The following is a 57,671-nucleotide window of genomic DNA, read 5'->3' on the forward strand; positions in this document are numbered from 1 at the left end:
CCGCAGATAGTTTTGAGTGGCTAGATTCAGCGTTCGAGCATCGGGTTTGTTCATACCTCTATGCTAACAATTTCTCTCCTAATCCTGCCCTCTCTTTCCTTGCCGGGTTAATAAATAACTAGGGTGGAACTTGGAGTAAAGCAATAAAGCGAGCCGGCCAGCTTGCAAGCCTACCCGAGCGGAAAAATGTTGGGGCTGAAGTTTGGATTGGAGATCAACCCCTTGCTGAGACCATTGCTGAGATATTGCAAGAAACAGAAACACTCAAAGTAGATATTGACCCACAATCAAACCCACTTGGAGGAGTCTGAGAACTTGAGCTTAACGAGTTCCCCAAACTTTATTCCTGCTCAACCCCCCTAGCATTGCAGAATTAAGGAGGCAGTTCGCATTGCCATTCGCCCTTTTCAAACACTCTCCAAAATAAATTCGCCCTTCGTAGAATTACTTATACTTGCTCAGAAAAGCTGAATAAGATTGATCCCCGTCTCGATCGCCTCCATTCAAAGGTGGGGATCAACGATCTCTCGATTGGTAGAGGAAAAAGGTGCCCGCACATTGATATCTTTTTCTCATATCAGATTTACAAATTTGGAGATAATAAAAATGAGTGCTGACGACAGATTAAAAGCAACCGCAAAAAACGTAGAAGGTAAGATTCAAGAAGGCATTGGCAACATCACTGGAGATCCTAAAGATCAGGCAGCCGGACAAGCGAAACAGGGTGAAGCCAAAGTTCGCCATACGGTTGAAGATGCCAAAGAAGAAGTGAAGAAAGCGATTGATTAAGGGAAACGCGGTCGAAGCGATCGCCTCATTTCCTGGCTAGGTTGCCAAGCCTCAAACGCTGCAACTCTAGCCACAATTTAAATCCTCTCTTGAGCAAAACGCATATCACCAAGTCTGGACGGTCAAATGTTCAGGCTTTTTTTTGCTGATTTTCCGGTCGAAGCTGGGAATTTTAGGAAAGGTAGACAGCTTTAAACTTTTGTTAGAGTTTTGTAATGAAGTGTTAAGTTCGTCACGGGATAGCGATAGAGCAACCGGATATAGTGGGTATGACCTCACGGCTACGGAAAAGCGGCTGTCGTTAAAAAGCTCAGTTGAGCCACGGATATCTTGCTAGAGAAAACTTGGCTGCTTCGCTATCGTTAACTCGGACGCTCTCTTTCCTTATGCATCTATGAACGTTCCACCGTCTCTGAACTCACATTTGGACTCGCCAGGGAGCAACGGCTTGGGCAATAGTTCGGGCAATAATTTGGGCAATGATCCGGGCAATGATCCGGGCAATGATCTGGGCAATAACTCAAATCCTGGTACGCCTCACTTAGCGATCGATCGACCTGCGGCTGTCGTTCCTGATCAGGTGCTGCCTCCCTGTGATGCCCAAGCAACGCTGCCAGACATTCCCCTGGGAGGAATCCCCTCCCAAGGAGTTGTCAACTCCGATCCCGGTCATATAACCCGAATCAGCAATAGTGCTTTGACTGCCCGCAAACAGTCTTTCTCAGACTTCCTGGCTCCACTCAAGCAGGAGACGTTTAAACAGGTCGTTGCGGATGTAGAACAGCGCCTCCATGTGGTGAATCAGACCCTTTCCCTGCTGGATAATGTGCTCGACGCGAGGGGGTTTGAGCTGATCCTGAATGAAATGCTGCGATCGATCACCCTGAAAACTGGGGAACTGCTCAATGCCGATCGCACCACCATTTTTCTGCTGGATGAGGACAAAGACGAGCTGTGGTCGATTCATGCTGAGGGTGACGACAACGGCAAGAGCCTGGAAATTCGGATTCCGCGCACAATGGGAATTGCGGGAGAAGTCGCGACGACCAAGCAGGCAATAAATATTCCCTACGACTTTTACCAGGACGCACGTTCTAAAGCAGCACAGGAACTCGACAAGAAAAACAACTATCGCAGCTATACGATGCTGACGATGCCGCTCCTGAGCGATGGCGGAGATCTGGTTGCCGTCGTGCAGCTTATCAACAAGCTAAAGCCGGGACACGCCCCCCTCGACTCCCTCGATCAAAAAATCGATTTAGCCGGATTCACCTCCGACGACGAGCAGTTGTTTTCCGATTTTGCGCCCTCGATTCGCCTGATTCTGGAGTCATCGCGATCGTTCTACAAGGCCACGCAACAACAGCGTGCCGCCTCTGCCTTGATTAAGGCAACCAAAGCCCTCAGCCAGAGCAGCCTCGACCTGGAAGAAACCCTGAAAAAGGTGATGGACGAGGCGAAAGAGCTGATGCAGGCAGACCGGAGCACTCTGTGGCTGATCGATCGCGAAAAGCACGAACTCTGGACGAAGTTGCCCAACCGTGACGGGGAACTGCGCGAACTCCGAATTCCGATGGGCGCAGGCTTTGCTGGACAGGTCGCAATGAACGGAGAACCCGTACTGATTCCGTTCGACTTGTACGACCACCCCAACTCAGCAAAATCGAAGGAAACTGACAAAAAGACGGGCTATCGAACGTGCAGTATGCTTTGTATGCCTGTGTTTAACGCCGATAATGAGCTGATTGCCGTAACGCAGCTCATCAACAAAAAGCGCACAGGCAACTTTTTCCCCTATGATCCGGCAACTTATCCAGAAGCTCCAGAATGCTGGCGGGCAAGCTTTAACCGCAGCGACCAGGAATTTATGCGATCGTTTAACGATCAGGCAGGGGTTGCCCTGCAAAACGCCAAGCTTTTTGCCACTGTGAAGCAGCAGGAGCAGACCCAGCGCGACATTCTGCGATCGCTCTCTAACGGCGTGATTTCAACCGACAAGGAAGGCAGAGTGATTGCTGCCAACGAACGGGCGAAAAAGCTGCTCGGCTTTGCAGAATCGGCTTCCTTGGAAGGGCGATCGGTGACGGATCTGATCCTAATTGATAAAAGCAACTTTTCAGGCTGGTTCGCCAATGTCTTTGATGCAGCAAGGGAGCAAAATCGCCAGTACTACTATGCAGATCAAACCCTGCTCTCGACCGATGGAACGACGCACCACAGCATCAACCTTACCCTCAACCCGATCGCAGACGCGACCAATCCTGAACAGGTGTCGGGCGGGCTGGTCGTGATTGAAGACATCAGCCGGGAAAAGCGATTTAAGAACGCCATGTCGCGCTACATGAGTCAGGAGCTTGTCGAGCGGGCACTCAACGGCGAACTGAAACTGGGCGGCGATCGCAAGGAGGTTTCGGTACTATTTTCTGATATTCGCAGCTATACCACGCTGACCGAGAGCATGGAAGCCCATGCGGTCGTTGATATGCTCAACGAATATTTTGAGTCGATGGTTGATGCGATCTTTCGCTACGACGGGGCACTGGATAAGTACATCGGCGACGCGATTATGGCAGTGTTTGGGTCGCTTGTGCCGCTGAAAGACCATCCCTGGATGGCGGTGCAGAGTGCGATCGAGATGCGTGAGCGACTGAAAAAGTTTAATGAAAATCGAGAGCCAGAGCGCAGAATCAGCATTGGAATCGGCATCAACTCTGATGTGGTGATCAGCGGCAACATTGGCTCCAGCCGCCGCATGGAGTTTACGGCGATCGGGGATGGGGTCAATCTCGGTTCGCGGTTAGAAGGAGCCAGCAAACAGTACGGAACCGACATTATTATTAGCGAAAGTACTTACAAGCCCTGTGCTGATCGCATCTGGGCAAGGGAGCTAGACTGCATTCGGGTGAAGGGCAAAAACAAGCCCGTGGGCATTTATGAGCTGGTCGGGCTACGAGATGAGCCGATCGCTGATGAACGCAAGCAGGCGATCGATCTCTATCATCAGGCGCGCGAATTTTATCTCAACCGCAAATTCGCCAGAGCGATCCTGGCATTCGGCACCCTTCTGGAAGACTTTGACTGCAAAGACAAAGCCGCGCAGATGCACCTGAAACGCTGTGAACATTGGTTAACCAATCCCCCGACTGAAACTGAATGGGCAGACGGGGTTTGGACGCTGACTGAAAAATAAGGCTGAAATCATGCCCGTTTACTCTTCAGGCAACTGAAAGGGGTGTTCGCCAACGCCCAACGCTTTGCGGCTGCGTTTGAGTTGCTTCCAGAGCGATCGAACTTGGGTAAATGCCTCTTCGGGCGTGATCTTGCCGTTGGTTTCTAAGCCAGAAATGAAGCTGACGCGCTGAGAAAATTCCTGTAGGTTTGCGTTAAACACCAAATTCTCTGGCTTGACTTCACCCCGGTAGCGGCTCTTGGCGTTGAGAAATTCAGTACGATGGGTCATGGCTTCACCTTCCTTAAACATTCAAATTGCTCTGGCTTTAGCTGGTATTCCTCACGGATGTTACCCGCCTAATAATTGACATAGGAGATTGAGACACTAACAGGGATTTGCTCTTAACCCAAATTTAACCTAAAAACAGCGAGTGAAAACATCATGAGAACCTAGCAGGGCTCAACAATCTGATACTTCTTTCTTTGGGAAGAAGCACTGCGATTGTTTTGTGTAGCAAAGGATACAAAGACAGAACTTAGTAAAGTTTGCTACTCAGTAATGATTTCCCAAATTTAAGGGAGTACGCTCGGGTTTCCAACAAATTCATTCCTGCTTTTTGAAAGAGAGCTACCAAGCCGTCGTTTCGCGAGCCGTTCCGCAAAAAGTTCTTATCAAACATCCGATCAAACACCAGGTCGCACCCTGTATCGAGCGACCCCATTTTAGTAACCCAGTATTTAGTAACCCAATATTCAGCAGCCCGTATTTAGCAAAGTTTGAGTTTGAGCAGCCAGGACAAGTTCGGACGAATTGAAGAACAGCAACTGACCTACCGCCGCTAAAATGGTGTCCTGTTGCAGATTGTTCTAGATCGCACGTTTGATTCTACTCACCCAGGGCTGACCTCCATGACAGAACCTCAAATTTTATACGAGGGTAAAGCAAAGATTCTCTATCCAACCGACGACCCCAACATTTTGTTGACTCGCTTTAAGGACGATGCCACTGCCTTTAATGCCCAGAAGCGCGGCACGATCGTCGGCAAAGGCGAAATGAACTGCGCCATCTCCAGCCACCTGTTTCAAATGCTGGAAGCAAAAGGCGTTCCCACTCACTGGATCGATCGTCCGGCGACGAACGAGATGCGGGTACGCGCAGTCAAAATTGTGCCGCTAGAAGTCGTCGTGCGAAATATTGCTGCGGGGAGCCTGTGCCGCGAAACGGGTTTGGCTGTGGGAATGGAACTACCCCGGCCGCTCGTTGAGTTTTATTACAAAAATGATGAACTGGGCGATCCGCTGCTGACGATCGATCGGCTGCGACTCCTTCAGTTGGCAACGCCTGAACAGATTGAACAGCTTCGCCAGATGGCACTTCAGGTCAATCAAATTCTGACGGCATTTTTTCAGGAGTGCGGCATTACGCTGGTTGATTTCAAGCTGGAGTTTGGCATGGATGCCGAAGGCAATTTAATCCTGGCAGACGAAATTAGCCCGGATACCTGTCGGCTGTGGAATCAGGCAGCAACCGATCCCAGTCAGCGAGTGATGGACAAGGATCGCTTTCGGCACGATCTGGGCAATGTGGAAGAGGCGTATCGCCAGGTGCTAGAGCGAGTTCTGGCACACCCAGTTTAGAGCACAAAAAACCGAATGCTGTACAATGGCTGCGTTTGTGCGGAACTCGCGTGATTTCTGTCAGTCAAACAAGTCAACCCCTTAGCAAGGGTGTCAAACCAGGCAGCGAGGGACAGTACTGAGAAACATTAGAGTGCTTCTCGACTGATGACGGCTTTTGCCTCCTGATTGCAGGATAAGCTGCTCGTCTCAAGTCGATCGTCTGCTGCTCTGATATACTCCTGTGAGCGATGCTCTGGTGTGTGGAAGTGTCAAACTCTTTTACCCGTATGCGTTTTTCTCCCTTTTTTCTGGCAGTCCTGACTGCTTCAGCAACCCTGAGCTTTGTGCGTCCGGTTGGGGCGCAGACGACCGAAGCGGCTTCTGAAACGCTGCCTTCTACGGAGCAAACCGAAGCAACAGACCTGCGTCCTGCAAACTCGATCGCTGCAAACCCGTCCTCGATTAATGCAGCGGAGGCTGCCAGCGTCAATGCTGTGGGTTCCCCCCATTCAGAGCTGCTGATCGCCGCAATGCCGCCTGGGTCTGCTGGAACTACTGTTTTCCCATCAGGAACAGTGCCTGAGGCAACGCCAATCGAGTTTGCACCCGATAACCTCAGAGGGGGAACTGCTTCGCAGCGCATCTCTCAGCTTCCGCCTAACCCCGGCTCGCAGCAGGACGCTCAAATTGACGAGCCGCCCAGTTCCCCGGAGACTCCCCCACCAGGAACCCAGACGCCGGAGCCGGAAAGCCCCAACCAGCTTAATGTGCCGATCGACACTCAGCCCGGATTAGGTGTCGATGTCGATGTCGAGCCAGCTCAGCCCGATGCTCAAACCCCTGCCCCCGCTCCCGGAACCAATATTCCCACCCTGCCGCCTTTCCCTGGAACTGGAACGCAGCAGGCTCCCGACAGCACAACGCCTACCCTTCCCCCGTTTCCTGGAACCGGGCAAACTCCTGGAACGGAACAAACGCCGGGCGGTGCAACGCCATCCCAGGCAGAGCAGTCCGAACCCAGGGTCTTAGTCTCAGAAGTGTTGGTGACCGGGGCAGAAGGCGATTTGCTGAATGAGGTGTATGGCACAATCCAGACCCTTCCTGGTCAAACCACCACCCGATCGCAGCTTCAGCAGGATATCAACGCCATTTTTGCCACAGGATTTTTCTCGAACGTGCGGGCAGTTCCCGAAGATACCCCCCTCGGTGTGCGCGTTACTTTTTTGGTGCAGCCGAATCCACTGTTTCAATCGGTTGAGCTGAGCGGGAGCGTGCTGCAAGAGCAGGGTACTGAAGTCACCTATCAAAACGAGCAGGTTCCCCTTCAGGAAGCCGTTGACACAATTTTTGCCAATCAGGTGGGGTCGATCGTCAATCTGCGGCAGTTGCAGGTGGGAATTGAAAACCTGAACCGTCTGTATCAGGACAATGGCTACGTGCTGGCGCAGGTCATTTCAGCTCCGCAAATTTTGCCGGATGGAACAGTGACGCTGGAAGTGGCAGAGGGCGTGATCGAGCAAATTGGCATCCAGTTTCTCGAAGAAGGTCAGCCGGTTGACGAAGAAGGCAATCCGGTTGAGGGACGGACGCGGGACTTTATCATTACCCGCCAGTTTGAGTCGCAGCCGGGGGATGTGTTTAACCAGAACCAGATTCGCGCAGACCTCCAGCGTGCCTTTGGGTTAGGCATTTTTGAGAGTCTGAATATTGCCCTCAATCCGGGGCAAGATCCACGGACTGTGGATGTTACGGTGAATGTCGAAGAGCGAAATACAGGGTCGCTGGCAGCCGGATTTGGCGTCAGCTCGGCAAGCGGTCTGTTCGGTTCGGTCAGCTTCCAGGAAACTAACTTGGGTGGCAATGACCAGGACTTGAGCGCAGAAGTCCAGCTTGGCGAGCGCGATTTGCTGTTTGATCTCAGCTTTACCGATCCCTGGATCGGCGGGGACCCGAACCGGACTTCCTACACGCTTAATGCGTTTGGGCGACAGTCAATCTCGCTCATCTTTGACGGAGGCGACGAAGAAGTGACGCTTCCGAACGGCGATCGCCCCCGGATTCGTCGCTATGGTGGCGGTATTAGTTTCAGCCGTCCGCTAGGTGATGATTGGCGGGCAAGTCTGGGTTTGCAGTATCAGAACGTCTCAGTGCGCGATGTAGACGGTGAGCTAACGCCTCGCGATGAATTTGGCAACCTGCTGAGCTACAACGAGTCGGGAATTGATAATCTGCTGACGCTCCAGTTCTCGGCGGTGCGCGATCGACGCAATGACCCAATTCAAACCACCAGTGGTTCGGTGCTGCGCTTTAGTACAGAGCAGGCAATTCCGATCGCGGGAATTACGTTTAACCGAGTGCGCGCCAGCTACAGCTACTTCCTTCCAGTACGATTCCTGCGCCTGACCGAAGGCTGCCAGCAGGAAAATCCGACGGCAGAACAATGTCCGCAAACGCTCGCATTCAACGTGCAGGGCGGTACGATTATCGGCGACTTCCCACCCTATGAAGCGTTCGCGCTGGGCGGCACAGACTCGGTGCGAGGCTACGGACCCGGTGACCTGGGCAGCGGCAGCAGCTTCCTACAGGCAACGGCAGAGTATCGCTTCCCGGTCTTTTCGATCGTCAGTGGCGCACTCTTCCTTGATGTCGGCTCTGATCTGGGCACTGCCTCAGATGTTCCAGGCGATCCAGCAGGAATTCGTGATAAACCGGGATCAGGTTTCGATTACGGCTTGGGAGTTCGGGTGCAAACGCCGCTGGGCTTAGTCAGAGTGGATTATGCGATCAACGACCAGGGGGATAACCGCATTGTGTTTGGCATCGGGCAGGGATTTTAGGAGGCGGCTACCGAAGAAGTGTTCCATGTTCCACATTGCCCCCCTAAATCCTCCACTTTTGGGGAACTTTGAAAGTCGAAATCCCTTGGCTCGGTTCCCCAAAATGACCCGCTAGGGAGGCAATACAGATCACGAGGATTCCTCCAAGCTGAGAGTTACTTCACAGCCGCCAACTATTCTAAAAAATCTGCCATTTTCCGTTTCGAGCCATTTCTCTGCATCAGCCTGATTTATTGCTGTATTGCTTAACTACATGCTTGAAGCCTCCACGTCTCGTTTATCTTCCGGTTTTCCTGCTTCACCAGGTCAGGTGTTTCAGCACACGCTGGCACGCTCGTTTGAGCGAGTTGGGATTGGTCTGCATTCGGGAAATTCGGTTTGCCTGCGGGTGTTGCCTGCCCTACCCGGATCTGGACGCTGCTTTGTGCGAGTTGATCTGCCCGATCGCCCCACGGTTCCCGCCCGAATCGATTGCGTGGGACAAACGCTGCTCTCAACCGAACTGGAAAGCGGTACAGCAACCGTGCGAACCGTAGAACATCTGCTGGCAGCTCTTAGCGGCATGGGGATTGATAATGCCCGGATTGAGCTAGACGCGGCGGAAGTGCCCTTGCTGGATGGTTCGGCTTTGCCCTGGGTAGAGGCGATCGAGCAAGCCGGAATCATGGCTCAGGAGGCGGAGCGTCCCCAAGCGGTGCTGACCGAGCCAGTTACCTTGAGTCAGGGCGATGCCTTTATCTCAGCATTTCCGGCAAATGAGCTGCGGTTTACCTACGGCATTGATTTTGATTTGCCTGCGATCGGTAATCAGTGGCAAAGTTGGTCGCCCGATCGCGAAAGTTTCCGGGAGGCGATCGCTCCGGCACGAACCTTTGGGATTGCAGAGCAGATCGACTCCCTCAGACAGCAGGGACTCATCAAAGGTGGTAGTCTTGACAATGCTCTGGTTTGCAGCCGAGACGGATGGGTCAATCCTCCATTAAGATTTTCAAATGAGCCAGTCCGTCATAAACTTTTAGATTTAGTAGGAGATTTGAGTTTGCTGGGAACTTTCCCCCGCGCTCATATCCTTGCCTACAAAGCCAGCCACCAGTTACACACTCAGTTTGCTGCCCGTCTGGCTGCTCTTTTGTTTGCTTAACCTGTTTGCCAACCGATTGTTGACTGGGGCGTTTCACCCTTCTTGCCGTCTTACACCTGGATTGACTCATGGCTATTTTGACTGACGACCCGACGAATACCGCTCATCTCACTGCGGAAGCTGAAGCTAACTCTAACAACACCCCGGCTGCGCGTGCCACGCTATCGATCGAAGAAATTCACCAGCTTTTGCCGCATCGCTATCCTTTCTCGCTAGTCGATCGCATTATTCAGTATGTTCCTGGTAAGTCGGCGATCGGCATTAAAAATGTCAGCTTTAACGAGCCGCACTTTCAGGGGCATTTTCCAGGTAAGCCGATTATGCCGGGTGTGTTGATTGTGGAAGCGATGGCGCAGGTGGGCGGAGTGGTGCTGACTCAGATGCCCGATCTGCCCGAAGGGCTGTTTATGTTTGCCGGAATCGATAAGGTTCGGTTTCGTCGTCCGGTGGTTCCCGGCGATCAACTTGTGATGACTGTGGAACTGCTGCGGGTCAAGCATCGTCGTTTTGGTTGGATGCAGGGTCGTGCCGAAGTCGATGGGCAGCTTGCCGCTGAAGGGGAACTAATGTTTTCTCTGGTTGACCTTTAAGTTTGACCTTGAAGTCAATTCTTTCGCCTTCAATCCTGAACGTCGAGTCACGGCTTTCTCCTGCATCTTCCAATCCCTACCCTCTGCTCAAAACCCTTGACTACTCTGATTCATCCGACTGCTGTGATTCATCCCCGCGCCGAACTCCATCCCACGGTGCAGGTCGGGGCTTATGCGGTAATTGGCGAACGGGTACGGATTGGGGCAGGTACGATCGTCAGTCATCACGCCGTGATCGACGGCGAAACCGAGATCGGCGAACGCAACAAAATCTTCCCCGGTGCGGCGATTGGCTTAGAACCGCAAGATTTGAAATACGACGGCTCGCTGAATCGGGTCACGATCGGCAATGACAATGTGATTCGCGAGTACGTCACCATCAATCAGGCAACGCTGGCAGGCGAAGCGACAGTTATCGGCAATCAAAATTTGCTGATGGCGTATGCCCATGTAGGTCACAACTGCGTGATCGGCGATCAGGTAATCATTGCCAATAGCGTTGCCCTTTCCGGTCACGTCCATATCGAATCCCAGGCACGAATCAGCGGTGTGCTGGGGGTGCATCAGTTTGTCCACATTGGACGGCTGGCAATGGTGGGCGGCATGAGTCGAATTCATCGCGACGTGCCTCCTTTTATGCTGGTTGAGGGCAATCCGGCACGAGTCCGATCGCTCAACAAAGTCGGGCTCCAGCGCGCGGGCTTTGCTGATTTAGATGGCGGCAAAACGATGCAGTCCCTCAAAAAAGCTTTCCGTACGCTTTATCGATCGGGCTTGCCCTTTACCCAAGCGCTCGAACAGCTTGATTTATTGCCAGATCATGAGGCGATCGCGCATCTGCGGCAGTTTTTGCGGCTGAGTCATTCGCTGGGGCGGCGGGGCTCGCTGCCGGGGAAGGCAATGCAGAGACGCGAGGATGATTAGAACCAAACGGCGAATTTTTATCAGTACAGGTGAAGTATCGGGCGACTTGCAAGGTGCGCTGCTAGTCGAAGCTTTGTATCGTCAGGCAGAATCCGCCGGAATTGATCTGGAAATTGTCGCGACCGGGGGCGATCGCATGGCCCAGGCAGGGGCGAAACTGCTGGCGGATACCAGTGCGATCGGCTCGATCGGCATTCTAGAATCAGTGCAATACGTGCTGCCGACGATTCGGGCGCAGCGACAGGTGAAAAGATGGCTACGCCAGAATCCGCCTGATCTGGTGGTGATGATTGACTATTTTGGTCCTAATATCGGTATCGGCAATTTTACGCGCCGCTTTTTTCCGTCTGTGCCCACGGTTTACTACATCGCACCGCAGGAGTGGGTCTGGTCGATGAGTTCGGCAAACACCCAGCGGATCGTGCGAGCCACCGATCGCCTGCTGGCAATTTTTCCGGCGGAGGCAGACTACTACCGGAAATGGGGCAGCGAGGTCGCCTGGATCGGGCATCCCCTGATTGATCGAATGCAAAATGCGCCCAGTCGCTCAGAAGCAAGAACGATACTAAACCTGGATCCAGAGGCTACGGTGATTTCCTTAATTCCTGCCTCTCGTCGTCAGGAAATTCAGTACATTCTGCCTGTGATGTTTGAGGCGGCGCGTCAACTCCAGGAAAAACTTCAGGCAAAACTGCCCCAGGTTGAGTTTTTGATTCCCCTGTCGCTGGAAACCTACCGGGAGGCGATCGAGCAGTCAATCCAATCTTACGGACTTCGGGCACGGCTGGTCGCGGATCAAACCCAGGCAGTGCTGGCGGCTTCGGATCTGGCAATTACCAAATCGGGCACGGTGAACCTGGAGCTGGCTTTGCTGAATGTGCCGCAGGTGGTGATGTATCGGCTCAATCCCATGACTGCCTGGATTGCTGAGAATCTGCTTAAATACGCCGCCCCCTTTATCTCTCCGGTGAATCTGGTGCTGATGCAGCCGATCGTCCCCGAACTGCTCCAGCGGCAGGCAACCCCCGATTGCATTGTGGCAGAATCGCTGGAATTTTTGCTGAACCCCGATCGCCGCAGTCAGATTCTCGCGGACTATGGGCGAATGCGGCAGCAATTAGGCGAGGTGGGCGTGAGCGATCGGGCAGCGCGGGAAATTTTGGATTTGCTTCCCGGAATGGAATAAGGGCAGGAATATGGCTCTATGACTCGACCTGCCGTATTTCTCGATCGCGACGGAGTGCTGAACGAAGAAGCAGGCTATTTGTATCGCGTTGAGGATTTGCGCCTGATTCAGGGAGTAGCGGCAGCCGTGCGGCGGTTAAACGATCGCCAGATTTTTTGCTGTCTCGTTTCCAATCAATCGGGTCCGGCGCGGGGCTATTATTCAGATTCCCACGTCGAGGCACTGCACGATCGCCTGGCGCATTTGCTGCATGTTGAAGCGGGCGCAAAGCTCGATGCGGTTTACTTTTGTCCCACGCTCAGCCCCCCCGAAGGCGGAATTGTATCTCCGTTCGATCGCTGGTCAACCTGGCGCAAACCCAATACGGGAATGCTGGTGGCGGCTGCCTGGACGCATGATCTAGACTTAAGCCGCAGTTTTATGATTGGTGACAAAGCAACGGATATCGATCTGGCTCACAACGCAGGCTGTACTGGGATTCTTGTTCAGACGGGATTTGGCGATCGAGTCTTGACGGGAACTTATCAGCATCTGACCCAGCCTGACTATGTAGCGGCTGATTTGTCTGAGGCGATCGACTGGATTTTGTCTCAAATTTAATCCAGTAGACTACAATTCAGTTCGTTTCCTGGCATCGTCGCTGATCAACGTTCGGTACAAATCGCTACCCACTCACGGTTAAATCCTCATGGCAGCCCGCACGATCGACAAACGAGATATCAGAGCCTTTTCGATTCTGGGCATTTTCTTTCTGCTGCTTGCCAGTTTGATTGGAATGGCAGTCTCTCGCGAAGCCGCACGGGATCACCGAATTCGAGCGCTGCTGAAGGATCGATCGTGCCCCAAGTGCGATCTGGACGGAGCCGATTTGGAACAGGCAGACCTGCAAACGGTCAATCTCGAAGATGCGACGCTGCGGGATGCCGACCTGAGGCGATCAAACCTGCAAAACGGGACGCTGACGCGATCGATTTTGAGTGAGGCAGATTTGACTAAAGCCAATTTAAGCGGGGCAGTGCTGAGCGAAGCCATCCTCAACAGTGTGCTGCTCAAGGAAGCCAATCTAACCGGGGCAAACCTGAGCCTGGCTTACCTGGGCGACAGCAACCTCAGCAAAGCCAATCTGCGGGATGCTAACCTGCGGGGTGCCAATTTGGTGCGGGCGAATCTCAAAGAAGCCAACTTGCAGGACACGACCCTGAGCGAAGTCAATCTCAATCGAGCCGAGCTGCAAGAAGCCGATCTGCGCCGTGCCGATCTGGGCAGTGCCGATTTGCGAAATGCCAACCTCAAGGCTGCGAATCTGGTGCGGGCGAACCTTCCCAGAGCTGATTTAACGCGGGCAGGACTAATCAAGGTGAATTTGCGCGATGCCAACCTGGGCAGTGCCAATCTAACGAATGCCAATCTTAGCAATGCCGACTTGGGCGAAGCGTATCTGGCAGAAGCCGATCTCAGTAACGCCGACTTATCGGGGGCAAATTTAGAAGGAGCAAATCTTGCCAGGGTCAACCTGAACGGAGCGAATCTGAGCGGGGTGAACTTGAATGGCGTTAATTTGCGGCGTGCCGATCTCAGCGGTGTCAATTTGCAGGGCGTCAGCCTTGATACGGTCAAACTTTGCCGCACCACCCTGCCCGATGGATCGATCGCCAATCGCGACTGCTCTCAGCAATCCTGAACCTTTCTTTCCTTCACCGTCTCTTCCCGTTTCTAATCAATTTCTGAATTAATTTCTGATCAATTGTTCTGTTGAATCATTTGAATCATTCTGGTCAATCTTAAAGTGCAGGCAAATTCTCTATGAATCGGCGTTGGCAGGCTCCTTTCTTCCTTTCCGCTCCAGCAACCCCCCAAAGCAAGCGCATTCGATCGCCGCGCAAACGTCCTACTAGTTCAGGGGCAGCGGTGCTGAGTGCAATTCTCCTGAGTTTTTTCCCTGCGATGGGGCTGACGCAATCCCTGCCGACGCTCAGCATTGATAATCAGTCCGGCGCAGCCATGACCCCCGAAGGGCAGCTTAATCTGGGGTTGCAATATATCCAGCAGGGACAGGTCGATCAGGCGATCGCAGCGTTCCGGCAGTCTGTCACCCTTGATCCTCGCTTTGCCGCGTCTTATTACAATTTGGGGCTTGCTTATCGGCAAAAAGGACTGCTTCAGGATGCAGCAAACGCTTTTTACCAGGCGATCCAGGTAGATCCAGCACTGTCGCTTGCCTATGCTAATTTAGGCGCGGCTCTGCTAGAAGGCAACAATTTTCCCCTGGCGCAGCAGTATTTGCAGCGATCGCTTCAGCTTGACCCGAATCTGGGCTTGGCGCACTACAATCTGGGCTTGGTGCTGCGGCAGCAGGGCAACAGTCAGGCAGCAATGCCCTATTTTCAGCAGGCAGTTCGACTCAGCCCCAATGCGCCAGAGCCATCCTACTATCTTGGATTAATTTACCTCCAGCAGGGACGCACCCCCGACGCGCTAAAAGCGTTTCAGCAGGCGATCGCGCTCAATCCCCGCTATCCTGAAGCGCAGTACAGCCTGGGATCAATTCTGTATCAGCAGGGCAAATTGAATGACGCGCTCAACGCCTTCCGGCGATCAGCAGAGGCAAACCCCAACTATCCCAATGCCTACTACGGAGCGGGGTTAGTTTTTCTGCGGCAGGGTAATTATGCCGACGCACGGCGGGTATTGCAGTACGCCACCGATTTATTCTCGATGCAGGGTAATCGCCAATGGGCAAACAGTGCGGCTCAGCTTTTACAGCAGGCACAGCGTCGCTAGAATATTGCCAGGACAGAACCAGCGCAAAAGAAAATTTCCCTTTAACCGATCGGCTAAAATTCGATCGCGCTATCTGTCAAGATAGAAAAATTGATTCCCGAAACTTTATGTGGCAATTACCCCTGCGGGGAACGGCGAAGCGATTAATTTCTGCTCTGCTGACGTTTGTAATGACGCTCATGCTCTGGTGTTCTCCTGCCCGGGCAGACTGGACAGCACCGCAGTCATTTAGCAATGCTCAGCTTAAAGGGCGCGACTTTTCCGGGCAAGAGCTTCAGGGGTCAGAATTCTCGAATGCCAACCTGGAGCAGACCAATTTTGAAGACGCAGACGTGCGAGGCGCGGTCTTTAGTGCTTCGACCATGACAAAGGCAAACCTGCGGGGGGCAGACCTGACCAATGCAATGGCAGATCAGGTGAATTTCAAAGGGGCATCTTTACGGGAAGCCGTATTAGTCGAATCGATTTTGCTGCGATCGATCTTGGAGGACGTAGACATTACTGGAGCAGACTTTACCAATGCCATTCTGGACAGGGCGCAAGTTAAAGCTCTGTGTGAGTCCGCAAGCGGCATTAATCCAAAAACGGGAGTGATGACCCGCGAATCTTTAGGCTGTCGCTAGTAGGAAAAATCTGTGAATCAGCCCATAAATCAGCGGATCGGCATTATCGGCGGCGGACAATTGGCATGGATGATGGCAGATGCCGCTCAACGACTTAATCTCGCGCTGGCAATTCAAACTCCCAGTCCGTCTGATCCTGCCGTGTCGATCGCCGCTCATACCGTTTTTGCCCCGATCGCTGATGCTGCTGCAACTGCAAAACTGGCAGAGTTTAGCGACGTGATCACCTTTGAAAACGAATTTGTTGATTTAGAGGCACTGCGTTCTCTCAGTCAGGTGCGGTTCTTTCCCAGCCTCGACTCCCTTGCCCCCCTCCTGGACAAATATGAGCAGCGATGCTTTTTGCGCGATCGGGGTCTTCCCACGCCCGCCTTTGCCGCCTTTGATCCTGCCCAATTGCCCGATGCCTACCCCGTAGTTCTCAAGTCCCGACGACTGGGCTATGACGGACAGGGCACGTTTATCTGCCGCGATCGAGCTGTCCTAGAAGCTGTCCTGCAAAAAATTTCGGTTGCCAATCCGCTGTCTCACTGGGTGCTGGAGGAATTTGTGCCCTTCGATCGCGAGTTGGCAGTCATGGTGGCTCGATCGCAAACTGGGGAAATTGTTGTCTATCCCGTGGTGGAAACCCAGCAGGAAAATCAGGTCTGTCAGCGCGTGATTGTCACACCCGAGTTTGATTTATCCGTTGTGGAGCAGGTGGAATCGATCGCCCGATCGCTGTTGAAGGCACTGAACTACGTGGGCATAATGGGCATTGAGTTTTTTCTAACGCAGGACGGTAAAGTGCTGGTGAATGAAACGGCTCCCCGCACCCACAATTCAGGGCACTATTCGCTGGATGCCTGCATCACCTCGCAGTTTGAGCAGCAGCTTCGCACAGTTGGCGGTTTGCCCCTTGGAAGTCCTGCTCTGACCGTGAATGGAGCGGTAATGGTGAATTTGCTGGGCTACGAAACGGCAGCGTCAGATTACTTGGAAAAACGGCAGCAGATCGCTCAAATTCCCCGATCGCACCTTTATTGGTACGGCAAATCGCAATCGCGCCCTGGTCGAAAATTAGGTCACGTCACGGTTTTGCTCGATGAAGGCAATCGCGATCGTGCCTTGCAAGTTGCCCGACAGGTAGAGTCGATCTGGTATCCCGGTTGAAAACCTGCGACAGCTCATCGACAATAGGTTCACCAATCTAAAAATAGGATTGAAGAACCGATGGCAAATTTAATTTGGAGATGGATAACCAGACTGGGAACCGTTCTGCTGCTAATGATGACGCTGGCTTGCAACCAGCAGCCGACCCCGAACGCAGGCACAGCGCAGGCAATTCTTCAGGGTACAAGCGATCCCGCAACCGTTGCGGGCGTTGTGAACTTTAAGGAAACCGATGCCGGACTGGAAATTGAAGCAAACCTGACTCAGGCTCCTGACGGCATACACGGCTTTCACGTCCATGAGTCTGGGAGCTGTGCAGACGAAGGAAATGCTGCCGGGGGACATTACAATCCCGACAACGTTAAGCATGGATTACTGGTTCGGGATGGCTTTGCCAATGCCCATGCTGGGGATCTGGGCAACGTTGAAATCAGTCAGGGTCGGGCAACCTACCGCGCCACGCTGCCCGGACTCACCCTCAGCAACGGAGAATACCCAATCGCCGGACGAGCCGTAATCCTGCACGAAAAAGCCGACGATTTTGGACAGCCGACGGGCAATGCAGGCGGTAGAATCGGCTGCGGCACGATTACCCCCACAACCTAACGCTGCAACACGTCAGCAGCAACCGAGAGCAGCAAAACTGCACCAAACGCCAGACGATACCAGACAAACACCCAGGTATTCTTATTCTGCAAATACCGCAGTAACCAGGCGATCGCCAGGTAGGAAAAGATAAACGTCGAGACAATGCCGACAAGCAACGCCAGCAAACTGTCCAGACTGCCAAACGCTTTTCTTGCCTGAAACAGAGTCGCGATCGCCAGCGTCGGAATACCCAGCAGAAAAGAAAACCGTGCTGCCGTCTGGCGTTCTAATCCCAAAAAAAGAGCGGTTGTGAGCGTTGACCCCGATCGCGAAGCCCCTGGAATCAGCGCGATCATCTGCCCTAAGCCCACCAGAATGCCATCTCGCGTTTGCAGGTCGTCAAAGCCGCGCTTCCGGCTACCCACTTTCTCAGCAAAACCCAGCAGCAACGCCATCACGATCGACGTAATTGCGATCACAACCGCGCTTTCCGGCACAATATCTTTAACCGCATAGCCGACTGCCAGCGCGGGAATTGTCCCGATCGCAATACCCACCAGCAACTTCCATTCTTCCCGCCCCCAGTCTTTCTGCTGAAATGCCTGCCATGCGCCCGACAGGATTTTCTGAATATCTTTCCAGAAGTAGAAAGTGACCGCGATCACGCTGCCAAACTGAATTGCATCGACAAAATACTTTTGTCCGAGGGCAGTCCAACCAAATAACTGCGTCACAATTAATAAATGGGCAGTGCTGCTGATGGGTAGGAATTCGGTAATTCCCTGCACAAGACCCAAAACCACGGCTTGAAAAAGTTCTTGAATTAGTTCCACAACAGTTCTCTCGTATCAGTTCTGACGTACCGGACAGCTCCGGACAGCTATAGACAAGCAAAAGCAGCAATCAAAAGCGGTACAAGAACAGTTCTGTTCTCGTTCAGCTTACAGGCTTCCTGGTACTTATGCTGCCTTGCGCGATCGTCTTCAGCAAAATTTTAGGTCAGCCTAAAAATCCGAAGGGCAATCGCAAAATTATCTTCACGCGGATGCCCCCCAGGGGGATAAATTTGTGATATGTTAAAAAAGTTGAACTAAAAGATTAGAAAAGCCGTTGTCCCCCTTGTCTTCAAGAAAGCTGTATTCCCTGTCGAGTCCGCTTGAGTCTGCCGGACTGGAAGAACTCCCAATTTCAATTCCGCTCATTGAGCGGCTGCCCTTAACCTGGCGATTCCTGCTGGCTTCTGCCTTCCTGGTGTCGATCCCGGTGTTTTTTCAGGCTCCCTTGGTGCGATCGGCTCCTTGGTTTAGCCTGGTGATGACGGGCGGCTGGTTCTGGCTCAGTGCATGGCTGCGATCGCGTCCCCGGTCAGCGGAATGGGGGGATCTGCTCATGGGCTTTACCTGGACATGGCTAGCAGGTTCGATCTACTGGGGTTGGCTGCGATGGGAGCCGTTGCTGCATTTGCCAGTCGAATCCGTTGGGCTGCCTTTTGCGATCGCAGGTTTACGGCGCGGGCAAGACCGCATTGGTAACTGGTTTTATCTAGGGTCGCTGTTTGGCACTGCCATGACCGATGCCTATTTTTATGCAGTCAACCTGATTCCGCAGTGGCGGCAGCTTGTGCAGGTTGAGCCTCATCTAATGGAGCCCATTTTCCAGAGCGCGATCACTCAAATGCAAACGCCCTGGGGAATAAGTTGGGCGATCGGGTTGGGATCTGTGCTGCTGCTGGTCGGAGGTTTACCGCTGCGGTCACAACAGCTTCACTGGTGGACTTTAGGCGGTGCAGTTTTGAGTACGATTCTGGTAGATGGGCTATTCTGGCTGGCTGCAATCTCCGTACTGTGATGCTCGTGTAGCAAAATAATTCAGGTTTTGCAATAAGTTCGGTATAAACCGATTGTGATTGCTTTGTCTTGCAACTCATCAAACCGATCGCAGAAAAAATATAGTCCTAAATGATAGGTAGGTTAGATTAAAGGGGAAAAATCCTGATCAACGCGGATTATATTTGACGCAAGGCTCTCTATAATTCAAAGGCTGAGAGTCCTGTAGCCGAGCAAATGCGTCAGAATGCGTCACACGGCAACAATACGGTCTGTGAAACTGCTGTGAATGGACAGTCTGTTCCCCATCTAATCCTGCATACAGAGTCGGGAAACCGCTACTTTTCACTTGTTGGGAGCAACTGCTGGAGAGTCGGGCGAGGCGACGACAATAACTTTGTCTTGCCCGATCGCTGGATCTCCCGAAACCACGCGCTGCTTCAGCAAATGGAAACTGGCGATTTTTATCTGATCGATCTGGGCAGTCGCAATGGTTCTTTTGTCAATGGGCGGAGAGTCAGTGTTCCTGTGACGCTGCAAAATGGTGATCGGCTCACGTTTGGGCAAACCGAGCTAGAGTTTTTTGCTCCCAATTCTGATTCCAGTGCCCCAACTCTGGGCAATGACTCTCAAGAATTTACTGCTACCGCTACGCTGCATGTCCGTCGCCTGATTTCCGTGCTGGTTGTAGACATTCGCAACTTTTCAGGCATGACGCGCCAGATTGACGAAAAAGTACTGTCGGAAGTAATTGGAACCTGGTTTCGCTGTGCAGGTGATATTATTCGCGATTATGGAAGCTGGGTCGATAAATATATCGGCGATGCGGTAATGGCAGTTTGGATTCACGGCGCGCAGGGCATCAGTCCGGGTGAAATGATGCGGGTTGCCCATGCCCTCAGTACTCTACACAAAATGACGAGTCAGCTTCACGAAACCTATCCGCTTCCTGCTCCGATTCGCATTGGTGCAGGGCTGAATACCGGATACGCAATGGTCGGCAATACGGGCACAGGCGATCGACCCGACTATACCGCCCTGGGTGACACGGTAAATGCTGCCTTTCGGCTAGAGTCTTCTACAAAGCAAATTGGGATGGATATTGCCTTAGGAGAAACGACCTATCGCTATCTCGTTGAGGCAGGAGTGAAACCCGAAGTCTTTATCCCCAAAACGGTACATCTTAAAGGTTATGATCTGCCAACCCAAACCTATGCCGGGCTCTTCTCGGATCTAGACACTTTCCTGCAATCAACGCAGGTTCAGGACAAGGCACAGGGGTAGACGCTCCGGGAAAAGGGGTTGGGCGATGAGGGGAAGGCTGTTCAATTTATAAATTGAATAAAGGTTCTTGTCATAAAGGTTCATGAAACAAAAAAGGGCAGACCCATGAGCCTACCCTCCAATGTCAAATGTATTCAAGCGGTGAGTATTCAAGCTGTGAAACTGAATTTCAAACTGAAATTTAATTCTCAGAATTAAGCCAGTACAGCCTGGGATTAAACCATTGCCGCTTCAACCGGAGCCGTTGCAGGAGCCGGATAAACGCTAATCTTTTGGCGGCTCTTGCCTTTGCGTTCAAAAGTGACCACGCCATCGACCAGGGCAAACAGCGTGTCGTCGTTGCCGCGCCCAACGTTGACGCCGGGGTGAAACTTCGTGCCCCGTTGCCGTACCAGGATATTGCCAGCACGCACAACCTGACCACCAAAGCGCTTCACGCCCAGCCGTTGAGCATTAGAATCTCGACCGTTACGGGTACTGCCCGTCCCTTTTTTGTGAGCCATCGTTTCCTCGAATGTTGACTAGGGTAGAACTTTGACCAGGATAAATCCTGATTCAGAATGAATGCGAACTGCCTGCGATCGAGTTTAGCCCGAATTATTCGGCGGCTACCGCTTCGGGTGCTGCTTCAGCCTCAGATGCTGCTTGAGCCGCTGCCCTTCCCGCCACGATCGCACCATTTAGCGAGATCGAATTGATCATCAGGCGCGTAATTTCCTGACGGTGTCCCCGCTTTTTGCGAGTCTTTTTCTTAGGCTTCATTTTGTAGATCAGCACCTTCCGTCCGCGAAAATGACGCAGCACCGTTGCCTCTACCGTTGCCCCTGTAACCATTGGCTGCCCGATCGAAATCTCCCCATCGTTTTCGACAAAGAGAACGCGATCGATCGTCACTGCCCCATCTGTATCAACGGCGAGCCGCTCAACATCGTAGAAGCGACCGGGTTCGACCCGAAACTGCTTGCCGCCCGTTTCAATAATTGCGTATGTCATGATATTCCTCAAAGATTGCCGTACAGGTAGCCAGGAGCGCGATCGGTCAGGGTATCAGCCCTCCCTTATCAACACGCTTTACTCAGCATTTTTTACTCAGCATTTTTTGCAGAGCGATCGCCAAGCAGTCCGGGCATTTTGCCGTTAAACCTGGTCCGAGCGATTAAACGCCAAGAGACCATTCTCGCGAATTGAAGTGGGGAGTGTCAAGTTTAAATCGGAATTAAACCACAAAGCTAGCGGATTCGCCCTGAGCTGCCTGCCGACTGCGGGCATCGTAGTACAGGTCTTCGAGGGTAATGCTATAGAGAGCTTCTTTTAATTTGGTGTGAAGTCGCTGCCAGAGGGTAAATGTCACCCAATCTTCTACCTGATTGGCTTCGGGTGTGAGGCGCGGCAGGGGTTCGATCGTTTCACCGACGGCTTCCAGGATATGACCGAGGGAAATTTGGGCGGGAAGACGTGCCAGTTTGTAGCCCCCCTGAGACCCGCGCACCGATTCCACGAGTCCGGCACGCCGCAGCTCAATTAACAGTTTCTCGAGATAGGGAGCGGGAATGTCCTGGCGTTGAGCAATTGCCCGAACAGAAGTGGGCTGATATCGGGGCTGAAAGCTTAAGTCGAGCAGGGCTTTGACGCTGTAGTGTCCGCGAGTGGTGAGCTTCATTCAATCCTTAAATAAGCCATCCTTAATAAAATTCAATTACGAAAAGGCAGCGATCGGATTGCAGCCACTCTATTATCGATCAGGCTGAATGAATCGTTTTTTCGCTTGATTATCAATTGGAAGGGACAGCCCCAAGGAGTTGTCTATTGGAGCGAATCGATGAACTAGGGTGAACGCTGACCCTGCCTATTTAAAACCGAAATTATTGAGGGCGGACAAGCAGCATGATGCTGAGTTCATGAGAAAAAAAGTAATCCGCTTTTTCAGACCTGCGCTATATTGAAACCTTTTAGTTCCTGAGCAGGGTGATCCAGATTTGTAATATGACTCTGTAATGCTAGAACGATCGATCAGGATTAGTAAAGTCAAAATCATTTGAGTCGATCAAAAAGCTTGCATTTTAATACAAATCACATGGAAAAAAGTTGACTGACCACGGTAATATAGATTCAAAAGCTGATGCAAAGCGATAGATGAATGATGACAGAATTATCTATAGCGAGATTATCAGCGAAATTGTATTCCATCGTAGTATCTCACAGGAGTCTCTCATGGCAGTATCTCACTGTGAGGTGCCACCGTTCCTAATCAATGATCCAGCCCAAACGAATGAGTAAAAAGAAAAAGATAGAGCCTTTAACCGGAGAAGCCCTTCTGACGAAGGTTAAAGAACTAGAGCACGTCAGCAAAGAAGAAAAGGCGAAAGAGTGTGGCTATTACACCATTACCAAAAATGGCGTAGAGCGCGTCAACATGATGAAGTTCTACAATGCCCTTCTGGAAGCAAAAGAGATTGAACTCGATGGCAAGCAGGGCAGCAACGGTCGTGGTGGACGCAGTGCCAGCTATCGAATTACGGTTCAGGCAAATGGTAATCTGCTGATTGGGGCTGCCTATACCAAGCAAATGGATTTGAAGCCAGGAGATGAATTTGAAATCTCTCTCGGTCGGAAACACATTCGCTTAAAGCAACTTGAAGGCGAGGATTTCGAGGAATAAAGCCTTGAAGGTTTGATTCTGGAAAACAAAATCTTGCAAAGTTGAGAAGTGTCTGAGGCAAAGCAAATTTGGCAGGAGGGTCGCTTCTGTCAAACCTCATGACACTTTTCTAGCTAATCTTCATCCTGACGGATGAACGCGAAAAGTTTGACAAAATAAGTCTGACAAGATAAGCCCGACAAGGTAATTTGACGAACCGGGAGGCTTTAAAGTATTGAAGCAAAGCCTCTTATTTTGCTGTGAACTTGCTACAGGCAGTGAAAGAGCGGAGACAGACTGGCATTTTTCCGTTTTTAATCTGTCAAATTCCTTAAATTTGACAAAAATCAGGTCAATTAGCACTCAAAGCGTGACGCTAGTAATTGACTCACGGCATTTTTTTAGCTCGGATGTTGCCTTACTCAACAAGCAAGAAAGCATTTGAGCTTGTAGATGTTTCTCACCGTCGTTTTAACTAGGTTTGTAATGCCTGTCCCTACTCAATTAAGCAGCGGCTAGATTCGCGATCGGTAGAATTTTTTGGTGCAAGGTTGGGGCGATCGCAATCAACCGCAGAGATTGACGATGATTGATGGCCTCGGCAAAAAGTTTAATTTTCAGCATGGCATCGGCGTCGCATGGAAGCTGCTGCACTCAGCAACTGATTCAATTCGGGCTGCCCAGAAGCCTCTTTCGCTCTAACCAGAACGCTACTATGAAATAGAGGTCGGAAAAGGTTTGATTGAGGGATTTTGAGTCGATCTAGAACCGAATCTGACGGCTGCTTATTTTTGCTGCTGGTGTAATTTCATAAGATCCATGAGTGAGTCTACGCTGCGTCCTGCTTTGATTACCCGCGTTCTGCCGGAATCGATCGCCGCCGAGGTTGGTTTTGAGCCGGGCGACCGACTGGTGGCAATTAACGGACAGCCGCCGCGCGATTTGATTGATTATCAGTTTCTCTGCGCAGATGAGGTGCTGGAGCTAGAAGTACTGGATGCCAAAGGCAAAGCTCACATCGTTGAGATCGAAAAGGACTATGACGACGATCTGGGACTGGAGTTTGAGTCAGCGCTGTTTGATGGGCTAATTCAGTGTAACAATCGCTGTCCCTTTTGCTTTATTGACCAGCAACCTCCCGGCAAGCGGCAAAGCCTGTATCTGAAAGACGACGACTATCGCCTCAGCTTTCTGTACGGCAGCTATCTGACGCTGACTAATTTGACTTCAAAAGAATGGGATCGGATTGCTCAGATGCGCCTTTCGCCCCTGTTTGTCTCGGTTCATGCCACGGAGCCAGAAGTACGAACCCGACTGCTCAAGAATCCGCGTGCCGGACAATTGCTCGATCAGCTTCGCTGGTTTCAGCAGCATCGGCTGCAAATTCATGCTCAGGTGGTGGTTTGTCCGGGCATCAACGACGGCATGCATCTAGAGCGAACTTTGCACGATCTGGCGCAGTTTCACAAAGGCGAGATTCCCACTGTGGCATCGGCGGCGATCGTCCCCGTTGGCTTAACTCGCTTTCGTCCTGCCGAAGATGAACTTGTGCCCGTCACACCGGAAAAAGCGCGAGAAGTGATTGCTCAGGTACAGCCCTTACAGGCAAAATTCCGTCAGCAGATAGGAACCACCTTTGCCTGGTTAGCCGACGAGTGGTTTTTGATTGGACGCGAGGAACTGCCGCCAGAATCGCATTACGAAGATTACCCGCAGTTAGGGAATGGCGTGGGTTCAATCCAGCAATTTCTAAAGCAGTTTCAGACCGCTGCCAGAAAGCTTCCGCCCCGTGTGCCTACGCCACGCCGCTACACTTGGATTGTGGGAAATGCAGTGGAGTTTGCCTTCCAGCCGATCGTCCAGCGATTGAATCAGGTGGAAGGACTGACGATTGATCTGGTTGCCTTGAATAGCCAGTATTGGGGACAGCAGATCAGCGTGACAGGGCTGATTACCGGACAGGACATTTTAACCGCGCTGCGCGGACGCGACCTCGGGGACGGAATTCTGCTGCCTGCGGTGATGCTGAAGCACGATGACGAGCGCTTTCTGGATGACCTGACCGTGAGCGAACTTTCTCAGGCGTTAAATGTGCCGATCTTGAAGGTGGGGGCGATCGAAGAATTGCTGGTGGTTTGTACGCAAGAGCAGGGTTAGATCAGGTTAGAGGAGTCTCAGGGGTTCTACATTTAGTTTCTACTCTACATTTAGTTTCTACAAGGAGTGGCGCTGCGATCGGGCCTGCTCAATTTGTTCAAGATACTGCATGATTTGGGAACTGCGATCGAGGTAGGCGACAAACAGCAGAATGCTAAAACCTACGACTCCTAAACCGGGCAGTCCGCCGGAAACCGCATTATAAAGTCCGTGCAAAACGGCGGCGATCGTCAAACCCAGTAACAGTAGGGCGGCTCGGCGACTGGGATAACGAGCTGACAGCCCAATAAAATAGCCCACGATGCCCGTCAGCACGGCATGAAAGAGCGGCAGCGACCCAAAGCGAATCGAATGGGTTGCCAGATACATTCCCAGATCAATCTGTCCCCGCGTTAAGCCGATCGCATACTGCACGGCATAGGCTCCACTTTCAGCAACGGCAAACCCCAAGCCAGACATCGCCCCATAAAAAGCGATCGTGGGCGGCTCAGGGAGCCTGCGAGCGTGCAGCAGCGGCAAAAGCAACGGAATTGCCTTGCAAGCTTCCTCTAAAATCCCCACCCCTAGCACAAACCCGATCAAACGACCCGGCAGCCCCTGTTCTGTTACCCCATAGAGCAAGCTAAACGGCGGAATCCGCTGCACTAGCAGCAGCACGGGAATACTAATAAACACCGTGAATAGAACACACCCGATCGCATAACCCCAGGAAACCCGGCTCGGCTTGATCAGGTGGTAGAACACTAGACCCCAGACGATCGCATAATAAATTGCCGTGAGCCAAGCGGTTTGGGCAAGGCTTACCTGTTTCGCTAGCAGATTGATCATCAACGGCACAAGCCCCAAAAACAGCAACAGCCGTACGATCGCACTTTGATATCGCTCTGGGCGCAACACCTCCCGATAGGGAAACAGAACCGTGAAGGAAAGATTTTTGGGGGGCAGTCTGGGTTCCTCAACGCTGGCAGAAACGGGAACGAGTGCCCTGCTCTGAGACTCGGATGGAATAGGAGAAAACTCAGCAATCCAGGTCGGACGATCGTTTCCAGCAAGCTGACAGTAAACTTTAATCTGCTGAAGATGGGGCAAATCTAGCTCGCGAATCTGCTGCTTGACCAGTTCGACAAATGCCTGCTGTTCCAGAGGGCGATCGGCAATGAGCAAAATCTTGAGCAGGCTTGCTCTGGTCAGCACTTTGGCAGTGACTCCGCGTGGCTGAAGGGTCTGGTTTAACCAGAGGGCGATCGCCTGAGGATTTCCCTGTTGTGCGAGGGCGCGGAGGTCAGGCTGCGTCATGCGGGATGCGTAGCAGGGTCAAGTGGTGAGGCATGGGTTAAACCGGGCTGAATTTAAGACTTTCTTCAGAAGGCTTGATTTAGAAGACTTGATTTAGAAGATAAACACTGCATCGGTTGAATTTTTGTAAAAAATAGAGTGAAAGATTGAGATTGAAGATTGACATTTAAAAATGTATCTGAAGAACTAGAAAAACTAAATTTAGCTTTGTTAGAATCACTCAACAATAAAAACAACTTACATCATCTCAAGCAACAGAGGCTCGTATGGAATACACATTCGAGATTATTGGTGTATCTCCAGTTTTATACTTTTTTAATCATCAGCTTCAGAGCCAGGAGAACAGAATTGATCTAACAGAACGCGCAGCTTATTTCGGCTCCTATCACTGTACGCTAGACGCTTTTTTAGAATCTGTCGAATCTCTGCCAATGCGCCAAAACTGGAACCTCGATCGGGTGGTGGACACAGTCGTTCAGTTCTGGCTGAACAACGCAGAGCAGGTCAATCGCTGGAAAAAACGACTCGCCGAGGCAGGCAGTGAAAATTTGCTCGTCGGACGGCTGGCAGATCTGGAGGCGTTGCGATCGGAGTTTGAGTCATTGCTGTAGCTGGATTTCATTCTTGATAAATTCAGCGCTTACAGCCTTGTTCAGGCGATTGAAGTGCAAAAAATGGGGCGCAGCCCCTGAACCCCCGTACCTTATAAGAGTGAAAAACGCTGTAATTCAGCATTTAATCCATAGCGGTTTGCATCTTGCAGGGGAACGTCGGGAAGCTGTTTCAGCAGTGCATTCCAGGTTTTGTGGGACTGCAAAGCGTTGACCACGATCGGGAGCGGCTCTGGCAGAATTGCCGGAAAATCTGCTTCTTCAGGAAGCCGAATTTTGTATGCCAATCTTTCTTGGGGTGGCGTAAATTGGGCATTAATCCCCGATCGATTGCCTCTGGCATCAACCCGATACCACCCGGATTCGGGCAGATAAACCGCATTAAAGCCGTGCAGGCTGTAGGGAGCACCCTGATCATTCACACTCAGTCGCTGATAGCAAAACCCTGCTGGAATGCCGTTTGCCCGTAGCAGTGCGGCTAAGAGATGGCTTTTCGCATAGCAGTATCCTGTTCGATGCCGAAGCACCTCTGAAGCGCGACAGGTCACAGGATTAAGCTGATAGTCATAGCTATGATGGATTTCGTCTCGCACCCACTCAAAACAGCCTTCTGCAATGCGGAGCAGTTTTCCTTCTGGAGCGATCGATTCGTTCATCGGTACGGCTGCAATTTTCCTGGCAAGTGCCAGAACCTCTGGATGCTGGTGATCAATCACTTCGCTCGCTTGCAGATAGGCTTTCATTGCTTAGGGATAAAATAATCCCGATTGTCGCACAAACCCGATGTTTTTCTACAAAGCTCGCTTGATTACCGTACGAGAATTTGACCGAAAATAGGGTGAGAAAAGCGACCGTCCAGAATAGGTTGTCCCTGAACCGATCGCCCTACAAGGTGTCTTCTGTTTCGTAAACTGGCGTTTACAGAGTTCATTGTTCCCGGACTGGCTAAATGAATCACAAAAAATGCAGAGGTGCCTTGCTGTATGCGGCGGGAAGGGTACAAAAATCTCAGTTAAACGCAAAATTGATTGTTTATTTTATGACGAGAATTGTGCTGCCTTTCCGCTGCATTTTCGTCTTGTATTGTTGCTTTGCATCCTATCAAGTTCGCTTGAATTCCTCCTCAGCGGCACAAAAATTATGCAGAACGGGTCGCCTGAATCCTGAAGAAACTTGCTAAGTTAAAAGCGACAGTCAATCAACAAGGAGACGACCATGCTGGAGCTTTACCAGTTTGAGCTATCCCATTACTGTGAAAAAGTGCGGCTAATTCTGGACTACAAGGGCTTAGCCTATCGCAAGATCGAGATCACCCCAGGAATTGGGCAGCTTGACATTTTTCGGATGTCGGGGCAGCGGCAGGTTCCTGTCCTCAAGGATGGCAACGAGGTGATTGCTGACTCTACAGAAATCGCGTTTTACCTCGATCGCAAATATCCCGAACGCCCGCTGATTCCGACCGAGCCGCAGCGGCGATCGCAGTGTTTGATTTTAGAACAGTGGGCAGACGATTCGGTGGGCATCAATGCTCGAAAACTGCTGATTAGCGCAGTCGGTCAGGATTCGACCTTTTTGACCTCGGCTCTGCCGTCTGGAACCCCCGGATTTTTGAGAAATTTAGTTCAGTCTGTGCCGCGTGAGGCGATCGATCTGGTAGGGTTTGGGGCAGGAGCTAGCCCTGATGCAATCAAGTCTGCCCGCAAAGAAATGCACCGCAGCTTGGAATCCCTGAGCGAGATGCTGCGCGATCAGCCTTATTTGCTAGGCGATCAGCCGACGCTGGCAGATTTTGCAGTTGCAGCCATGACCATGTACGTGAAGTTTCCGATCGGGTCGTATCTGGAACTGCCTGCCGCCATTAAAGGCAAAGGAACGATCGAGCTAATCAACGATCCGCTGCTCAAGCCTTTTTGGGACTGGCGCGATCGGCTTTATGCAGATTTTCGCAAAGCTCCGCTCACGGCAACGGCAGGGGCAACTAGCGGTTCCTCATCGGGTCCCACCTCGATCAACATTGATTGATCTGAATCGATTCAATTGAATTCATTCGATTGAATGGATTGACCCTGATTGAACTTCATTGATTAAAGTGACCTGGTGTAAACACAAAAACTGCCCTTATTCTTCCGCCCTTCCCCGCCCTGCTCCAATCAGTGACTTTGTGTATTTGCATTCGGCAACGCCGGATTTAAACCAAAAGGATTTGAATCGGATTGAGGACAAATAACCAATAAAACCACGAGATCTATCCTCAATCCCTGTCCTCATTGATGCTTTGGTATTCAAAGGAGCCGCTTTTGCAGATCAACGGTTGGGAGGAAAGGGGCAGTTTCCCCATTATCGGGCTGCTCACCGGGAGTCAGGAGATCGGGGCTAGATGATCTTGAATGAGAAACCCCAGATCAGCCCACATTGAACCAAAAGAAATTCAAAGTCCCTCGCCCTTGCCGGAAATGGGACGATTTACGACTCGGTGAAACCGATGCCCACTTTTCCTGCCTGGTATTTTGATGAATCCACTATGGCTGGCATCGACTTTGAGGATGCTGCACAGGTTGCAGTGTACGATCGCAATCAAACATCGAGCACACCCGAAAAGGAACAGGCTTTAGTAACCCGATTAGGAATTGCTGCGGAACATACGGTTATTGATTTAGGTGCGGGCACAGGAAATTTTGCCATTCAAGCTGCGCTGACGGGAGCTTCTGTCCACGCGATCGATATCTCACAGGCGATGCTCACCAATGCTCAAAACAAAGCACAAAAAGCAGGCGTAACTACGCTCAAGTTTCATCAGGCAGGCTTTCTAAGCTATGAGCATCAAGACCAATTCGTCGATTTCGTCGTCACTAAAAATGCACTGCACATTCTCCCCGATTTTTGGAAGATGGCAGCTTTCCTGAGAATTGCGGCGATGTTAAAGCCGAACGGCGTGTTTTATCTGCGAGATGTCATCTTCTCCTTTCCAGCCGCAGACTACGAAGCATCAATCAATGATTGGATTAAACAGGTTGCTAAACCCGCTGGAGAAGGGTGGACAGCCAAAGATTTTGAGATGCACGTACGGGAAGAACACAGCACTTATGGATGGATTATCGAGGCAATGCTAACGCGAGCAGGTTTTGAGATTGTTGAAGCGAATTACAACACACCAACTAATGCGGAATATTTCTGCATTAAAACCATTTAGGCGATCGCCCAAAGTTGGAAGTTCCTGGGGACTATTGTTAGAGCAAAGCTTGATTTGTAAGGGTCAAGAGATGCCCTTGCTCAACTGCTTGTTTCACTTCAAAACCAAGTAAGCGAATGATACCCGCTCCCGCGATCGCTGCATTCTTTAATACACCACCCTATCTTTAATTAAATGGCTTCAAATAACCTCTGCAATTCATTCACTCGTTCAATAAAACGTTCTCGTCGCTCTGGTAGGAACTTGAGAGCGAATTATTCTGACTTGATTGAGGATTGAGTTTTGGACTGAGTTTTGGACTGAGTTTTGGACTGAGTGCCAGCAGGTTTATCAGTTCGTAAGCCACTGTGGCAGCGGCAAGCGAGGTAATCTCTGCATGGTCGTATGCAGGTGCAACCTCTACAACGTCCGCAGCAATGACCGAAAGACCCGCCAGTCCGCGTAGCACGCCCAATAATTCGCGACTGGTCATTCCTGCAACTTCAGGCGTGCCCGTGCCCGGTGCATGAGCCGGATCGAGCACATCAATATCAATGGATAAATACAAAGGACGATCGCCGACCCGTTCCCGAATTCGCTCGACAACTCCAGTGATGCCGATCGTTTCAAACTCATCACAGTGAACAATTTTGAATCCCAGTTCACTATCTTTGTTCAAATCATTGCGGCTATAGAGCGGACCCCGAATGCCAACATGGATTGAGGCATCGTCTAAAAATAAGCCTGCTTCAGCCGCACGGCGAAATGGGGTTCCGTGCGTGTAGGGCGCACCAAAGTAGGTGTCCCAGGTATCGAGATGGGCATCGAAGTGAACGAGTGCAACGGGTCCGTAACGTTGATTAATTGCCTTCAGCAGCGGATAGGCGATCGTATGATCTCCCCCTAAACTTACAATCGCCCCACACTGTGCTAGAAGTTCGGTCGCAGCCGCTTCAATCTGTTCGATCGCCTGATTAATATGATATGGATTACAGGCAATATCTCCGGCATCGGCAACCTGCTGCACGATAAACGGCTCCACGTTATAGGCAGGATGATACTGCGTCCGCAGATTTCGCGACGCTTGACGGATTGCCTGCGGTCCAAATCGCGCCCCTGGACGAAAACTCGTCCCCGCATCAAAAGGAATACCGACGATCGCGACATCGCAGTGGTTCACATCGCGCAGTTCGGGCAATCGAGCAAAGGTAGAGGCACCCGCATAACGGGGAAGAACCGTGCCGCTAATCGGCTGAATCGGAACGATATCAGGATTCTGCATGAAGAAAAGGCAATCGAGAATAAAGTGAGAAAATCAGCGCGGATAAATCGTTTAGCGAAGCGCAGCCATTCCGTTCGATGCAGCTAAGGCTGAACTCAATTGAAACTCCCGTTGAACGGCGGCTGCAATGGTTCGGGTGAGATGGTCTGCCATCAGTGCCCCTTTTTCAGCAGTGGCAGCTTTGGCAGAAGAGAGAACGCCCGATGCAGGAACCCACTCTGGACGCTGAGGGTAGACGTCATAGGCTGGAAATTCCACAGGGGGAACGTCAGGAATGAGGTCGAGTCTGACGAGTTTCGGATGATAGTGCGCCATCAGTGAAGTTTCCATCACAGCAGCATGTTCCAGCGCAAAGCCAGGAAAACCGTCTGGAAAGACTTGAGCCAAAATGTTCTCGGTCAGAAACTCCCAATACTCGACGCGCATCACCCGCAGTTTTGATGCACTGCCCATATCGCGCACGGCAAGTTCAATTCCTTCGGTGAGAAACCACTGATTTTCGTAGTGACCGTTCAGGACAACAATTTGATCTGCCCCCTGTCGCGCCAGTTCGCGCACGACATCTCGAATCATTTGGATCAGACTGTTGCCATCCAAACTGGTCGTTCCTGGAAAGTGCTGTCCTCCGCCCGACTTAGGCTGCGACTTGTAGCCATAGCTGACGGTTGGCGCAACAATACCGCTGATTTGCTCTGCCACGCTTTGCGCGATCGCGGTGCTAAGCAATGCATCTGTACCGAGCGGTAAGTGAGGACCATGCTGTTCCAGGGCACCGCAGGGAATCAGGACGATCGCATTTCCATCCTGAAGCCGCTGCTGGTACTCAACCCAACTCAATGAACCCATCATTAGTGGATGCATAGAAGACTCGCTTTCTTTCAAGAATTCTGTTGAGCAGCAAATCACGATCGCTGAAAGTATTGATTCTTCGCGTCTTTTTTCGCGTCTATTACAGAGCCAAAGTGCAGGTTAACGATTTTAATCTAACTGGCTCTACCTAACTAACTCTGCCTAACTAGCTCTGCCTTTTAACAAGCGATCTTGCAAGACCTGCGTTTTCTGCTGCCTTGGAGTTCAGAATAAATGCACTGAAGCCGCAGTTGATGTAGCTCTCAATACAAAATCGGAGTTTATCTTACTAAATCCACAATTCATTTTGCTTCTTCATCAATGAAAAAATACTTCTGCATTTTCAGATGAAGAATTTAGCAAAAACATATTGCTTTAGTTACGAATACCTTAGCAGAAGAAAAAGATGCTGCCACAAATCAAGCTTTCCTGACTTTTAGATAGACAGGTTGTCCAAAACGTTATGCAGTAGGCAATTGAGCAATTTTGAGAAGGCAAAGTAACATTTACGCTAGCTCATTACATATTTGTACTCAGCTTTTAGTAGCTTCATCACGACCTGCGACTCATAGCGAATCACGCCTGGAATTTCGTGAAGCTTTGCATAAAAATTGAGCAGCTCATCGTGCGTTCCAAAGAAAACATCAACCACGATATTGTGATGACCCGCAGTAACCGCAACGAATTGAACTTCGTCGATTTCAACCAGTGCGGCTGCAACTGCATCAATCTTGCCGTTTTCCACAAAGAGTTGAACAATCATGACGCGAGGTGTACCCAGATGCTCTGGATTTGGCGTAGCGTGAATCTTGACGATCTTGGACTGCAAGAGTCGCTGCACCCGATAGCGGGCAGTTGCTTCCGGCAAATTCAGCCGTTTAGAAACTTCAGCAAAAGACATGCGCCCATCGGTTTTAAGCAGCCCGATAATCGCGCGATCGAGATCGTCGAGGGCGATCGATGCTGGAGGAACGGAATTGGTTGGAGTCATGGCCTTTGAAAAACACAACTTTCGATGTATTAATTACCAAAATAGCAACTCTAGTTCAGGGAGTTACGGTTGTATTATAAATAACTTTTTTGAGTTGCTCCTTTCTTTACAGTGAGGCTAAGACAATTAAGATTTTAGTGATTCGTTAAATTCTTAGCAGTTTTTTCAATTCAAACTTCAGCCTCGATCGCTCAGCTGCCGCTCAATTTGCAGCAGGAGTTCCATTTTCCCTGCGACAAAATGTCGATTGCTTACCGAAAATGGCTGAAACAGCTTGGTCTTCAGTTTGGCACTTGCTAATGCAGCAATGCGGTTTCATTCCAAATCTCACTTCCACCTGATTCTTCTTCAGCATCTATGGATTGATTCATCTTTTCTCTCAAGTGCATCATGAACCGTATTCTTCGACGATTAAACCATTTGCTTCGATTCTGTGTTCTCCTTCGTAAGGATCAGGATAATGGAAAATACTGTTTTAATTAAAAATGCGACCGTTCTTCCCTTCACGCGACAAGCGAACGGTTCCCTGAACTTAGAGCCTCAGATTGCTGATGTGTTGATCGAGGGCGATCGCATTGCTCAGGTTGCTCCTGCCATTGAATCTGCGCCGCCGTCCGCCTCAGTGATTGATGCAGCAAATCACCTTTTGATTCCTGGCTTTGTCAATGCTCATGCTCACTCAATGGAAATTTTGGAGAAGGGTAACCATGAAGCATCGCCCCTGGAGCTATGGATGCTTTATACCTACCCGCCATTGCAATCCCAGCACCTTGATGCGCGTTTGTGCTACCTCCGCACGCTAATCGGTGCAATGGAGATGGTGAAATATGGGGGAACCACAATTCAGGATGATTTGCTGGAGCTGCCCTATGTTACGCCAGAAATTTTTGATGCGGTTGCCCAAGCCTATGTTGATGTCGGGATGCGAGTCAGTCTCTCGCTCCACACAATCAACCAACCGCTGCACCACACTGTTCCTTATTTGAGCGACTTCCTGCCCGCCGACGTGAAGCAGGATCTAGAAGCGGCTCAGGGACTTTCTGATGATGCGTGGGTTGATTTGTTTCGTCAGGTTTACCAAAAATGGCAGGGCTATCGAGGATTGGTGACAACTGTTTTGGCTCCTTCTGCATCGCAGCGCGTCACGCCTGATTTGATGCACCGGATTGCTACCCTATCTGAAGAATACGATGTGCCCATTCACACGCATCTGCTGGAAACCAAAACCCAGGCAATTACCGGACCAGAACTGTATGGAGAATCAGTCGTTGCCTATGCAAAGCGACACGGCATTTTGACGCATCGAACGGCGATCGCCCACGGAGTCTGGCTATCCACACAAGACATTGAACTGATTGCAGAAGCCGGAGCAACGGTGATTCACAACGTGGTCAGCAATCATCGCCTGTGCAGTGGCATTGCACCAATTCGAGAATTAATGGATGCGGGAGTCAACATTGCGCTGGGATCAGACGGCATGAGTTCCAATGATTCCTTTAATCTATTTGATGTAATTAAAGCCGCAGGGCTGGTGCATTCGGCGATGGATACTTCCTACGATCGCTACCCGAAAGCCGCAGATATATTGAAATGGGCAACCTATGGAGGAGCCAGATCTGCCCTGCTGCACAACGAGATTGGGGCGATCGCACCGGGAATGAAAGCCGATCTGGTTCTCTACGATCTCAATACCCTCAGTTTCACTCCCCGTTATCAACTACCGATTCACCTGGTGTATGCCGAGAATGGCAGTTCGATTCGCAAAGTCTTTATCAATGGTCAATTAGTGGTTGATCAGGGACGGGTGTTAACGGTCAACGAAGCCGATATCGTGGCAGAGTTGCAGGATCGTTTGCCCGAATACGCCGTTCATCGTAAGCAGATTTTGCAGCAGGCAGAGCGGATTCGTCCTGCTGTTGAAAAAATGCTGTCAACCGCTGTTAGCCAGTCTTTATCCATTCATCGTTTTAGTCGTCCCCTGCACTATGTTTCGTAGGCACTATGTTTCGTAAACTCATTCGTCGCGCAACTGTTCTTCCCTTTGTTCAACAACCGGATGGCAGTTTGGATTTATCGCCTTGCTGTGTGGATCTGCTCATTGAAGGCGATCGTATTATCCAAATTGCCCCAGAGCTAGACGTTACTGCCGATCAAATTGTCGATGCGACTGATCTCTTGTTAATTCCTGGCTTTGTGGATGCTCACACCCATACGACCGTAGGAGTTTTAGAAAAGTGTGGCTATGAAGCATTGCCTTTAGAGCAGTGGATGCTGTATCTGCCCCCTAACGAGCGACTAAACCCCCGCCTGCATTACCTCTGCACAATGGTCGCAGCCCTGGAAGCGGTGAAGCATGGCACAACCACAATGCAAGACGACATCTACGCATTGCCCTATACTCCCCCCGAAATGTTTGGGGCAGTGGCACAGGCATACGTTGATTTAGGGGTGCGGGCAAGTTTATCGGTTCACGCCATCAATAAGCCGCTTCACGAAACGGTTCCTTATCTGGCTGACCACCTGAGCGATGAGCAGAAGCAAAGCTTTATTTCAGTAAGTACCTGTACTCCAGCCGAGTGGGAATCCGTCTTCCGGCAACTCTACCGAGACTGGCACAGACAGGCAGACCTGATTACCACCGTCCTGGCTCCCTCCGCATCGCAGCGAGTTACCCCTGAACTGATGCATCAGATTGCCGCCCTGTCAGAAGAATTCAACGTGCCCATTCACACGCACCTGCTGGAAACCCGAATGCAGGCAGTGACCGGCGCAGAATTTTACGGAGAATCAGTCGTTGCCTATGCAAAACGACACGGGATTTTGACGCACCGAACAACGATCGCGCACGGAGTCTGGCTATCGCAGGCGGATATTGATTTAGTGGCAGAAGCCGGAGCAACGGTGGTTCATAACGTCGTCAGTAATCATCGTTTGTGCAGTGGAATTGCGCCAATTCGCGAGTTGATGGCAGCCGGAGTCAATCTTGCGCTGGGGACTGATGGCATGGACAGCTTTAACCTGTTTGATGTAATCAAAATGGCGGGCTTAGTACATTCTGCAACCGATGGCGATCGCAAGTTTTATCCCAGGGCAGCTGATGTGCTCAAATGGGCAACCAGGGGCGGCGCGAGATCCACACTGCTGCAAGACCAGATCGGGGCGATCGCGCCGGGAATGAAAGCCGATTTTGTGCTGTATGACCTCAACTCCCTGACCTTTACCCCGCGCAATCAACTTCCCATTCATCTGGTGTATTCGGAGCGGGGGCGATCGATTCGTCAGGTTTATGTAAACGGACAACTGATTGTGAAAGATGGACAGGTTTTGACGGTCAATGAGTCCGACCTTTTGGCAGAACTGGGAGAGCATCTGGCAGCCTATCGCAGCTATCGCGACCAGTGGCATCAACAAAGCCAAACGCTGCGTCCGATGATGGATACGGCATTTCAAAAAATGCTGAGTCAGCCATTACCGATTCAGCGATTGAATACGGCCTATTGCGATCGAAGTCCTTCGCCTGCAAATGTTGCCGAAGTGATTTTACCCCTATCTTCCTGAGCCCTAGAAAACACCGCAAGTTGTTCAACAAGTTTTGTTCGATTTCATCCTTCCTCTCATTAGCACTGCTATGAACTACAGAAACTCGGATTCTTCTAACGCCTCTTTTTTGCAGTCGATTACGCGCCGTAAGTTTATCCAGCATGCGTCTCTGGCAACGCTCACCGCAGCAACCACCAAGCTAACAAGCTGTGCGAACGCTCAGGAACAAGCTTCGACAGGAGCCAGCCCTGCTGCGTCGGGTGGCGGCGGCACGCTTCGGATTTTGTCCTGGGCAGGCTATGACGAGCCGGAGATTATTGGGAAGTTCGAGCAGGACAATAACGTCAAGGTTGAGTTCAAAACCTATGTGGGTGGCGAACAAATGCTTCAGTTCTTTAATCAGTCTCCGCCCGGCACATTTGATGGCATTATCTCCGATGGGGAATATGTCACCAAACTCATGCAGCTAGGCGCGATCGATTCCCTTAACCCGGCTGATTTTCCCGATCTGCAAAACTTTACGGCTGGCTATCAAAAATTTCCTGGCTTCTTTCTGGAAGATCAAATGATGGCAGTGGGAACTCGCTTTGGCAACTATGGCATTGCCTACAACACCAAATATATTCAGCCCGAAGAAGTCACTAGCTGGAATTTTCTCACCAACCCGAAACTAAAGGGTAAGGTTGCCTTTTTTGACTGGTATCTTCCCAACATGGGCAACGCCAGTCTTGCACTCTTTCCCGACAACCCAAATCCTTATGCGTTGACAGAGCAGCAGCTGCAGCAGGTGAAGGACTGGCTGATTAAAGTCAAACCGAACGTGGCGCTGATTACGCCTAATATTCAAGACATTACCAATGCCTTTATCAACGAAAGCGTAATTGCAGGCCCCGTGGGAGATTGGTTGATTCAGAATGCGATCGCAGACGGCAAAACAAACTTTGCGGCAGTCGTTCCCCAAGAAGGATCGATTCGCTGGAGCGAAGGCGCAACGCTCTGCTCTGCAAGCAAAAATAAGGAACTCGCACTGAAGTGGGTACAGTACATGACGCTGCCCGAAACTCAAGCCAAGCTAGCAAACGCGAAAGCCTACAAGGGCATAGCACCGAACCTGAAAGCCCCTCAGTTTATGAGCGATGCGGAGAAGCAACTGCTGGGGTACGTTCCAGATAAAGCTAATCCTAACAAGACGCTTGTGGAGGTGCAACTAGAGCGCACCCGTGCCCGTCAGCTGCCCGTCAATCAGCCCGAAAAGGTTTGGCAAGACCTCTACAACGAATTTAAGACCAGCTAGTGGAGAGCAAGCTTGCTCAAGCGACGGGTTGATGTCTGATTTCTCCCCAATTCCCTCATCCGATCAAATCTTTATTCCTATGAACCATTCTTCTGCGACCGGGCTGCAATCGAACCCATCTGCGAGGGCAAACCTTGACTCATCGGTAACGGAGAGCGCAACGGCTTCGACTGCTCACGATTTAGAGATTTGCGGAGTCTCGAAGCAGTTTGGCTCGCTCAAGGTGCTGGAGAACATCGATTTGAGGGTCAAGGCAGGGGAGTTCATTGCGATTATGGGTCCGAGTGGGTGCGGGAAAACAACACTCCTGCGAATCATTGCCGGGCTGGAAGGAATGACATCGGGTGAGATTCGACTTCAGGAGAAAGACATTACCGCTCTTTCGGTGCACCGGCGCAATACACCAATGGTTTGGCAGTGCTTTGCTTTGTTTCCCCACCTTAACGTGCAGCAAAACATTGCCTTTGGGCTGACGTTGATGACTCATCGCAAAGCAGAGGTCAAGCGCAAAGTGCGAGAAATTGCTGCAATGATGCACCTGGAGCCGTTGCTCGATCGCCGGATTAGCCAATTAAGCGGCGGGCAAAAACAGCGCGTGGCGATCGCCCGTGCCCTGATCACCGAACCCAAAATTCTGCTGCTCGATGAACCAATGAGTGCCCTCGACCCCCATCTACGGGTGCGGATGCAGGGTGAACTAAAGCGGCTCCAGCAGTCGTTGGGCATTTCGTTTATCTATGTCACTCACAATCAGAACGAAGCGTTTTCGATGGCAGATCGCGTCGTGGTGATGAATGGGGGCAGGATTGAACAGGTGGGAACGCCTGCGGAAATTTACAGCCGTCCAGCAACCCACTTTGTTGCCGAGTTTGTAGGAAACAACAATCTGTTTGACGGTGAGGTGATCAGTGTCAGTCCAGACCGGGTAACGGTTCGCTGTCCGCAAGGCACGATGCAAGCACTCTGGCGTGAGCAGCCGCATCAGGTGGGCGAGGCTTCGCCGTTCCCCCTTCAGGGTAAACGGGTGACGATCGTGGTTCCCGCTGAACGGGTTGCGCTCGCTTCCACAGAGGGTTCAGTGGAAAACAGACTAGAAAACAAAATTGATGCGACACTGCGAGGCTTTGAATTTATGGGATCGCAGGTGATCTATTTTTTGGAAACCGACACGGGCTACGAAGTGCGAATGATTCGTCAAGAAGCCCTCGATCACACTCTGGCAGTTCCGATTAATTCCAGATTGCAACTCGTCTGGAAAACTCAGGACACCGTTTTACTAGGCGAACGGATTCAGTGAGGAAATAGTGAGGAAATGACGATTGTGACCAAGCAACTTCCGATTTCCCCTCGGCGATCGCGCGCCCGCTGGCTGCCTCAAGAAACCAGTCTCCTGAAATATTTTTGTCTTGCACCTGCCGTTATTTACGACAGCATTCTTTTCCTGATGCCCCTGCTCTTTCTCGTCTGGATTGGATTTTGGAGCGTCGAAAATTATCGAGCAGTTCCCGGCTTTTCTCTGTCGAATTACCTGGATATTTTCAGTCAATTCTTTGCACGGTCGCGCTATGGCTATGCGATCGCCCAATCGCTCTGGGTCGCTTTTACCACAGCAGCACTCGGTATTCTGCTGTGCTATCCCTTCGCGATGGCATTAGTGTTTTTAGTCCCCGAACGACTTCAGAGATTGCTTCTGGTACTGGCAATTACGCCGTTCTGGACAAGCTATATTCTCCGCCTTTACGCCTGGCAAACCATCCTCAACAATAACGGCTTGCTCAATTCGCTGCTGGTGCAACTGCACTGGATCAAAGAGCCATTGCAAATCATGTTTACTCAGTGGGGCACTCGCATTGGTTTGCTGCACTACCTTGCCCCGATTATGATTTTGATTCTCTATCTGGTGCTGCGAAACGTCGATCGCACCTTAATGGGAGCAGCTCGTAATTTAGGAGCAACCCAGTGGCAAACCTTCTGGCGGGTCGTGCTGCCGCTCAGCAAGCCGGGAATTGTTTACAGCGCAGTTTTTGGTTTGATTATCAGCCTGGGGGATGTGCTATCGGGTACGATTCTGGGCGGCGGTACAGGTCAATCGATTTTGGGAAAATTCCCTCTATTCTCGACCATCATCCTGAACGAGTATGCGGCTTCTACCAATTTGCCGCGCACTTCTGCCCTGGCAACCCTCCTGATTGGCATCATGATTGTGATTTTGGTAACTGGATTTAAACTGGCTGAATCGGAGCAGTGAACATGAGCGCACCGCAGAAACGGGGCATTGACTTAGGGCTGGCGATCGCGGGATGGGGCTACCTGCTAATAGGATTTATTTTTCTGATGCTGCCGATTGTCACCCTGATTGCGTTTTCCTTTGAAGATGCCCGTTTTCCAACTTTGCCCTGGGCAGGATGGACAATGCAGTGGTATCAGGAATTGCTGACGGATGGTCGATTGCTGCAAGCCCTTCAGCGCAGCCTGATTGTGTCACCCCTGGCAGCGGCAGCCGCAACGGCGATTGGCTTCTTTGCTGCCTACGCCCTGAATCGATTTGACTTTCCGGGCAAGAGCTTCTTGTCTACGCTATTCATTGTGCCGATTCTGGTGCCGCCCTTAATCCTGGGGGTCGCATTTCTGGGACTACTATCTCGTCTCAATCTGCAAGGACAAATCCTGAGCGTCTTCCTTACTCATGTCGTCATTCTGATGCCGACCGCGATCGCGCTAGTCAGTCTACGCTTGGCTCAAATGCCAAAAGATATCGAAGAAGCCGCCTGGAATTTGGGCGCGAATGAGTGGCAGGCACTTTACCGCGTGATTCTACCCTGGGCAATTCCGGGAATTGCGGGAGCCTGGTTGCTAGCATTTACTTTTTCCTTTGATGAATTTATCATCGCCTGGTTTGTATCAGGGTTTGAACCCACGCTACCCGTGTCAATCTATACCTTCCTGGGTGCCAATCTTAGCCCTTCGCTCAATGCCATTGGAACGATCGTGTTTGGCATCTCTGTTGTGCTGCTGATTGGGGTAGAACTTTTATTGCTTCCTTTGTTGCTGGAGGGGCGATCGTCTATGTCGAAAGATGAGACGGCATAGTCCTCGGGGTGGAGATAGACCCTATGCCTCCCCCAGAGAAGTCCGTCCAACTTTGACCTTTTTCAATGAGTGCTGCCAATTGTTTCAATCGTTATTTCCCGAAGCGCGGAGCTTTGAAGCCTTCAAGTTCTTGCACTCGGGGCTAATCTCAGACATCAAACGTAAATCTCTGCCTGCCATTGCCATAGCAGTGGGGCTTGATGACCTCAAAGTCTGCATCACTTCCTCACCGCATTCTCTCTGATGCCATTTCCCTGGAACAGCTTTTCCTCAAGGACTAAACTGGGTTATAGAGCATTGGAGGGTGTGCGAAGATGAACGCTTCAAAGTCTGATGCTGTAGGGACAGCAATCGGTAAAGTGTTATTGATAGGGGTAACTGGGAGAACAGGCAGCAATGCAGTCAAAGGATTGCTTGAACAAAATGTGACTGATCTGCGGGCTGTGACTCGTAAAGTTGACCTTGAGCGTCCTTCCCTGTTGAAATTGCATAACAGCGGTGTTGAGCTAATTGAAGCGGATCTCGATGATGAGTCTTCATTAAAAGCAGCCTTTACAGGGATTTCAGCCGTTTACTGCCATGGAACTGCTGCAGATTCTGCCAAGCCTGACTCACAAGAAATTGCAAGGGCAGAGCGAGTTGCACAAGCTGCTAGGCAAGCTAATATTAGACATTTTGTCTATAATTCTGCGGGAGGAGTCGATCGCAATTCTGGCATTCCCCATATTGAGCAGAAGCATCAAGTTGAGCAGATTCTAAAGCAAGCGAACTTACCTACAACAATGCTGCGAGCTTGCCTATTTATGGAAGAGTTCTGGAAGCAATACACCCGACCGTCTATTCTTAAAGGATCTTTTTCCTTTGCAGTTCAACCCGATAAGCCGCTGCATCTGATTACAACAAAAGATATGGGACGAGTGGCTGCCCATGTGATGAAGCACCGTTCTCAGTATGTGGGGCAAGCCATTGAGCTGGCTGGGGACGTATTAACCCCTAAGCAAATGGCAGAGGCATTTTCGAGAGCACAGGGAAGTCCTGTAATTTACAAGGAAATCTCTCCCTGGGTTTTCCTACTTCTATTTCGCAAATCGTTGTTTGATTTAATTCAGTGGTATCGAAAGCAAGGCTATCAAGCGGATGTTCTCCGTTTACGAGAAGCATTTCCCGGGCTTCTTACCACCTTTGCCCAATTTCTAGAAGAAACAGATTGGGCAAATTCACAATTGACATATCAAGATTTGTAGAGCTCAAAAATCTAGAGAGCCTATCTCTATTTTGCCTCAAACTCTCCTTCCTAGATTGACACTGCAAATCTAGAGGATTGTATAACAATAGGAAACGATCGCCGTTGAGGAAATTGTCAGAACTGATCCCTTTAACCGCAGATAGCCGTGGAAATTATTCGTGAAATTCGAGCCATGGGATTTGTAATTGAACGGGTGTTAGCCGATAGCTGATATGGGGAAAGTGGCGATGTCACAGGCGTTCTACATCAATTAAAGTTGCCTTATATTGTCCCAATTCGTTCCAATCATGGCGTGCTCATGCCAAAGGACAACGAGTGCGCTACAACTGCTGGCGTGCTTACGACCAACCTTTAGCCGGATAGCCCACTCAACGCCGTGATATCTGCGAAATCATCTTCGGGACTCGTCGCTCAGTCCGGTTCTACCAGATTACTATGGGCATGGTTAGAACAATGGTTACATGTTTTTCCAGTACCTGGACTCAAACGAGCCTTACATCAGTTAATGGATTGGATGGATACCTTCCAGATCCTTTCAATCCCAGACCTGAAAGCAGCTTGATGTGCCTTGAACGTCTTCTCTTCTATGGTAGTAACAAAAGAGGGATCGGAATGAGCCTCTCGCTCAAGATTCAATTTCCTTCAATTGCTCCCAGTGCCAATAATGTGATCCTTTGTGCTTCCGTTAAACCCCTGGCTCTGGTGATATTCATGCCTTCGTAGAGGTTTTTGGTCTTGAGAACCTTCAAACAGGTGCCTTGAGCCACGTCCCAAAGGCGAATCGACTCATCTCCGCTGCCAGTTGCTAAAAATTGACCATTCGGGCTGAATGCTACAGAGCAAACCTTTTCAGTATGTCCTTCAAGTGAATGCAGACACTGACGGGTTTGAGTATTCCACAGCTTGACTGTATTATCTTCGCTACCGCTTGCCAGGGTGAGATCAATTGGGCTAAAGGCAACAGAGCGGACTCGTCCCGTATGTCCTAGCAGTACGACAATGCATTCTCCAGTTATCACATTCCATAGTCGAACCGTATTATCTTCGCTACCGCTGGCAAGCCAAGTTGCATCTGGGCTGAAGGCAATCGATCGGACTCGATTTGTGTGCCCGATAAAGGATCTGAGGCATTCGCCAGTCTCAGCATTCCAGAGTTGGACGATTTCTTCTTCACCAGCACTGGCTAAAAGCAGAGGACGGCTTTGATCAGAAGCCACTGGGCTAAAGGCAATTGCTCTGACGCGTCCGGTGTGTCCTTCAAGAACTCTCAAGCACACCCCTGAAGGTACATCCCAGAGCCGAATGGTTCGATCGTCTCCAGTACTTGCCAAGATTCTCCCATCTGGACTGAACATCACAGACAAAACGCGTTTGGTGTGTCCTTCTAATTGCCTCAAGCATTGCCCAGTGCGGCAATCCCAAGTTCGAACAATTTTGTCACCGCTGCCGCTGGCAATCACATGACCATTTGGGCTAAAAGCAACAGACTGAATCCAATTGGTTTGTTCACGAAACGTCCGAACACATTCTCCTGTCTGAACATTCCAAAGCCGCAGTGCGTGATCTGCACTTCCAGCAATCAAGTGATTCCCATCGGGACTAAAAGCGACAGAACGAACCCAGCGAGCGCGACCTTGAAGGGTACGAAGACACTGCCCTGTATCCACGTTCCAAAGTTTGACGCTGCGATCAGCACTCCCGCTCGCTAACACGTCACCTTGAGGAGCAAAAGTAATACAGCGAACCCAGTTCGAGTGCCCCAGCAGGGTTTGTAGGTGAAGTCCGGTATCCGTGTCCCACAGTCTGACCGTTTCATCGGAGCTTGCCGAAGCCAGTCTTTTTCCATCCGGGCTGAAGCGCACCGATCGCACACAATCTGTGTGTCCACCCAAGCTTCTGATACATTCGCCCGTCATGACGTTCCACAGTTTAACGCTCATATCGGAACTGGCACTGGCAAGCAACTTGCCTTCTGGATGAAACGCAACACATCTCACCCAGTCGGTATGTCCGGTTAATGTTCCTAAACAGGCTCCTGTATTGGCATCCCAAAGTTTAATTGTTTGATCTTCACTGGCACTTGCCAAGAGCAGAGAATTTTGGGCTTCTGCAACAGTGTCTACTGCAACAATGTCTACTGAACGAACCCGATCGCTGTGACCTTCGAGAATCCTCAAACAGTCTCCCGTTTCCACATCCCAAAGGCGAATGGTTTGATCCGCTCCAGCACTGGCAACCCATCGTCCCGTTGGGTCAATTTTCACCGATCGAATCCGGGCGCTGTGTCCACGACAAACCCTTAAACATTGACCGGTTCGAGTGTTCCAGATTCTCAGCGTATAATCACCGCTTCCACTAACCATTAGGGATTTAGTCGGATGAAACGAAACCGATCGAACCCAATCTTCATGTCCTTGAAGAATCAAGCAAAGTTTAGTGTTTTCAACCTGCCACAACCGTACTTCTCCAATGGCATCGCCGGTGGCGAGCAGTTTGCCATCTGGACTAAACTCTACAGCAGAAATGGGTCCCAGCGTTTCCGAAAAAACGGACTCGGTTAAATCCGCATCGGCAAAGTTCACCTCGTGTAACTTCACCTCAGGCAAATAAGCCTGACGAACGGTCAAACCAGAAAAATCATAGTTGGTCAAATCTGCTTTCAAGTAATAGAGTAAGTTAATGATATTTCCGGCTGTATAGCCCATCGTCAAATTATTTCTCTGCAAAGTTCCTATTAATCGGGTTAAATGTTCTACAATGCTCGGCGTGTTTCTGAGCCTTTTAAGGAGAGCACTCTCTAGCATTCCTAGAATTGTTCTGGTTTGAAAATCTCTTGCATAATCGACTGTTTGCGCTTTTATGAGTGCATGGGTCTGTAAAAGTCCTGGGCTTTGTGTGATGACTTCATTACAAACTTGTCTGCTGAGTTTGTCTATCGCGTATTCCATTACAACGGGCTGCAGTGTGAAAAACTTGTTCTGAGAACTCTCAATCAGCGATCGCTGCTGTAAATCCTGGATTGCTGCCAGCAGGTCTGCAAGATCGACCGGGGGTTCAAAGTTGGGGTATAACTCTTTCACGGAAACAGGCTCACGCTCGATCGCCAGCCAGTACATCACCTGCTTTTCTAAGCTTGAAAGTCCTTGAAACTGTTTATCCAGTAAATCACCAATTCGAGGTGGAATAAAGTTGCTTCCCTTGAGAAAATTGGAAATACTGCGCCCAAAAAATTGCTGAATGTTGGAGACTACAATTTTCAGCATCAGGGGATTACCCGTGTATCGTTGAACCAGGGTTCTTAAATCCTGCTCCGAATCTTCCAGTAAACCCTGATCCTGAATTAGCTGTTGGCTGACTGAGCTACTTAACCCTCCCAAGAGATACACCCGAAATCTTGCATTATCAAAGGTCACAAACTCATCCGGTCTTTTTCGACCCGCTAAAACGAAGCAACTATTGTGCCGTCCAGTCGCCACCCAGCTAAACAAGCTGCCGTAGTCGCTGTAGTTCTGGCGGTAATAGCCAGGGCGAACGTTCGGGTAGTCCTCTAGTTCGGGTCCATCCTGCAAAATAGTCTCAATATTATCCAGGACAATTAAGCAACGGTGTTCCCGTAAATACTGCTGAAGTCGATTGATGCTCAAATCGGTTGTTTCCTGTTTACACAAAACTTTCACCAGATCGACAACCAATTCAGTTAAGGGTGGAGCATTAATCAACGATCGCCAAATCACAAACTCAAACTGCTCCTGAACTGATTCAGCGAGCTTGACCGACAACGTTGTTTTACCAATTCCTCCACTGCCAATAATGGTAACTAAGCGATAGCGATCGGTCACAATGCATCTCGACAAATCAGCAAGCTCATCTTCCCGTCCATAGAAAGTATTAACTTCAGGAGCATCACCCCAATCAACCCTTTTCTCAGCATTCCCGAATGGGATGGGGGGACTGGGAGTTGTAAAATCTGCTGGGGTAAGTTCCAGAGCAAATACGGCAAATAATTTTTTGATTGAATTGCGATCGCTCTTGTCTAGATCCAGAACCCTTGAAACCGTTCCAGCATCAAGGTTGGCACGAGCAGCAAGCTCTTCGATCGAGATGCGCCTGACTCCTTCTAGAACAGAAGCATTTTGAATTGCTGCTTCAAGCTTGTGCCGACCTTGCGTCGTCAGAATGAGGCCGCGTCTTCTTCGTCCAGGGCTGCCAAACGTCATCGAGGTTTACGAGGATAAACTCCAGCTTGGGAACTCAAGGTAAATCTTCAGGAAATAGAGTGATTATTCCTGATTCTAAGCTAAATTCAAAAGCGTTGACTTGAGGGTTTTACAGCAATTGGGGTAACCCATCCTGCTGCCGATCGCATTCGCATTAATACAAGCTCCAGTGATATGAGCGTGTTGTCGCCAACATCGCTGCGGCTTGACCTTAACTTCGGGAACCTGGAGTTAAGCTCGATTTCCGGAAGATAATGGTTTTTCCTGATCTGAAATATGCACTGTTATTTCAGGTGCAAATTCGCTCAATTCTAAGTAATCGCATGAGTTGCTAAACCAATACAGCAACTCCTTTAAGTTCTTTTTTAACTCCCAGATTTTCGCTAGAAGCCAGCCGAATTCTGTCATCTAATAAAACTCACAACCTCGATCCATGAGGGAAATGAGGACATGATCTGGGATGCAGTACCTCGACTGTTCAGAATGAGCATTACAACCGGACTGACATTTGCGGCTATTGCAGCGGTTATTCCGGGATTGATGGGATGCTTTATCGCTACGGATGCTTACTTGCGCCAACAGTCTAGACAGCAATTCGAGCGGGAGCAGCAGGCGATCGCAAACACTGCCTTTGCTTTGGAAACAGCAGGAGATTACCAGGGGTGTATTGCTCAGGCAGAGCAAGTGTCATCTAAAGCAAATGTTTACTGGGCAACACAACTCCACCTGAGAAACTGTCAAACCAAGCTTGCAATGTTTCAGCTTGCACAAGCGAGACAAAACGCAGCACAGGGAGAATTTGCTCAGGCGATCGAAGCAGTAAGCCAGATTACAGTGGGTGCAGCCCAATACAATGAGGCACAGCAACTCATCCAGCAATGGTCAGAACGGATTTTAGAAATTGCATGGAGCGAGTACTGGCAGCCGATAGATCAGCTTGATCAGGCTTTGACAATCGCAGGCGCAATTCCGGTGAACAGCCCAATCTACCCCAAGGCGCAGGCACAAATGCAGCAGTGGCGGCAACTCTGGGCTGATAATCACCAGCACTGGTTCACGGCTCACGCAGCCCTGAATCTGGAGCAGTTCGATGTCGCATTAATGCAGGCTCAGCAAATCAAGGAGCATCCCTTCTGGGCCCATAGCCGAAGTTTGCTGATTCAAACGGTGGAAGAAAAACGACTTCAGCAGCAGTACGAAGACATCTGGAACACGGCTGAGCATCTGCTCGCACAGGGAGAACCCCAAAACGCGATCGACACTGCAACTCAGTTGCCTAACACCTTTCCCTGGGGCGAACGCAAGCGGCAAGTAATCGATCGAGCCGAAGCAAAACGGCGACAAGTCATCCTGTGCCAAAGCCTTTCACTGGGATTGCTCAACTGTTATTAGGTCGCATTCTATTGAACATGCATTACAAGTAAGACCTAGGGGGCGGTTCAGGTCATCATGATGACTTTTCAAACGTCTCTTAAACAGAAAAGTCGCACCTCGTTGAGCAATGCTTCTTGGATCAGTCCTGCGGCAGGGTTTCACTCAAGGTAGAAGCAGGATTGTAGAGGGTGCTATATCCTGTAGAGTGCCTGAAACGTTGGAGTCTCCTTTAGGGACAGAATCTTCTATGCAATATATGCGGCTGGGCAATACTGGGCTCAAAGTTTCGCGCATTTGTCTCGGCACCATGACCTACGGCAGTCCCCAATGGCGGGAATGGGTTTTGCCAGAAGAGGAGAGCCGTCCCTTCATTGCTCGATCGCTGGAAGCAGGCATCAATTTCTTTGATACGGCGGATATGTACTCGCTGGGCGAAAGCGAAGTGATTCTAGGACGGGCATTGAAGGAATTTGCTAAACGGGAACAGGTGGTGATTGCCACCAAAGTGTTTAATCCCATGAGCAACGACCCCAACGATCGCGGTCTGTCGCGCAAACATATCTTCGATAGCATTGATGCGTCGCTGCAACGGTTGCAAACGGATTATGTAGATCTGTACCAGATCCATCGCTGGGATAACGAAACGCCGATCGAAGAAACGCTCGAAGCCCTGCACGATCTGGTGAAACTGGGCAAAGTTCGGTACATTGGTGCATCCAGCATGTATGCCTGGCAGTTTGCCAAAGCCTTGTACCTGGCAGATTTCCACGGCTGGACGCGCTTTGTCTCGATGCAGAATCATTACAACCTGGTGTATCGAGAAGAAGAGCGGGAGATGCTGCCTTTGTGTCGAGCAGAAGGAATTGGTGTCATTCCCTGGAGTCCGCTGGCACGAGGATTTCTGGCAGGCAATCGGCAGAAGGAAACGAAGGGTGAAACCACGCGTGCCAAAACCGATGACTTTGCTCATCAGCTTTACTATCAGGAATCTGATTTTGAAGTGGTGGATCGTGTCGTTCAGTTAGCTCAGGAGCGCGGCGTGACTCCGGCACAAATTGCGCTGGCATGGCTACTGCATCAACCGGGCATCACGGCTCCGATTGTTGGGGCAAGCAAAATGCATCACCTAGAAGATGCGATCGCTGCTCTCGAAATTGAGTTAACCGACGCAGAGTGCCAGCGATTGGAAGAGCCTTACCAACCTCATCCCATCCTAGGACATCGCTAAAAACGAAGGGGCTAGCTTCGTATCCCAGAGCAATGAGTGAGGAATTGGGTTCAGACGTTGAGCACCCAGTGAGAGGGTGGTTGGGAAACCCGATCGAACAAAGCCATCGGGAAATAAAGCAACGTGACGATTCAAGGCTTGGCTTTGAAGTGATTAAAAGCATTAAACGATTTTGTCAAGCACTGGTTATCTCCAAAGCTTATTGCGCCGTGGCTCTAACTTCAGCAGGTCACAAAAAGAAGCATTAGAGATTGCAACGGCTGAAACCGATCGCACCATCCGGCTATTACAGGATTGACTAAATCTGGCAAGGGCCGATAGTGGTCATTTACACTTCCATAAAGAGAAATTTGTTGAAGTGATTTAGTACATGAAATTGCTGAGTTAAGCCAACAATGTATCCATCATTCGACTGAAATTGAGATAAATCTGAATATCTATATCAAAACCAATTGCGATCGTTTGGCACAAATACTTATGAACTTAATTGATAATGCAGTTCAATCCTCAGAGCCGCAAGCACCGATTATAATAAAGCTCACCCAGGCTAAAACTCAGACCATGGTTCAAGTGAACGATTCTGGCTGGCATTCCTCTGGCGCAACAGGCGCGCATCGTTGAGCGTTTTTATTGTTACCCTCCCCAGTCTATGAGTTCCTCTATTCTTTTGATTGAAGATGAAGCCAAGCTAGCACGCTTTATTCAGTTGGAGCTAGACTGCGAGGGTTACCAGACCACCGTTGCCCATGATGGTTTGACCGGACTGACTGTAGCGCGAGAAACCGCTTACGATTTGATTGTGCTGGATTGGATGTTGCCCGGTTTAACAGGATTGGAAATCTGCCGTAGACTGCGATCGACTGGCAACAAAGTACCAATCATTCTACAGCCTTGTTCAGGCGATTGAAGTATAAAAAATCGGGTGCAGGGGCTGTGCCTTACAGGAGTGAAAAACGCGGTATTCACTGCAAAGGACGAAGTGGGCAATCGGGTTGTGGGGCTGGATGCAGGAGCGGATGACGATTTGGTGAAACTTTAGCATTGAAGAATTGTTGATCGACTATAACCAGTATTTGAAAAACTCTACTAAATTAATTGATCTATCTACCTTAGAAGCCGCTAATGTTTATCTCCACCTCACAACAAACTACAACCCAATTCCTGACCTGCTTGTATCAACAGGTGCGCCAGCTTAGTGAACAGATTGGTCAGCCCTTAGCGATCGAAGACTACGGTATTCAAAGTATGCCCGATGTCAGCCCTCCTAAATGGCATCTGGCGCATACAACCTGGTTTTTTGAAACCTTTGTGCTGTTGCCCAACTTGCCCGAATATGAGGTGTTTCATCCCAAGTTTGGCTACTTGTTCAACTCCTACTACGAAGCCATTGGCGTTAGACACCCTCGCTCTGAACGCGGATTGCTCTCTCGTCCCACCGTCGAGGAAATTTATCGCTATCGAGCCTATGTGGATGACGCGATGCGATCGCTCCTCTCGCAGCCTGAATTAGCCCCCCTAATCAAGCTGGGATTGCACCACGAACAGCAGCACCAGGAATTGCTGCTTACGGACATTAAACACATCTTCGCGATCAATCCTCTGCGTCCGGTCTATCAGCAGAACCGACTCACCGCACCGCCTCCGGTCGCTGCACAGGAACAGTGGTTAGATTATCCGGGCGGGCTCTATACGATCGGGCACGACAGCTCAGACTTCGCTTTTGATAATGAATCTCCACGGCATCAGGTTTATCTGCAAGACTACTGGCTGGCAGCGCGGTTAGTCACAAATGGAGAGTATCTGGAATTTATGCAGCATGGCGGCTACAGTAAGCCGGAATATTGGCTGGCAGAAGGGTGGACAATCGCTCAAACGCAACAATGGCAGGCTCCGCTGTACTGGGAGCGGATCGACGGCGACTGGTGGATGATGACGCTGAGTGGAATGCGTCCTGTGAATCCCGATGAGCCAATCTGTCACGTGAGCTATTACGAGGCGGATGCCTACGCCCGCTGGGTTGGGAAACGGCTCCCTACCGAAGCCGAATGGGAAGTGGCTGCAGCTCAAGTTCCAATCCAGGGAAACCTGCTCGAAACGGGGCAGCTTCACCCTATGACTGCGATCGCCAGTACCCGACCGGATCAGCTCTTTGGCGACGTATGGGAATGGACGCAGAGTGCTTATTTGCCCTATCCCCGCTATCAGCCAGCAGCAGGAGCAGTGGGAGAATACAATGGCAAGTTTATGTGTAATCAAATGGTGTTGCGGGGCGGATCCTGTGCCACCGCTCACAGCCATATTCGCGCCAGCTATCGCAATTTCTTTCCGCCTTCTACACGCTGGCAGTTTTCCGGGATTCGCTTGTGCGAGTAACGACGCAATACCAGTCATGATGCAATAAATAATGCAACGGATGATCACCCTCAATTCCGTGGAGTTCTCATGATTCGACTCGCAACATCTGATGACACGGCTGCTCTGATTGCCCTGGCAGAGGCAACCGGACTATTCCAGCCAGATCAACTTGATGAGGTTAGCGCAATGCTGGGGGATTACTTTGTCAACCATGACAACAGCGATCGTTTCTGGCTCACCGATGCCGAAGAAAATGACGGACTCCTGGGAATTGCCTACTGTGAAATGGAGCGGATGACCGAAGGGACATGGAATCTACAACTGATTGCGGTTCGACCCGACCGTCAGCGACAGGGACGGGGGGCCGCCCTACTCAATCATGTTGAACAACGGTTAGCAATAGGCGGCGGGCGGATACTGCTCGTCGAAACATCGGGGCTGCCAGACTTCGATCGCACAAGAGCGTTTTATCGGAAGTGCGGCTATGGCGAGGAGGCACGCATCCGCGACTTTTATCAAACGGGTGATGACAAAATCGTTTACCGCAAGGTGCTAGCGGCTTCAATTAATGCTCACCCATCTGTCTAGCGGTTGGGCAAATAAGCCGCGTTTCTTGCCGCCCTTTTCAAAGGTTTCATCGGGTTCCACGACCACCCAATTTCCTGCGTAAGAAATAATGAGGAACTGCCGAACCGCTCCAATTTCTGTCTGAATTTAAAGTCCCCCATTGATGGGAGATTTAGAGGACTGCCCAGCAATGTCAAACTCAACAATTTAGACTCAGTTCAGCAACGCTACTCCAGCAGGTTATTGTCGCTGACACAATAGCAGAGCGAACCACTTCTGAGGATCAGTCCAGATGTGTACTGAGTTGAGCGATCGCTGTTTCAGGTCAACGGTCAGGGTCGGCAAGTCAAACTTACGAGAGATTTCAGTGTGGATCGTTTCTTGTGCATAGAACGAAGTCTGGTAGCCCAATTTCTGCAGCAGCACCTTTTGCGGTTTTAAGCTGATGAGGTGCATCTCAATCTGATGCCGATGAACGTTATAAAATGCGGAATGGGCAAATTGATCAATCGCAAAATTCCCCTGAAAGCGATCGTTGAGATGGTGCAGAATATTCAGGTTAAATTCCGCCGTTATGCCCTGAGCATCGTTGTAGGCAGCTTCCACAATCTCGATCGGCTTTTGCAAATCAACGCCCAGCAAAAAGAAATCCCCCGGCTGCAAGCTCTGTTGAATTTGGGTGAAGAAGCGATCGCACTCCTGCGGATTCAAGTTGCCCAACGTACTGCCCAAGAAAATCAGCATCCGCCGATCGAGCTGTACCGGAGGCAAATTCGATAAAGCCTGCTCATAGGTTCCCACCAAGCCGCACAGGTTCAGCGTAGGGTATTGGCGCAGCAGCATGGGTGCAGTATCTTGAAGGATGCCCGCACTCACATCGATTGGGGCATAGTGTAACGGATGATTGAGCTGCTGATATGCCTCCAGCAATAAGCGAGTTTTACGAGAGCTGCCACTGCCCAGTTCGACCAGTTCGCAAGCCCCCGTTGTCTGCGCGATTTCCAAGGCACAATCTTCCAGAATTGCCTGCTCTGTGCGAGTTGGATAATACTCCGGCAGATCGCAGATTTGCTCAAACAGGGCCGAACCGCGATCGTCATAGAAATATCGGCAGGGCAGGGTTTTCGGAACCTGCTGCAATCCCTGAATGATATCAATGTCATGAACGACTGCTTCGGTTGGAGCGACTTCAATCCAGCGAAGACGGGAACTTTGCTCTATTGGCATACAAGCAATCTCCTGCTCGAATTTGAAAAAACTGCGTTTATAGAAAGCGACTGTTTATAAAAAAAGAGGCGGGAACGATAGCCGCGATCGATCGCCTCCTGCGTCCACCCGCCCAGGTTAAAATCCTATAGGGGGCTGTAGTCAGTTGCAACGATTGGAATGTCACCAAACACATTCATCGAGCTGATACAAAGGTTACCAGTAGAGTCACAGGAAAAAACATGAACTGCTCAAAAAAATGTTGAGCTTAAATCTCATTGCGTTCACCTTCTAAGCAATCAATCCATAAATATACCGATGAACCTTTATTGATAAATCTATAGCGATAGCTATTGACAAATCTATAGTGATAGATTCTGAACTCGGAGAAATGAGATTGTTCCTAAAGCTTTTCTGAAAATTTCTCGTATTATCTCAGAAGAACTAAATTAATAAAGCAATACGACCAATCTCATCGCAAATTGCTCGATGCGACATCCGAAGCTTTCAGTGCGATCGAATGCGGTTGTCCAGTTCTAGTGCGTACCTCAAGATCCAACGATTGATTATGGATGATCGAGTGGTTCACCTCTACACCCCGTTCCTGCATCATCTCCTCCAGATCTGGGCAGCTTAAGGCATAGCGGCAGTACTACCGAATGTTGAGCAGGATGATTTCAGGCTCTTCCCACCCTACCATCACTTGTTTTCTGCAACACACCCATCCGTTTACCCGGTTACTAGCTGCTAGCTCAGTGAAGTTTGCTATTCTCAGGGGTAATCACTTCGACGGAGTGGAATCATCAAAAATTATGCAAATTCCTTCAGGCGATATCAAAACCGTTGCGATTGTTGGCTGCGGTGTGGCTGGATTAACAGCCGCGAGATTTCTACAAAACGCTGGATTGACTTGCGAGATTTTTGAGAAAAGCCAGAAATTGGGTGGAGTATGGGCGGCAGGATATCACGCCTTTGGGCTGCAAGTTCCCCGTTCGTTCTATGAATTTCCTGACTATCCCATGCCCGAAAACTATCCTAATTTGCCATCGGGTGAGCAAGTTTGGGCCTATCTAGAAGATTACGCCCATCATTTCCAGATTTTCGACAAAATTCGTTTCAACTGTATCGTTAAGCAGCTTGAACCAATTCCTGAAAATCGCTGGATTTTGCACTACGCGAATCAAGATACCGGGGAAACAATTCAAAAAGAGTTTGATTTTGTGGTTGTTTCTACTGGACTTTACTCTAACCCCTACATTCCTCCGATTCCTAACCGAGAAGTTTTTTCTGGCAAGGTTTTGCACTCCTCAGGCTATCAATCACCCGACCTGCTGAAGGATCGCAAAGTTGTAGTTGTGGGATTTGGCAAGAGTGCCTTAGACATTGCCACCGATGCTGTGCAATGGGCAACAGATGTCACTTTAGTTTTCCGTAATGCTTACTGGCCTGTTCCCCTGCGGGTGTTGGGACTGATTGACTTTAGAGTGATTTTCTTAAATCGTTTAATCGGTGGATTTTTACCGCTCTATCAACGTCCCTACAAGTGGGAGAAAAATTTCCACAAATATTTTTCCGGGCTGATTTGGGGCTTCTGGCGGTTTGTAGAGCGTTTATTGCAGTTGCAGTATTCACTGAAGGAATCCAACTCTACCCCATCTCATCCGGCTGAATCAGGGGTGTTCGCGCATGGTTTTATCCCACGCAACGAAACCTACAAATTGATGCGTCAAGGCGCAATTCAAGTGCAACGTACCACGATCGAGCAATTTACACCCAGTGGCTTAGATTTGGCAAACGGGGTTCACTTGGAGAGTGATGTTGTCATCTTTGGCACAGGTTGGCAGCCCAACTACAGCTTTTTGCCGGCAGCATTTCAATCCACCGTGGATGAGGATGGAGCTTATCTTTACCGCCATATGATTCACCCTGACTTACCGGGTTTGGCATTTATCGGCTGGGCTTCGACATTTTCCAATTCGCTCACGACCCACTTAGAGGTTATCTGGTTAATTCATTTGCTCAAGGGCAAGATTCAACTGCCTGAGCCTGAGGTGATGTGGAAGGAAATCTCCCAGATGAAACATTGGAAACGGAGCTTTATCCCGCCTGTTGCTGGACGCGGTTCGCTGCTGCAAACGCACATGTGGCATTATCACGATGAATTGCTGGGTGATCTCTCGATTAATCCGTACCGCAAGTCCAATCCGATCGCTGAATGGCTTCAGGATTATCGCCCGGCTGATTACCGTGATCTCGTGACGGAGATGGCTTCTTTGACGTGGGAAAGCCAGGTAAAGCCATAATGCTGCGAGATTAGCATTGCCAGTTCATGACTACCCTCCTTCAAGCAGTAATATTGCTGCTACCGCAGTATTTTTCTTTGGCGGTGGGCATACTATGGAACCACTTATTGCCCTGAGGACTAGAACATGGATGCGATCGCTAATCTGTCTGGCTATGCCATCAGCGAACTACTCTACTCAGGTTCTCGAACTCTGGTTTATCGGGGGGTTCGGGAGAGCGATCAACATCCAGTCGTCATCAAATTGCTGCGGAATCCATTTCCTAGCCTCAGTGAACTCGTACAGTTCCGCAATCAATATACGATCGCCAAAAACCTCGATCTGCCTGGCATCATCCAACCATTGGCTCTGGAGTTTCATGAAAACGCCTATGCGCTGGTGATGGAGGATTTTGGTGCGGTCTCGCTTTCAGAATATCGAAAAACAGAAGGAGAAGGACAACAGGAAGAAGGCTTGTCTAGCTTCTCGTTGCCAAATTTTCTCTCCATTGCACTGCAACTATCCGTGATCTTGGATGGACTGTCTCGTTACCGAGTGATCCACAAAGACATCAAACCCGCCAATATCCTGATTCATCCCGTCAGCAAACAGGTTAAGCTGATTGACTTCAGCATCGCCTCGCTGCTACCCCGTGAAAGTCAGGAAATTCAGAATCCCAATATGCTGGAGGGCACCCTTGCCTATTTGTCTCCAGAGCAGACGGGACGGATGAACCGGGGAATTGACTACCGCAGCGATTTATACTCCCTCGGTGTCACGTTTTACGAACTGCTGACGGGGCAGTTGCCTTTTGTATCTGCTGACCTGATGGAGCTAGTGCATTGTCATTTAGCGAAGCAGCCCATTCCGCCGCATCAACTGGGTAAGGGGGCAGAGGAGATTCCAGAAGTTCTCTCCCAGATTGTGATCAAGTTGATGGCGAAGAATGCCGAAGACCGCTACCAGAGCGCATTGGGACTGAAGCATGATTTAGAAACTTGTCTCTTTCAGTGGAAAGAAACGGGCAAGATTGAGCCGTTTGAGTTAGGTGAGCGCGATGTATGCGATCGCTTCCTGATTTCTGAAAAGCTTTACGGTCGGCAAACAGAAGCAGAAACGCTCCTGGCTGCCTTTGAACGAGTCAGCACGGGCAGCACCGAAATGATCTTGGTCGCTGGCTTCTCCGGTATTGGCAAAACGGCGGTCGTGAATGAAGTTCATAAGCCGATCGTGCGTCAGCGGGGCTATTTCATCAAAGGCAAATATGACCAGTTCCAGCGCAATATTCCTTTTTCGGCCTTTGTTCAGGCGTTTCGCGATCTCATGGGGCAGCTACTCAGTGAGAGTGATGCTCAGATCGAGCAGTGGAAAACCAAGATTTTGGCTGCAATTGGCGAAAACGGCAAAGTGCTGATTGAAGTGATTCCAGAACTGGAGCATATCATCGGTGAACAGCCTGCCGTTCCAGAACTTTCTGGCAGTGCTGCGCAGAACCGTTTTAACTTAGTGTTTCAGAAGTTTGTCCAGGTCTTCACGATCGCCGATCATCCATTAGTGTTGTTCTTGGATGATTTGCAGTGGGCAGATTCGGCATCGCTCAAGCTGATGCAACTGCTGATGCAAGATACAGGTCATTTGCTAGTCATTGGTGCCTATCGAGATAACGAAGTCTCACCCGTGCATCCGTTCATGGTGACGATCGATGCGATTCAGCAGACAGGGGCAACGGTGAATACGATGACGCTAAAACCGTTGAGCCGCTTTGAT

The 57,671-nt window shown here is 50.3% G+C and carries 48 protein-coding genes and 3 pseudogenes (1 of these 51 running past the window's edge); 37 read left to right on the forward strand and 14 right to left on the reverse strand.

All coding sequences use genetic code 11. The annotated features are described in order from the left end of the window. Positions 1-606 precede the first annotated feature (606 nt). Positions 607-789 (forward strand): CsbD family protein, encoded by a 183-nt coding sequence (locus tag NDI45_RS15550; protein ID WP_190791415.1) that lies wholly within the window; start codon positions 607-609, stop codon positions 787-789. A 394-nt stretch (positions 790-1,183) separates the two neighbouring features. After that, positions 1,184-3,979, forward strand: coding sequence for a GAF domain-containing protein (locus NDI45_RS15555; RefSeq protein ID WP_190791416.1), 2,796 nt, complete (start codon positions 1,184-1,186; stop codon positions 3,977-3,979). A gap of 18 nt (positions 3,980-3,997) precedes the next feature. Here NDI45_RS15555 and NDI45_RS15560 read toward each other — a convergent pair whose 3' ends face one another. After that, positions 3,998-4,249: a hypothetical protein gene (locus NDI45_RS15560; protein ID WP_190791417.1), complete on the reverse strand. Its 252-nt coding sequence runs from the start codon at positions 4,247-4,249 to the stop codon at positions 3,998-4,000. Between the two features lie 620 nt (positions 4,250-4,869). Between NDI45_RS15560 and purC the strand changes: the two genes are divergently transcribed. From purC to NDI45_RS15620, 12 genes are all read left to right on the forward strand, one after another. Continuing rightward, positions 4,870-5,598 (forward strand): phosphoribosylaminoimidazolesuccinocarboxamide synthase, encoded by a 729-nt coding sequence (gene purC, locus NDI45_RS15565; protein WP_348247872.1) that lies wholly within the window; start codon positions 4,870-4,872, stop codon positions 5,596-5,598. Between the two features lie 269 nt (positions 5,599-5,867). Further along, positions 5,868-8,417: a BamA/TamA family outer membrane protein gene (locus NDI45_RS15570; protein ID WP_348247873.1), complete on the forward strand. Its 2,550-nt coding sequence runs from the start codon at positions 5,868-5,870 to the stop codon at positions 8,415-8,417. Positions 8,418-8,727: 310 nt separating this feature from the next. Next, the gene (gene lpxC, locus NDI45_RS15575; RefSeq protein WP_348247919.1) at positions 8,728-9,558 is read left to right on the forward strand and encodes a UDP-3-O-acyl-N-acetylglucosamine deacetylase; all 831 of its coding nucleotides are present in this window, start codon (positions 8,728-8,730) and stop codon (positions 9,556-9,558) included. A 68-nt stretch (positions 9,559-9,626) separates the two neighbouring features. Next, complete coding sequence (fabZ, locus tag NDI45_RS15580) at positions 9,627-10,148, forward strand: 3-hydroxyacyl-ACP dehydratase FabZ (RefSeq protein WP_190791420.1); 522 nt, start codon at positions 9,627-9,629, stop codon at positions 10,146-10,148. 96 nt (positions 10,149-10,244) lie between these two features. Continuing rightward, positions 10,245-11,072, forward strand: a complete 828-nt coding sequence (lpxA, locus tag NDI45_RS15585; protein ID WP_348247874.1) for an acyl-ACP--UDP-N-acetylglucosamine O-acyltransferase — start codon at positions 10,245-10,247, stop codon at positions 11,070-11,072. Beyond that, positions 11,065-12,258 (forward strand): lipid-A-disaccharide synthase, encoded by a 1,194-nt coding sequence (lpxB, locus tag NDI45_RS15590; RefSeq protein ID WP_190791422.1) that lies wholly within the window; start codon positions 11,065-11,067, stop codon positions 12,256-12,258. Before lpxA ends, lpxB begins: the two co-directional genes overlap by 8 nt. Positions 12,259-12,276: 18 nt before the next feature. After that, entirely contained in the window at positions 12,277-12,858 is a 582-nt protein-coding gene (locus NDI45_RS15595) for an HAD family hydrolase (protein WP_190791423.1), read from the forward strand. Between the two features lie 88 nt (positions 12,859-12,946). Next, a complete protein-coding gene (locus tag NDI45_RS15600; RefSeq protein ID WP_348247875.1) occupies positions 12,947-13,939 on the forward strand; it encodes a pentapeptide repeat-containing protein in 993 nt (330 codons plus the stop codon). Positions 13,940-14,061: 122 nt separating this feature from the next. Then, complete coding sequence (locus tag NDI45_RS15605) at positions 14,062-15,039, forward strand: tetratricopeptide repeat protein (protein WP_348247876.1); 978 nt, start codon at positions 14,062-14,064, stop codon at positions 15,037-15,039. 107 nt (positions 15,040-15,146) lie between these two features. Then, on the forward strand, positions 15,147-15,662 hold the full coding sequence (locus NDI45_RS15610; protein ID WP_190791425.1) for a pentapeptide repeat-containing protein: 516 nt from the start codon (positions 15,147-15,149) through the stop codon (positions 15,660-15,662). A 12-nt stretch (positions 15,663-15,674) separates the two neighbouring features. Further along, positions 15,675-16,814 (forward strand): 5-(carboxyamino)imidazole ribonucleotide synthase, encoded by a 1,140-nt coding sequence (locus NDI45_RS15615; RefSeq protein ID WP_347277857.1) that lies wholly within the window; start codon positions 15,675-15,677, stop codon positions 16,812-16,814. Positions 16,815-16,874: 60 nt separating this feature from the next. Then, the gene (locus NDI45_RS15620; RefSeq protein ID WP_348247877.1) at positions 16,875-17,420 is read left to right on the forward strand and encodes a superoxide dismutase family protein; all 546 of its coding nucleotides are present in this window, start codon (positions 16,875-16,877) and stop codon (positions 17,418-17,420) included. Here the strand turns inward: NDI45_RS15620 and NDI45_RS15625 are convergent. After that, complete coding sequence (locus tag NDI45_RS15625; protein WP_190791427.1) at positions 17,417-18,235, reverse strand: undecaprenyl-diphosphate phosphatase; 819 nt, start codon at positions 18,233-18,235, stop codon at positions 17,417-17,419. The two genes, NDI45_RS15620 and NDI45_RS15625, sit on opposite strands and share 4 nt — an antisense overlap. A 352-nt stretch (positions 18,236-18,587) precedes the next feature. Between NDI45_RS15625 and NDI45_RS15630 the strand changes: the two genes are divergently transcribed. Beyond that, positions 18,588-19,250, forward strand: coding sequence for a DUF3120 domain-containing protein (locus tag NDI45_RS15630; RefSeq protein WP_348247920.1), 663 nt, complete (start codon positions 18,588-18,590; stop codon positions 19,248-19,250). Between the two features lie 215 nt (positions 19,251-19,465). Continuing rightward, positions 19,466-20,512: an adenylate/guanylate cyclase domain-containing protein gene (locus tag NDI45_RS15635; RefSeq protein WP_190791428.1), complete on the forward strand. Its 1,047-nt coding sequence runs from the start codon at positions 19,466-19,468 to the stop codon at positions 20,510-20,512. A gap of 215 nt (positions 20,513-20,727) precedes the next feature. Here NDI45_RS15635 and rpmA read toward each other — a convergent pair whose 3' ends face one another. Beyond that, positions 20,728-21,015, reverse strand: coding sequence for a 50S ribosomal protein L27 (gene rpmA / locus NDI45_RS15640; RefSeq protein ID WP_190791429.1), 288 nt, complete (start codon positions 21,013-21,015; stop codon positions 20,728-20,730). A gap of 94 nt (positions 21,016-21,109) precedes the next feature. Then, positions 21,110-21,505: a 50S ribosomal protein L21 gene (gene rplU / locus NDI45_RS15645; protein WP_190791430.1), complete on the reverse strand. Its 396-nt coding sequence runs from the start codon at positions 21,503-21,505 to the stop codon at positions 21,110-21,112. Between rplU and NDI45_RS15650 the strand changes: the two genes are divergently transcribed. Continuing rightward, on the forward strand, positions 21,504-21,653 hold the full coding sequence (locus NDI45_RS15650; RefSeq protein ID WP_190791431.1) for a hypothetical protein: 150 nt from the start codon (positions 21,504-21,506) through the stop codon (positions 21,651-21,653). The two genes, rplU and NDI45_RS15650, sit on opposite strands and share 2 nt — an antisense overlap. A 75-nt stretch (positions 21,654-21,728) precedes the next feature. On the opposite strand, the gene NDI45_RS15655 is transcribed toward NDI45_RS15650, so the two are convergent. Next, complete coding sequence (locus NDI45_RS15655) at positions 21,729-22,172, reverse strand: Rrf2 family transcriptional regulator (protein ID WP_190791432.1); 444 nt, start codon at positions 22,170-22,172, stop codon at positions 21,729-21,731. A gap of 609 nt (positions 22,173-22,781) precedes the next feature. Between NDI45_RS15655 and NDI45_RS15660 the strand changes: the two genes are divergently transcribed. Further along, positions 22,782-23,171, forward strand: coding sequence for an AbrB family transcriptional regulator (locus tag NDI45_RS15660; RefSeq protein WP_190791433.1), 390 nt, complete (start codon positions 22,782-22,784; stop codon positions 23,169-23,171). A gap of 483 nt (positions 23,172-23,654) precedes the next feature. On the opposite strand, the gene NDI45_RS15665 is transcribed toward NDI45_RS15660, so the two are convergent. Next, on the reverse strand, positions 23,655-23,804 hold the full coding sequence (locus NDI45_RS15665; protein ID WP_206755058.1) for a hypothetical protein: 150 nt from the start codon (positions 23,802-23,804) through the stop codon (positions 23,655-23,657). A gap of 165 nt (positions 23,805-23,969) precedes the next feature. Here NDI45_RS15665 and NDI45_RS15670 point away from each other — a divergent pair, with 165 nt between their 5' ends. Then, positions 23,970-25,307 (forward strand): TIGR03279 family radical SAM protein, encoded by a 1,338-nt coding sequence (locus NDI45_RS15670; protein ID WP_190791434.1) that lies wholly within the window; start codon positions 23,970-23,972, stop codon positions 25,305-25,307. 57 nt (positions 25,308-25,364) lie between these two features. On the opposite strand, the gene NDI45_RS15675 is transcribed toward NDI45_RS15670, so the two are convergent. Continuing rightward, positions 25,365-26,603 (reverse strand): PrsW family glutamic-type intramembrane protease, encoded by a 1,239-nt coding sequence (locus NDI45_RS15675; RefSeq protein ID WP_348247878.1) that lies wholly within the window; start codon positions 26,601-26,603, stop codon positions 25,365-25,367. Positions 26,604-26,869: 266 nt separating this feature from the next. Between NDI45_RS15675 and NDI45_RS15680 the strand changes: the two genes are divergently transcribed. After that, positions 26,870-27,214: a hypothetical protein gene (locus tag NDI45_RS15680; RefSeq protein ID WP_190791436.1), complete on the forward strand. Its 345-nt coding sequence runs from the start codon at positions 26,870-26,872 to the stop codon at positions 27,212-27,214. A gap of 92 nt (positions 27,215-27,306) precedes the next feature. Here NDI45_RS15680 and NDI45_RS15685 read toward each other — a convergent pair whose 3' ends face one another. Continuing rightward, positions 27,307-27,957, reverse strand: coding sequence for a transglutaminase family protein (locus NDI45_RS15685; protein WP_190791437.1), 651 nt, complete (start codon positions 27,955-27,957; stop codon positions 27,307-27,309). Between the two features lie 472 nt (positions 27,958-28,429). Here NDI45_RS15685 and NDI45_RS15690 point away from each other — a divergent pair, with 472 nt between their 5' ends. Together NDI45_RS15690 and NDI45_RS15695 are read left to right on the forward strand one after the other, a co-directional pair. Continuing rightward, positions 28,430-29,236 (forward strand): glutathione S-transferase family protein, encoded by an 807-nt coding sequence (locus NDI45_RS15690; RefSeq protein ID WP_190791438.1) that lies wholly within the window; start codon positions 28,430-28,432, stop codon positions 29,234-29,236. A gap of 460 nt (positions 29,237-29,696) precedes the next feature. Continuing rightward, positions 29,697-30,404 carry a class I SAM-dependent methyltransferase gene (locus tag NDI45_RS15695; RefSeq protein ID WP_190791439.1) on the forward strand — a complete coding sequence of 236 codons (708 nt, stop codon included), beginning with the start codon at positions 29,697-29,699 and terminating at the stop codon, positions 30,402-30,404. A 202-nt stretch (positions 30,405-30,606) separates the two neighbouring features. Here the strand turns inward: NDI45_RS15695 and speB are convergent, their stop codons facing one another. The 3 genes from speB to NDI45_RS15710 form a co-directional block, all read right to left on the reverse strand. Continuing rightward, positions 30,607-31,665: an agmatinase gene (gene speB, locus NDI45_RS15700; protein ID WP_348247879.1), complete on the reverse strand. Its 1,059-nt coding sequence runs from the start codon at positions 31,663-31,665 to the stop codon at positions 30,607-30,609. A 51-nt stretch (positions 31,666-31,716) separates the two neighbouring features. Further along, on the reverse strand, positions 31,717-32,526 hold the full coding sequence (locus NDI45_RS15705) for a creatininase (RefSeq protein ID WP_190790564.1): 810 nt from the start codon (positions 32,524-32,526) through the stop codon (positions 31,717-31,719). 499 nt (positions 32,527-33,025) lie between these two features. Next, entirely contained in the window at positions 33,026-33,505 is a 480-nt protein-coding gene (locus NDI45_RS15710; protein WP_190790563.1) for an Lrp/AsnC family transcriptional regulator, read from the reverse strand. Positions 33,506-33,965: 460 nt separating this feature from the next. Between NDI45_RS15710 and NDI45_RS15715 the strand changes: the two genes are divergently transcribed. From NDI45_RS15715 to NDI45_RS15750, 8 genes and pseudogenes are all read left to right on the forward strand, one after another. Further along, positions 33,966-35,501, forward strand: coding sequence for an amidohydrolase (locus NDI45_RS15715; RefSeq protein ID WP_348247880.1), 1,536 nt, complete (start codon positions 33,966-33,968; stop codon positions 35,499-35,501). A gap of 5 nt (positions 35,502-35,506) precedes the next feature. Beyond that, entirely contained in the window at positions 35,507-37,063 is a 1,557-nt protein-coding gene (locus NDI45_RS15720) for an amidohydrolase family protein (RefSeq protein WP_348247881.1), read from the forward strand. Between the two features lie 70 nt (positions 37,064-37,133). Then, the gene (locus tag NDI45_RS15725) at positions 37,134-38,339 is read left to right on the forward strand and encodes an extracellular solute-binding protein (protein ID WP_348247882.1); all 1,206 of its coding nucleotides are present in this window, start codon (positions 37,134-37,136) and stop codon (positions 38,337-38,339) included. 79 nt (positions 38,340-38,418) lie between these two features. Next, positions 38,419-39,636 (forward strand): ABC transporter ATP-binding protein, encoded by a 1,218-nt coding sequence (locus tag NDI45_RS15730; protein WP_348247883.1) that lies wholly within the window; start codon positions 38,419-38,421, stop codon positions 39,634-39,636. Between the two features lie 24 nt (positions 39,637-39,660). Continuing rightward, on the forward strand, positions 39,661-40,587 hold the full coding sequence (locus NDI45_RS15735) for an ABC transporter permease (protein WP_348247884.1): 927 nt from the start codon (positions 39,661-39,663) through the stop codon (positions 40,585-40,587). Between the two features lie 2 nt (positions 40,588-40,589). Beyond that, positions 40,590-41,429 (forward strand): ABC transporter permease, encoded by an 840-nt coding sequence (locus NDI45_RS15740; protein WP_190790557.1) that lies wholly within the window; start codon positions 40,590-40,592, stop codon positions 41,427-41,429. Then, positions 41,416-41,660 (forward strand): annotated as a pseudogene (locus tag NDI45_RS15745) (hypothetical protein); the annotation flags it as partial. The gene NDI45_RS15740 and the pseudogene NDI45_RS15745, both read left to right, overlap by 14 nt. 83 nt (positions 41,661-41,743) lie before the next feature. Beyond that, positions 41,744-42,673: an NmrA/HSCARG family protein gene (locus NDI45_RS15750; protein ID WP_348247885.1), complete on the forward strand. Its 930-nt coding sequence runs from the start codon at positions 41,744-41,746 to the stop codon at positions 42,671-42,673. Positions 42,674-43,307: 634 nt separating this feature from the next. Here NDI45_RS15750 and NDI45_RS15755 read toward each other — a convergent pair. Beyond that, positions 43,308-46,892 carry an NB-ARC domain-containing protein gene (locus NDI45_RS15755; protein ID WP_348247886.1) on the reverse strand — a complete coding sequence of 1,195 codons (3,585 nt, stop codon included), beginning with the start codon at positions 46,890-46,892 and terminating at the stop codon, positions 43,308-43,310. A gap of 483 nt (positions 46,893-47,375) precedes the next feature. Between NDI45_RS15755 and NDI45_RS15760 the strand changes: the two genes are divergently transcribed. From NDI45_RS15760 to NDI45_RS15780, 5 genes and pseudogenes are all read left to right on the forward strand, one after another. Then, on the forward strand, positions 47,376-48,284 hold the full coding sequence (locus NDI45_RS15760) for a hypothetical protein (RefSeq protein ID WP_348247887.1): 909 nt from the start codon (positions 47,376-47,378) through the stop codon (positions 48,282-48,284). 229 nt (positions 48,285-48,513) lie between these two features. After that, positions 48,514-49,494, forward strand: coding sequence for an aldo/keto reductase (locus NDI45_RS15765; protein ID WP_348247888.1), 981 nt, complete (start codon positions 48,514-48,516; stop codon positions 49,492-49,494). Between the two features lie 649 nt (positions 49,495-50,143). Continuing rightward, positions 50,144-50,549, forward strand: a pseudogene (locus tag NDI45_RS15770) (response regulator); the annotation flags it as partial. Between the two features lie 67 nt (positions 50,550-50,616). Continuing rightward, a complete protein-coding gene (gene egtB / locus NDI45_RS15775) occupies positions 50,617-51,867 on the forward strand; it encodes an ergothioneine biosynthesis protein EgtB (RefSeq protein WP_348247889.1) in 1,251 nt (416 codons plus the stop codon). 69 nt (positions 51,868-51,936) lie between these two features. Beyond that, the gene (locus NDI45_RS15780; protein ID WP_348247890.1) at positions 51,937-52,437 is read left to right on the forward strand and encodes a GNAT family N-acetyltransferase; all 501 of its coding nucleotides are present in this window, start codon (positions 51,937-51,939) and stop codon (positions 52,435-52,437) included. 219 nt (positions 52,438-52,656) lie between these two features. Here the strand turns inward: NDI45_RS15780 and egtD are convergent, their stop codons facing one another. Beyond that, entirely contained in the window at positions 52,657-53,643 is a 987-nt protein-coding gene (gene egtD, locus NDI45_RS15785; protein ID WP_348247891.1) for an L-histidine N(alpha)-methyltransferase, read from the reverse strand. 489 nt (positions 53,644-54,132) lie between these two features. Further along, positions 54,133-54,322 (reverse strand): annotated as a pseudogene (locus NDI45_RS15790) (hypothetical protein); the annotation flags it as partial. Between the two features lie 112 nt (positions 54,323-54,434). Here NDI45_RS15790 and NDI45_RS15795 point away from each other — a divergent pair. After that, positions 54,435-55,925: an NAD(P)/FAD-dependent oxidoreductase gene (locus NDI45_RS15795; protein ID WP_348247892.1), complete on the forward strand. Its 1,491-nt coding sequence runs from the start codon at positions 54,435-54,437 to the stop codon at positions 55,923-55,925. A gap of 126 nt (positions 55,926-56,051) precedes the next feature. Next, positions 56,052-57,671, forward strand: the 5' end (the start) of a protein-coding gene (locus tag NDI45_RS15800) for an AAA family ATPase (protein WP_348247893.1). 3,786 nt of this gene lie beyond the right edge of the window; 1,620 of the gene's 5,406 nt are visible here — the first part of the coding sequence; the start codon lies at positions 56,052-56,054; its stop codon lies off the right edge, out of view.

It is taken from the genome of Leptolyngbya sp. GB1-A1 (assembly GCF_039962475.1).
Lineage (GTDB): Bacteria > Cyanobacteriota > Cyanobacteriia > Elainellales > Elainellaceae > Leptolyngbya_A.

Bases quoted from the DNA above. Each gene is read 5' to 3' on its own strand.
- NDI45_RS15550 (WP_190791415.1), top strand. From the start codon at position 607: ATGAGTGCTGACGACAGATTAAAAGCAACCGCAAAAAACGTAGAAGGT.
- NDI45_RS15555 (WP_190791416.1), top strand. From the start codon at position 1,184: ATGAACGTTCCACCGTCTCTGAACTCACATTTGGACTCGCCAGGGAGC.
- NDI45_RS15560 (WP_190791417.1), bottom strand. From the start codon at position 4,249: ATGACCCATCGTACTGAATTTCTCAACGCCAAGAGCCGCTACCGGGGT.
- purC (WP_348247872.1), top strand. From the start codon at position 4,870: ATGACAGAACCTCAAATTTTATACGAGGGTAAAGCAAAGATTCTCTAT.
- NDI45_RS15570 (WP_348247873.1), top strand. From the start codon at position 5,868: ATGCGTTTTTCTCCCTTTTTTCTGGCAGTCCTGACTGCTTCAGCAACC.
- fabZ (WP_190791420.1), top strand. From the start codon at position 9,627: ATGGCTATTTTGACTGACGACCCGACGAATACCGCTCATCTCACTGCG.
- lpxB (WP_190791422.1), top strand. From the start codon at position 11,065: ATGATTAGAACCAAACGGCGAATTTTTATCAGTACAGGTGAAGTATCG.
- NDI45_RS15595 (WP_190791423.1), top strand. From the start codon at position 12,277: ATGACTCGACCTGCCGTATTTCTCGATCGCGACGGAGTGCTGAACGAA.
- NDI45_RS15600 (WP_348247875.1), top strand. From the start codon at position 12,947: ATGGCAGCCCGCACGATCGACAAACGAGATATCAGAGCCTTTTCGATT.
- NDI45_RS15605 (WP_348247876.1), top strand. From the start codon at position 14,062: ATGAATCGGCGTTGGCAGGCTCCTTTCTTCCTTTCCGCTCCAGCAACC.
- NDI45_RS15610 (WP_190791425.1), top strand. From the start codon at position 15,147: ATGTGGCAATTACCCCTGCGGGGAACGGCGAAGCGATTAATTTCTGCT.
- NDI45_RS15620 (WP_348247877.1), top strand. From the start codon at position 16,875: ATGGCAAATTTAATTTGGAGATGGATAACCAGACTGGGAACCGTTCTG.
- NDI45_RS15635 (WP_190791428.1), top strand. From the start codon at position 19,466: ATGCGTCAGAATGCGTCACACGGCAACAATACGGTCTGTGAAACTGCT.
- rpmA (WP_190791429.1), bottom strand. From the start codon at position 21,015: ATGGCTCACAAAAAAGGGACGGGCAGTACCCGTAACGGTCGAGATTCT.
- NDI45_RS15650 (WP_190791431.1), top strand. From the start codon at position 21,504: ATGATATTCCTCAAAGATTGCCGTACAGGTAGCCAGGAGCGCGATCGG.
- rplU (WP_190791430.1), bottom strand. From the start codon at position 21,505: ATGACATACGCAATTATTGAAACGGGCGGCAAGCAGTTTCGGGTCGAA.
- NDI45_RS15655 (WP_190791432.1), bottom strand. From the start codon at position 22,172: ATGAAGCTCACCACTCGCGGACACTACAGCGTCAAAGCCCTGCTCGAC.
- NDI45_RS15660 (WP_190791433.1), top strand. From the start codon at position 22,782: ATGAGTAAAAAGAAAAAGATAGAGCCTTTAACCGGAGAAGCCCTTCTG.
- NDI45_RS15670 (WP_190791434.1), top strand. From the start codon at position 23,970: ATGAGTGAGTCTACGCTGCGTCCTGCTTTGATTACCCGCGTTCTGCCG.
- NDI45_RS15675 (WP_348247878.1), bottom strand. From the start codon at position 26,603: ATGACGCAGCCTGACCTCCGCGCCCTCGCACAACAGGGAAATCCTCAG.
- NDI45_RS15680 (WP_190791436.1), top strand. From the start codon at position 26,870: ATGGAATACACATTCGAGATTATTGGTGTATCTCCAGTTTTATACTTT.
- NDI45_RS15685 (WP_190791437.1), bottom strand. From the start codon at position 27,957: ATGAAAGCCTATCTGCAAGCGAGCGAAGTGATTGATCACCAGCATCCA.
- NDI45_RS15690 (WP_190791438.1), top strand. From the start codon at position 28,430: ATGCTGGAGCTTTACCAGTTTGAGCTATCCCATTACTGTGAAAAAGTG.
- NDI45_RS15695 (WP_190791439.1), top strand. From the start codon at position 29,697: ATGCCCACTTTTCCTGCCTGGTATTTTGATGAATCCACTATGGCTGGC.
- speB (WP_348247879.1), bottom strand. From the start codon at position 31,665: ATGCAGAATCCTGATATCGTTCCGATTCAGCCGATTAGCGGCACGGTT.
- NDI45_RS15705 (WP_190790564.1), bottom strand. From the start codon at position 32,526: ATGCATCCACTAATGATGGGTTCATTGAGTTGGGTTGAGTACCAGCAG.
- NDI45_RS15710 (WP_190790563.1), bottom strand. From the start codon at position 33,505: ATGACTCCAACCAATTCCGTTCCTCCAGCATCGATCGCCCTCGACGAT.
- NDI45_RS15715 (WP_348247880.1), top strand. From the start codon at position 33,966: ATGGAAAATACTGTTTTAATTAAAAATGCGACCGTTCTTCCCTTCACG.
- NDI45_RS15720 (WP_348247881.1), top strand. From the start codon at position 35,507: ATGTTTCGTAAACTCATTCGTCGCGCAACTGTTCTTCCCTTTGTTCAA.
- NDI45_RS15725 (WP_348247882.1), top strand. From the start codon at position 37,134: ATGAACTACAGAAACTCGGATTCTTCTAACGCCTCTTTTTTGCAGTCG.
- NDI45_RS15730 (WP_348247883.1), top strand. From the start codon at position 38,419: ATGAACCATTCTTCTGCGACCGGGCTGCAATCGAACCCATCTGCGAGG.
- NDI45_RS15740 (WP_190790557.1), top strand. From the start codon at position 40,590: ATGAGCGCACCGCAGAAACGGGGCATTGACTTAGGGCTGGCGATCGCG.
- NDI45_RS15750 (WP_348247885.1), top strand. From the start codon at position 41,744: ATGAACGCTTCAAAGTCTGATGCTGTAGGGACAGCAATCGGTAAAGTG.
- NDI45_RS15755 (WP_348247886.1), bottom strand. From the start codon at position 46,892: ATGACGTTTGGCAGCCCTGGACGAAGAAGACGCGGCCTCATTCTGACG.
- NDI45_RS15760 (WP_348247887.1), top strand. From the start codon at position 47,376: ATGAGCATTACAACCGGACTGACATTTGCGGCTATTGCAGCGGTTATT.
- NDI45_RS15765 (WP_348247888.1), top strand. From the start codon at position 48,514: ATGCAATATATGCGGCTGGGCAATACTGGGCTCAAAGTTTCGCGCATT.
- egtB (WP_348247889.1), top strand. From the start codon at position 50,617: ATGTTTATCTCCACCTCACAACAAACTACAACCCAATTCCTGACCTGC.
- NDI45_RS15780 (WP_348247890.1), top strand. From the start codon at position 51,937: ATGATTCGACTCGCAACATCTGATGACACGGCTGCTCTGATTGCCCTG.
- egtD (WP_348247891.1), bottom strand. From the start codon at position 53,643: ATGCCAATAGAGCAAAGTTCCCGTCTTCGCTGGATTGAAGTCGCTCCA.
- NDI45_RS15795 (WP_348247892.1), top strand. From the start codon at position 54,435: ATGCAAATTCCTTCAGGCGATATCAAAACCGTTGCGATTGTTGGCTGC.